55 protein-coding genes and 1 tRNA gene (1 of these 56 running past the window's edge) are annotated in these 57,671 nt (G+C 39.4%); 31 read left to right on the top strand and 25 right to left on the bottom strand.

What is annotated here, in order from left to right; all coding sequences use genetic code 11:
* Window positions 1–692, top strand: partial view of an OmpW/AlkL family protein gene (locus PTT44_RS07080; protein WP_168159310.1) — the 3' portion only. 409 nt of this gene lie to the left of the window's left edge; the window shows 692 of its 1,101 coding nt (coding positions 410–1,101); its start codon lies beyond the left edge, outside the window; the stop codon is at window positions 690–692.
* 321 nt (window positions 693–1,013) lie between these two features.
* Window positions 1,014–2,030, top strand: coding sequence for an AraC family transcriptional regulator (locus tag PTT44_RS07075; protein WP_168159311.1), 1,017 nt, complete (start codon window positions 1,014–1,016; stop codon window positions 2,028–2,030).
* Between the two features lie 167 nt (window positions 2,031–2,197).
* Here the strand turns inward: PTT44_RS07075 and PTT44_RS07070 are convergent, their stop codons facing one another.
* The 8 genes from PTT44_RS07070 to PTT44_RS07035 form a co-directional block, all read right to left on the bottom strand.
* Complete coding sequence (locus PTT44_RS07070; RefSeq protein ID WP_168159312.1) at window positions 2,198–3,226, bottom strand: YeiH family protein; 1,029 nt, start codon at window positions 3,224–3,226, stop codon at window positions 2,198–2,200.
* Window positions 3,219–3,545 (bottom strand): Rieske (2Fe-2S) protein, encoded by a 327-nt coding sequence (locus PTT44_RS07065; RefSeq protein WP_168159313.1) that lies wholly within the window; start codon window positions 3,543–3,545, stop codon window positions 3,219–3,221. The genes PTT44_RS07070 and PTT44_RS07065 overlap by 8 nt, the downstream gene beginning before the upstream one ends.
* Window positions 3,542–4,195, bottom strand: a complete 654-nt coding sequence (locus tag PTT44_RS07060; RefSeq protein WP_168159337.1) for a DsbA family oxidoreductase — start codon at window positions 4,193–4,195, stop codon at window positions 3,542–3,544. The genes PTT44_RS07065 and PTT44_RS07060 overlap by 4 nt, the downstream gene beginning before the upstream one ends.
* On the bottom strand, window positions 4,195–5,535 hold the full coding sequence (locus PTT44_RS07055; RefSeq protein WP_168159314.1) for an MFS transporter: 1,341 nt from the start codon (window positions 5,533–5,535) through the stop codon (window positions 4,195–4,197). The genes PTT44_RS07060 and PTT44_RS07055 overlap by 1 nt, the downstream gene beginning before the upstream one ends.
* 150 nt (window positions 5,536–5,685) lie before the next feature.
* Window positions 5,686–6,789, bottom strand: coding sequence for a 3-keto-5-aminohexanoate cleavage protein (locus PTT44_RS07050; RefSeq protein WP_168159315.1), 1,104 nt, complete (start codon window positions 6,787–6,789; stop codon window positions 5,686–5,688).
* Window positions 6,790–6,850: 61 nt separating this feature from the next.
* The gene (locus PTT44_RS07045; protein ID WP_087014966.1) at window positions 6,851–7,699 is read right to left on the bottom strand and encodes a TauD/TfdA dioxygenase family protein; all 849 of its coding nucleotides are present in this window, start codon (window positions 7,697–7,699) and stop codon (window positions 6,851–6,853) included.
* Window positions 7,700–7,723: 24 nt separating this feature from the next.
* Window positions 7,724–8,710 carry a quinone oxidoreductase family protein gene (locus tag PTT44_RS07040; protein ID WP_168159316.1) on the bottom strand — a complete coding sequence of 329 codons (987 nt, stop codon included), beginning with the start codon at window positions 8,708–8,710 and terminating at the stop codon, window positions 7,724–7,726.
* A 523-nt stretch (window positions 8,711–9,233) separates the two neighbouring features.
* Entirely contained in the window at window positions 9,234–9,827 is a 594-nt protein-coding gene (locus tag PTT44_RS07035) for a TetR family transcriptional regulator (protein WP_168159317.1), read from the bottom strand.
* Between the two features lie 115 nt (window positions 9,828–9,942).
* Between PTT44_RS07035 and PTT44_RS07030 the strand changes: the two genes are divergently transcribed.
* Window positions 9,943–11,433 carry an MFS transporter gene (locus PTT44_RS07030; protein ID WP_168159318.1) on the top strand — a complete coding sequence of 497 codons (1,491 nt, stop codon included), beginning with the start codon at window positions 9,943–9,945 and terminating at the stop codon, window positions 11,431–11,433.
* A gap of 1,004 nt (window positions 11,434–12,437) precedes the next feature.
* On the opposite strand, the gene PTT44_RS07025 is transcribed toward PTT44_RS07030, so the two are convergent.
* Window positions 12,438–13,478 carry a nucleotide kinase domain-containing protein gene (locus tag PTT44_RS07025; protein ID WP_273795584.1) on the bottom strand — a complete coding sequence of 347 codons (1,041 nt, stop codon included), beginning with the start codon at window positions 13,476–13,478 and terminating at the stop codon, window positions 12,438–12,440.
* Window positions 13,479–13,737: 259 nt separating this feature from the next.
* On the opposite strand from PTT44_RS07025, the gene PTT44_RS07020 reads away from it, so the two are divergent.
* Together PTT44_RS07020 and PTT44_RS07015 are read left to right on the top strand one after the other, a co-directional pair.
* Complete coding sequence (locus PTT44_RS07020) at window positions 13,738–15,039, top strand: hypothetical protein (protein ID WP_273795583.1); 1,302 nt, start codon at window positions 13,738–13,740, stop codon at window positions 15,037–15,039.
* A complete protein-coding gene (locus PTT44_RS07015; RefSeq protein ID WP_273795582.1) occupies window positions 15,039–15,752 on the top strand; it encodes a dCTP deaminase domain-containing protein in 714 nt (237 codons plus the stop codon). Before PTT44_RS07020 ends, PTT44_RS07015 begins: the two co-directional genes overlap by 1 nt.
* Window positions 15,753–15,762: 10 nt before the next feature.
* Here PTT44_RS07015 and PTT44_RS07010 read toward each other — a convergent pair whose 3' ends face one another.
* On the bottom strand, window positions 15,763–16,386 hold the full coding sequence (locus PTT44_RS07010) for a hypothetical protein (protein WP_273795581.1): 624 nt from the start codon (window positions 16,384–16,386) through the stop codon (window positions 15,763–15,765).
* A 6-nt stretch (window positions 16,387–16,392) separates the two neighbouring features.
* A complete protein-coding gene (locus PTT44_RS07005) occupies window positions 16,393–16,845 on the bottom strand; it encodes a TIR domain-containing protein (protein ID WP_273795580.1) in 453 nt (150 codons plus the stop codon).
* Window positions 16,846–16,977: 132 nt separating this feature from the next.
* Here PTT44_RS07005 and PTT44_RS07000 point away from each other — a divergent pair, with 132 nt between their 5' ends.
* Entirely contained in the window at window positions 16,978–18,990 is a 2,013-nt protein-coding gene (locus PTT44_RS07000) for a TIR domain-containing protein (protein ID WP_273795579.1), read from the top strand.
* A gap of 91 nt (window positions 18,991–19,081) precedes the next feature.
* Here PTT44_RS07000 and PTT44_RS06995 read toward each other — a convergent pair whose 3' ends face one another.
* Window positions 19,082–20,389 (bottom strand): hypothetical protein, encoded by a 1,308-nt coding sequence (locus PTT44_RS06995; protein ID WP_273795578.1) that lies wholly within the window; start codon window positions 20,387–20,389, stop codon window positions 19,082–19,084.
* Between the two features lie 258 nt (window positions 20,390–20,647).
* Between PTT44_RS06995 and PTT44_RS06990 the strand changes: the two genes are divergently transcribed.
* Genes PTT44_RS06990 through PTT44_RS06970 form a run of 5 tightly spaced genes read left to right on the top strand, consistent with a single transcriptional unit; the run spans window position 20,648 to window position 26,415 of the window.
* Window positions 20,648–20,908: a hypothetical protein gene (locus PTT44_RS06990; protein ID WP_273795577.1), complete on the top strand. Its 261-nt coding sequence runs from the start codon at window positions 20,648–20,650 to the stop codon at window positions 20,906–20,908.
* Window positions 20,905–22,698: a type IV secretion system DNA-binding domain-containing protein gene (locus tag PTT44_RS06985; protein WP_273795576.1), complete on the top strand. Its 1,794-nt coding sequence runs from the start codon at window positions 20,905–20,907 to the stop codon at window positions 22,696–22,698. Before PTT44_RS06990 ends, PTT44_RS06985 begins: the two co-directional genes overlap by 4 nt.
* Complete coding sequence (mobF, locus tag PTT44_RS06980; protein WP_273795575.1) at window positions 22,695–25,154, top strand: MobF family relaxase; 2,460 nt, start codon at window positions 22,695–22,697, stop codon at window positions 25,152–25,154. Before PTT44_RS06985 ends, mobF begins: the two co-directional genes overlap by 4 nt.
* Window positions 25,155–25,168: 14 nt before the next feature.
* Entirely contained in the window at window positions 25,169–25,501 is a 333-nt protein-coding gene (locus tag PTT44_RS06975; protein ID WP_273795574.1) for a helix-turn-helix domain-containing protein, read from the top strand.
* Window positions 25,387–26,415 (top strand): tyrosine-type recombinase/integrase, encoded by a 1,029-nt coding sequence (locus tag PTT44_RS06970; protein ID WP_273795586.1) that lies wholly within the window; start codon window positions 25,387–25,389, stop codon window positions 26,413–26,415. Before PTT44_RS06975 ends, PTT44_RS06970 begins: the two co-directional genes overlap by 115 nt.
* 14 nt (window positions 26,416–26,429) lie before the next feature.
* On the opposite strand, the gene PTT44_RS06965 is transcribed toward PTT44_RS06970, so the two are convergent.
* Window positions 26,430–26,506: transfer RNA gene (locus PTT44_RS06965), tRNA-Ile, on the bottom strand.
* Window positions 26,507–27,152: 646 nt separating this feature from the next.
* Here PTT44_RS06965 and PTT44_RS06960 point away from each other — a divergent pair.
* Both PTT44_RS06960 and PTT44_RS06955 read left to right on the top strand, forming a co-directional pair.
* A complete protein-coding gene (locus PTT44_RS06960) occupies window positions 27,153–27,725 on the top strand; it encodes a 1-acyl-sn-glycerol-3-phosphate acyltransferase (protein ID WP_026056467.1) in 573 nt (190 codons plus the stop codon).
* A gap of 261 nt (window positions 27,726–27,986) precedes the next feature.
* On the top strand, window positions 27,987–28,736 hold the full coding sequence (locus PTT44_RS06955; RefSeq protein WP_004693421.1) for a YebC/PmpR family DNA-binding transcriptional regulator: 750 nt from the start codon (window positions 27,987–27,989) through the stop codon (window positions 28,734–28,736).
* A 94-nt stretch (window positions 28,737–28,830) separates the two neighbouring features.
* Here PTT44_RS06955 and PTT44_RS06950 read toward each other — a convergent pair whose 3' ends face one another.
* From PTT44_RS06950 to PTT44_RS06940, 3 genes are all read right to left on the bottom strand, one after another.
* The gene (locus PTT44_RS06950; RefSeq protein ID WP_168159319.1) at window positions 28,831–29,004 is read right to left on the bottom strand and encodes a hypothetical protein; all 174 of its coding nucleotides are present in this window, start codon (window positions 29,002–29,004) and stop codon (window positions 28,831–28,833) included.
* 95 nt (window positions 29,005–29,099) lie between these two features.
* Window positions 29,100–29,570 (bottom strand): Lrp/AsnC family transcriptional regulator, encoded by a 471-nt coding sequence (locus PTT44_RS06945; protein ID WP_004693423.1) that lies wholly within the window; start codon window positions 29,568–29,570, stop codon window positions 29,100–29,102.
* A 280-nt stretch (window positions 29,571–29,850) separates the two neighbouring features.
* The gene (locus tag PTT44_RS06940; protein ID WP_078426520.1) at window positions 29,851–30,615 is read right to left on the bottom strand and encodes a glutathione S-transferase family protein; all 765 of its coding nucleotides are present in this window, start codon (window positions 30,613–30,615) and stop codon (window positions 29,851–29,853) included.
* 380 nt (window positions 30,616–30,995) lie between these two features.
* Here PTT44_RS06940 and PTT44_RS06935 point away from each other — a divergent pair, with 380 nt between their 5' ends.
* From PTT44_RS06935 to PTT44_RS06895, 9 genes are all read left to right on the top strand, one after another.
* Window positions 30,996–32,198 (top strand): SfnB family sulfur acquisition oxidoreductase, encoded by a 1,203-nt coding sequence (locus PTT44_RS06935; protein ID WP_168159320.1) that lies wholly within the window; start codon window positions 30,996–30,998, stop codon window positions 32,196–32,198.
* Between the two features lie 10 nt (window positions 32,199–32,208).
* On the top strand, window positions 32,209–33,432 hold the full coding sequence (locus tag PTT44_RS06930) for an SfnB family sulfur acquisition oxidoreductase (RefSeq protein WP_168159321.1): 1,224 nt from the start codon (window positions 32,209–32,211) through the stop codon (window positions 33,430–33,432).
* Window positions 33,432–34,850 carry an LLM class flavin-dependent oxidoreductase gene (locus PTT44_RS06925; protein ID WP_168159322.1) on the top strand — a complete coding sequence of 473 codons (1,419 nt, stop codon included), beginning with the start codon at window positions 33,432–33,434 and terminating at the stop codon, window positions 34,848–34,850. The genes PTT44_RS06930 and PTT44_RS06925 overlap by 1 nt, the downstream gene beginning before the upstream one ends.
* 22 nt (window positions 34,851–34,872) lie before the next feature.
* On the top strand, window positions 34,873–35,715 hold the full coding sequence (locus PTT44_RS06920) for a MetQ/NlpA family ABC transporter substrate-binding protein (RefSeq protein ID WP_168159323.1): 843 nt from the start codon (window positions 34,873–34,875) through the stop codon (window positions 35,713–35,715).
* A gap of 9 nt (window positions 35,716–35,724) precedes the next feature.
* Complete coding sequence (locus PTT44_RS06915; protein WP_168159324.1) at window positions 35,725–36,561, top strand: MetQ/NlpA family ABC transporter substrate-binding protein; 837 nt, start codon at window positions 35,725–35,727, stop codon at window positions 36,559–36,561.
* An 11-nt stretch (window positions 36,562–36,572) separates the two neighbouring features.
* Window positions 36,573–37,643, top strand: coding sequence for a methionine ABC transporter ATP-binding protein (locus PTT44_RS06910; RefSeq protein ID WP_168159325.1), 1,071 nt, complete (start codon window positions 36,573–36,575; stop codon window positions 37,641–37,643).
* Window positions 37,624–38,283: a methionine ABC transporter permease gene (locus PTT44_RS06905; RefSeq protein WP_125281593.1), complete on the top strand. Its 660-nt coding sequence runs from the start codon at window positions 37,624–37,626 to the stop codon at window positions 38,281–38,283. Before PTT44_RS06910 ends, PTT44_RS06905 begins: the two co-directional genes overlap by 20 nt.
* A 313-nt stretch (window positions 38,284–38,596) precedes the next feature.
* Window positions 38,597–39,688, top strand: coding sequence for a redox-regulated ATPase YchF (ychF, locus tag PTT44_RS06900; protein WP_125274615.1), 1,092 nt, complete (start codon window positions 38,597–38,599; stop codon window positions 39,686–39,688).
* Between the two features lie 189 nt (window positions 39,689–39,877).
* Complete coding sequence (locus tag PTT44_RS06895; RefSeq protein ID WP_125274614.1) at window positions 39,878–40,216, top strand: hypothetical protein; 339 nt, start codon at window positions 39,878–39,880, stop codon at window positions 40,214–40,216.
* 57 nt (window positions 40,217–40,273) lie between these two features.
* Here PTT44_RS06895 and PTT44_RS06890 read toward each other — a convergent pair whose 3' ends face one another.
* Window positions 40,274–40,813 carry an Mpo1 family 2-hydroxy fatty acid dioxygenase gene (locus PTT44_RS06890; protein WP_168159326.1) on the bottom strand — a complete coding sequence of 180 codons (540 nt, stop codon included), beginning with the start codon at window positions 40,811–40,813 and terminating at the stop codon, window positions 40,274–40,276.
* Between the two features lie 117 nt (window positions 40,814–40,930).
* On the opposite strand from PTT44_RS06890, the gene PTT44_RS06885 reads away from it, so the two are divergent.
* Entirely contained in the window at window positions 40,931–41,626 is a 696-nt protein-coding gene (locus PTT44_RS06885; RefSeq protein WP_159153755.1) for a Crp/Fnr family transcriptional regulator, read from the top strand.
* A 302-nt stretch (window positions 41,627–41,928) separates the two neighbouring features.
* Here PTT44_RS06885 and PTT44_RS06880 read toward each other — a convergent pair whose 3' ends face one another.
* Window positions 41,929–42,411 (bottom strand): hypothetical protein, encoded by a 483-nt coding sequence (locus PTT44_RS06880; RefSeq protein ID WP_004693449.1) that lies wholly within the window; start codon window positions 42,409–42,411, stop codon window positions 41,929–41,931.
* Between the two features lie 101 nt (window positions 42,412–42,512).
* Between PTT44_RS06880 and PTT44_RS06875 the strand changes: the two genes are divergently transcribed.
* The 5 genes from PTT44_RS06875 (at window position 42,513) to dapC (ending at window position 48,946) form a co-directional block, all read left to right on the top strand.
* Complete coding sequence (locus tag PTT44_RS06875) at window positions 42,513–43,265, top strand: AzlC family ABC transporter permease (RefSeq protein WP_168159329.1); 753 nt, start codon at window positions 42,513–42,515, stop codon at window positions 43,263–43,265.
* Window positions 43,262–43,609, top strand: coding sequence for an L-valine transporter subunit YgaH (gene ygaH, locus PTT44_RS06870; protein ID WP_168159330.1), 348 nt, complete (start codon window positions 43,262–43,264; stop codon window positions 43,607–43,609). Before PTT44_RS06875 ends, ygaH begins: the two co-directional genes overlap by 4 nt.
* 233 nt (window positions 43,610–43,842) lie before the next feature.
* Window positions 43,843–45,057: a formate-dependent phosphoribosylglycinamide formyltransferase gene (gene purT / locus PTT44_RS06865; protein ID WP_171527550.1), complete on the top strand. Its 1,215-nt coding sequence runs from the start codon at window positions 43,843–43,845 to the stop codon at window positions 45,055–45,057.
* Between the two features lie 28 nt (window positions 45,058–45,085).
* Window positions 45,086–47,752, top strand: a complete 2,667-nt coding sequence (gene glnD, locus PTT44_RS06860) for a [protein-PII] uridylyltransferase (RefSeq protein ID WP_159128266.1) — start codon at window positions 45,086–45,088, stop codon at window positions 47,750–47,752.
* Between the two features lie 24 nt (window positions 47,753–47,776).
* Complete coding sequence (dapC, locus tag PTT44_RS06855) at window positions 47,777–48,946, top strand: succinyldiaminopimelate transaminase (protein WP_168159332.1); 1,170 nt, start codon at window positions 47,777–47,779, stop codon at window positions 48,944–48,946.
* 109 nt (window positions 48,947–49,055) lie between these two features.
* On the opposite strand, the gene PTT44_RS06850 is transcribed toward dapC, so the two are convergent.
* From PTT44_RS06850 to msrB, 5 genes are all read right to left on the bottom strand, one after another.
* Window positions 49,056–51,146 carry a TonB-dependent siderophore receptor gene (locus tag PTT44_RS06850; protein WP_171527563.1) on the bottom strand — a complete coding sequence of 697 codons (2,091 nt, stop codon included), beginning with the start codon at window positions 51,144–51,146 and terminating at the stop codon, window positions 49,056–49,058.
* A gap of 169 nt (window positions 51,147–51,315) precedes the next feature.
* Complete coding sequence (locus PTT44_RS06845; RefSeq protein WP_273795573.1) at window positions 51,316–51,759, bottom strand: LysE family transporter; 444 nt, start codon at window positions 51,757–51,759, stop codon at window positions 51,316–51,318.
* A 225-nt stretch (window positions 51,760–51,984) separates the two neighbouring features.
* Window positions 51,985–52,791, bottom strand: coding sequence for an AraC family transcriptional regulator (locus tag PTT44_RS06840; RefSeq protein ID WP_168159792.1), 807 nt, complete (start codon window positions 52,789–52,791; stop codon window positions 51,985–51,987).
* Between the two features lie 66 nt (window positions 52,792–52,857).
* Window positions 52,858–53,340 carry a glutathione peroxidase gene (locus PTT44_RS06835; protein ID WP_004980122.1) on the bottom strand — a complete coding sequence of 161 codons (483 nt, stop codon included), beginning with the start codon at window positions 53,338–53,340 and terminating at the stop codon, window positions 52,858–52,860.
* Window positions 53,337–53,756, bottom strand: a complete 420-nt coding sequence (gene msrB / locus PTT44_RS06830) for a peptide-methionine (R)-S-oxide reductase MsrB (protein WP_005399615.1) — start codon at window positions 53,754–53,756, stop codon at window positions 53,337–53,339. Before msrB ends, PTT44_RS06835 begins: the two co-directional genes overlap by 4 nt.
* Window positions 53,757–53,983: 227 nt before the next feature.
* Between msrB and PTT44_RS06825 the strand changes: the two genes are divergently transcribed.
* Entirely contained in the window at window positions 53,984–55,414 is a 1,431-nt protein-coding gene (locus tag PTT44_RS06825) for a pyridoxal phosphate-dependent aminotransferase (protein WP_168159714.1), read from the top strand.
* A 139-nt stretch (window positions 55,415–55,553) separates the two neighbouring features.
* Window positions 55,554–55,757 carry a KTSC domain-containing protein gene (locus tag PTT44_RS06820; protein WP_004980128.1) on the top strand — a complete coding sequence of 68 codons (204 nt, stop codon included), beginning with the start codon at window positions 55,554–55,556 and terminating at the stop codon, window positions 55,755–55,757.
* 25 nt (window positions 55,758–55,782) lie between these two features.
* On the opposite strand, the gene PTT44_RS06815 is transcribed toward PTT44_RS06820, so the two are convergent.
* Together PTT44_RS06815 and PTT44_RS06810 are read right to left on the bottom strand one after the other, a co-directional pair.
* Window positions 55,783–56,385: an O-methyltransferase gene (locus PTT44_RS06815; RefSeq protein WP_216076774.1), complete on the bottom strand. Its 603-nt coding sequence runs from the start codon at window positions 56,383–56,385 to the stop codon at window positions 55,783–55,785.
* A gap of 32 nt (window positions 56,386–56,417) precedes the next feature.
* Window positions 56,418–56,636, bottom strand: coding sequence for a DUF1653 domain-containing protein (locus PTT44_RS06810; RefSeq protein WP_168159715.1), 219 nt, complete (start codon window positions 56,634–56,636; stop codon window positions 56,418–56,420).
* A 238-nt stretch (window positions 56,637–56,874) separates the two neighbouring features.
* Between PTT44_RS06810 and PTT44_RS06805 the strand changes: the two genes are divergently transcribed.
* A partial coding sequence (locus PTT44_RS06805) for a thioredoxin family protein (protein ID WP_273795568.1) occupies window positions 56,875–57,671 on the top strand: 797 nt, incomplete at its 3' end.

The raw sequence follows: 57,671 nt of genomic DNA, 5'->3' as shown, positions 1-57,671 counted from the left end.
TAACTTTAAGCTATTTTGTTAATGACAATGTCTCTTTAGAGTTGGTGGGTGGTATTCCTCCTAAAGTCGATGTCAAAGGTGTGGGTGAAATTCGCGCAACGGCTTTATCTACGTCGAATTCATCTCACCTACCTGCACATACACCACCTACCTATTTTGATGGTTTAGAACTGCTCAAAGACACTTTAATTACAGACCTTGGTGCGCATGGCACGGTGGCTGAAGTGACTGCGTGGACACCAGCAGTAACTGCAAAATACCACTTCGGCACTTCGGGTAAAAATAAGTTCCGCCCATTTGTAGGCGCGGGTGTGGTGTATGGACATTTCAATAAATTAAAGCTCAACGGTGGTGTCGAAGAAGATCTCATCCAAGCGGGCTACATGATTGATAATATTTTGAATGACCGCGCTGGTGAAGCACTACATGGCGGCAAAGGTAGCTCTACGGCTACTCCTGAGGTGAAGGTCAAAACCAGTGATGCCTTTGCACCTGTGCTGACCGCAGGTTTTACTTATGACTTTACCGACCGTTGGTTTAGTACAGGTTCACTCAGCTATATGCCTAACTTTAATAACGTCGCAACTGTGACTGTCACCGACACCTCTACAGGCCGACAATTAATTAAGTCCACCACCAAGATTGATCTCGACCCATTAGTGACTTATGTCGGGGTTGGCTATCGTTTCTAAGTGGTAGAAAATACTGAACCTCTCAAATGAAACATCGCATTCAGATTTTGATCATCTCAGGCAGGTCATTTTGCCCACCCAAATCAATCTCTGAAAATGCTCTCGTTTGAGACTCTAGCTATCGCATTTTATTTAAAGGCTAATTCTTATTCGGTATAGGAATTAGTCATTTTTAAATCTGAACAGTTTCTTGATAAAATAAAGGCTATTTTAATCAAAAATCCGCACAACTTAAGTACAGAAACTGATACTTTTATAGTACTGGATATTGCTTAAAATAAGTTCAGTCAGGACGACTGAAGTAAAAATAGGGAGCTTAAAGTGATTCCACTTGCCCATACGGCTGTACTCAAAAATTATTTGAATGTTAGCCAACAATTCAATTTCAATCCTTATTATTTGCTTTCTAATGCAGGACTTAATCCTGCGCAGCTCAATGACCCGAAACAACGTATCCCTGTCGACAAAGCCATCGCGCTGTTAGAACAATCTGCTGAAATAAGCGGCTGCGAAGTATTCGGACTGCTTATGGCGGAACAACGCCAAATTGCCGACTTTGGTGAATTGAGTCTACTGTTAAGTTATCAGCACACTTTGCGAGATGCACTACAAACCATTGTTATGTATAGAAACTTTATTAACAATGCGCTTGAGATGTATATTGAAGAAGCTGGGAATACGGTGATTATTCATTTGGAAGTTGTTGGCGCATCAACCGAATACAGCCGCCAAGCCATCGAATTGGCTTTGGGTGTGACTCATCGTTTTTGTGCCATGTTACTTTCACAAAAGTGGCGTCCTCTGGGTGTACATTTCACCCATAGTGCACCACAAAACTTGGCTATTCACCAACGAGTTTTTGGTTGTTCTTTAGAGTTCGGTAGCGAATTTAATGGCATTGTTTGTACTGTAGCAGAGCTAGATAAAGCCAACCCACAAGCCAACACCGCCATGGCAGATCATGCGAAGCGCTATCTTGATATTGATTTGCTGCAAAATGAAAATGAATCCTCCATTATTTTCGATATTCGAAAAAGTATTTATCTCCTTTTACCTATGGGACGTGCCACGATAGATCAAGTGGCACATTTACATGGAATCAATGTCCGGACCTTACAGCGCAGATTAGAGGCGTCTCAAACCAGTTTTAGTATTTTAACCAACGATGTGCGTCGGGCTTTGGTCTTCCGCTATCTGCAAAATATGAACTACTCTTTGGGACAAGTCTCAGACATTTTGGGCTATTCTATGCCAAGTTCTTTCACCCGTTGGTTTATTGGTCAGTTTGGCGTTTCACCCCTAGCTTGGAGAAATGACCATAAGACCGCTACTCATTAATAATCGCGTGAAATAGATCTACTTCAAAATAAAGCTGATTCATTTTATTTGAATGAATCAGCTTTAATCATTTAAAAGTCCGTGTAATACATAGCATTTTGCCAATCAGTGCGCTTCAATCACTGACTGGCAAATAAGTTACTGAGTAGCTCAATGTTGTAACATCATTAGAACATCCAATGCATCAGTAAAAGTACCAAGACCACAAGGAAAATACTCTCGCCTACCATCAATAAGATCGGTTTGATACCAACCGTAGCAAGTTCTTTAAACTGTGTTTTCATGCCCAACGCACTGATGGAAATAATCAAACACCAGCGCGATAGCTCATTCATACCACCTTGAACCACCACAGGCACCCAGCCTGTACTGTTTACACAGGCCAAAATTAAAAATCCAACAGCAAACCATGGCAATAATGGCGGACGTGGCCCCGTAGACTCTACGCCTTGCATACGTGTAATCATGGCTGCGCAAATAATCACAGGCAATAACATCGCCACGCGCATGAGTTTGACCACCGTTGCGGTATCACCAGTTTCAGTCGACATGCTATAGCCCGCACCGACCACCTGAGCAACATCATGAATGGTTGCGCCCAAGAATACCCCTGCTTCGGTTGGTGACAAAGCCATCCATTCTGCAATCATCGGATACACAATCATGGCTATGGTCGACAGCGCTGAAACGCCAATCACCGTAAATAATGTCGCCTTTTCTTTTTGTGGATGGTTCGGTAAAGCAACCGATAAAGCCAGTGCTGCTGAAGCACCACAAATGGCCGTTGCACCGCCTGTCAACATACCAAACAGTTTTTGAAAGCCTATTAACTTTGCAACGATAATTGAAACTGAAATCGTGACAATAATTAAGGTAATCACGAGTGCAATAGGTTGCCAACCCAATGCGGTGATTTGCGCTAAAGTGATCCGCATTCCGAGCAGTGCAATGCCGATACGCATCACCGTTCGTGCGGTGAACTCAATGCCTGCTTTACAACGGCCTTCAACCGACAAAAAACTCAGCCCCATACCCAGTAATAAGGCAAACAGCATAACAGGAGCACCATAGTGTTCCGATAAAAAACTTGCTGCTGCTGCTGCCACCAAGCTGATACTAAAACCAGGTGCCAAGGCTTGGACTTTTTGACGAATATTATCTGCATAACTGAGGCTGAATTGGCTTGAACTATTCATGTTGTTCTCCACTATCTAGCATGATCAACACCTGATCACCAACCTTCTGTACAGGATAAGACGCAACACGGAGTTTCGTGGAATTGAGTAGGTAGCCACTGGCTAAGTCAAAACGCAGCCCGTGCGCACAACATTGGATGACTTTTCCTTCTAACTTGCCACCACATAAGGATGCACCTTGGTGCGGGCAACTATCATCAATCGCATATAGCTGATGCGCAACGTTAAACAAAGCCAATGTCTTATCACCAACTTGCAAGAAGCAGCGTTCACCTAAAGCAGGGACTTTGGTTTGAGGGACTTCAAAATGTGTAGTCATGCTATTTCTCTCCGTTCGACCAGAGCATCGAGCATGGCTTGATAAAGTTCATCCGCAGGACGGACACCGACCATGGCAAAGCTACGATCAAAAACAAAATACGGCACGCCTTTCCCTCCCGTATCACCATTAAAAAATGGCATATGCGGTTTCTGTAAAAGTGCATCAATCAGCTCTTCAGAAAAACCGCAATACGTGGCAATTTTACGCAACACCTCAGTGTCACTAATATTTTCTGAATGATGAAAATAGGCTGAATATAGCCCTTCGAGCAGTCGATCACTCTGGGCTGCATCACATATTTTGTTTGCATTTGCATAAAAACTATGTGCTTTGGCTGTATTTGGCATACGTGGAATACGGTCAAAGTCGAGATCAATTGAAACCGCTTTAGCCGCCTCACGAACTTGTGCTTGGCGCATGCGGACAGCAGTCATACTGCCCAGTCTTTGTAAGTAAAATGCATTAAAAGGAATGCCATCCACAGGAATATGTGGCAAAAGCTGCACCCCCTTCCACTGATGTTTCACAATGACGTCGGGATGGCTATATCGTAATTTTTCTATTGCGACCTGTAACTGACGTTTCCCGATCATGCACCACGGGCAAATAAAATCAAAAAAAACTTCAATATTGATTTCACGAGTCATCACTTATCATCCGTATCTAATGCTGGGTTGTGTTGAATATTTAGCGGTATTGCCTGCGCATTAAAACGGGCAACATCGCGTACATAATGTTGTTTTGCGTAGAAAAATACCGCCGCAGCTGCAATGCTCATCAGCGGCATCAGTTGAAATGCACTATGTAGTCCAATCAGATCTGAAACTTTGCCGACCACTAAAGGCCCCAAAGCTAGACCTAGGAAATTGTTGGCTAAGGTTAATGTCGCAAAAGCGGTACTATGAACCGAGTTATGTGTGAGGTTTGCGACCATGGCGCTCGATGGACCATTGGTGCCAAGTGCAATGAACATCCCAAGGCAGATCATGAGTAACTGTGCATTACCCGCAGGCATTGCAAATGCAATGGATAACAACACACAGCCGATCAAGCAAAATGCGATGGCTAAAGTTACTTTGCGAACGGGACGATCTCGACCTAAGCGGTCACATAACATACCGCAGAGAATGGTGCCCACTGCGCTACTGAGTACGATAATGGCTGCAATTAACCCAGCTTTATCGGTGCTCATACCGTAGTAACGGTTGAGATAACTCGGGAACCAAACGATCACCGTGCCACCCACAAACAACTGCAAACCACTGCCAATATAAGTCGCAATGACTGAGCGGCTGGAATAAATAGAACGTAATGGGTTGGTCAATTTATCGTGTTTTTGTTCTGCGCGAAGTTGGCGGCAAGTCTTGCCAATTTTTGTTTCTTTCACAATGACTGGATATAAAAAGGCCAGAATCAGCCCAAATACGGCCATGCCTGCAAATGCCCAGCGCCAACCGAAATGCTCGGCCATCACACCACCCAGCGCCATGCCTAGAAATGAGCCGAACACGCCACCCGCCATAAAAGCACTGGCTAAAGTAGCACGCATATCGCGAGGGAAAACCGCAACCACGACAGCAATACCAACACTGCCATACGCTGCTTCACCCACACCGACCATAAAACGCGCTATGAACATTTGTTCATAGTTTTCCGCGACAGAGCAACCTAAAGTGGCCAAACTCCAAAGCACGGCCATGAGTGTTAAGCTTTTCACCTTGCCAAATCGATCTGCCAAAATGGATAAAGGCAACGTCAATAAGCCGACCATTAAAGCCACAATGCCACTGAGTAAACCCAGCTGACTATCGCTGAGCGTCCATTCACTTTTGATCAAAGGAAAGACCGCATTGAGCACTTGGCGTGACATATAGTCAGAAATGAGCAAGCCAAAAGTTAAAGCAAAAACCAACCACGCATACTTACGTGGTACATCAATCGATGTATCTAAACCATCTGTAGAACTGGCATATTGATGCGCGCCCATACGACCTCCTTGTGTTTCTTATACGTTCTAATTCTCATTCTTCATAAAAATTGCACTTGATCCGCAGCACAATCATCTTTTTAACTAAGTCCGAGTCAACATTCCATTTGACTCGGCTTATGTTCATTTACTTGTTTTAATCGTGACTTGTTAACCGACTTTACGATTCATTTCATATGAGTTTTGCTCAGATGCAACTTCATGAATACGTTGCGGAACACCTTTTTGACCTGCTTTACGGTTCGGTGCCATACCATTGGCCAGCAAGGTTTCTTCAATACTGTTGTACTGCACACCAATGCGGTAGATCTCACGCGCTTCTTTACCAGTCGCCACTTCACGACCCAATTCATGGGCAATCCGAACAGTTTGTTGAATTTGCTGCACAGAACTAAAACGCTGTCCACGGTGATCAATAATCGTATCTTCATTCCCCACACGTGCATGCAAGCCCATTGCCATAGACATGGTGTTGAACGGCAGTACATTTTTCAGTAATGACTCTGAGGTTAAGGTGCAGCCGTCTGGAACACGGTGAATAAAGTTAAAGAAGTTAAATGGATTTGGACCATCAAAACCACCACCAATGCCAATCCATGTCAGGTTCAATGGCCCCATGTATAAGCCTTTACGCACCATACGTTCTAAGGTTTCAAGACCATGCATACCAGTTAGCTGAAAGTGTGGCTGAATCCCATTTTGAGTCAGACGCTTTAAGTGTTCGGTCAACCATGCAGGTCCCGCAGGTACAGTCATTTCTGCATAAGCTTCTTGAATTGCAGGATGCTCAAGTGACGTGCCTTTTAAGTACTCTGGGTACAACAGCTCCATAATATTCATTTGCGTGGTGTTCACTGCAACCGTAACCTGATCAGGTTTCGGGGTCAGTTCTGCCAACATATGACGGGTATCATCACTGAGCCAAAGCGCAGCTTCACCTTCGCTTTCAGGTGCAAATGAAATTGAGCCACCGACCTGAATAATCATGTCAGGTACCGCTTCACGCACGCCTGCGATTAGCTCATTGAACTTAGATAAGCGCTTTGAGCCTTTGCCATCCAGCTCACGTACATGCAAGTGAAGTACGGTTGCCCCTGCTTCATAGCACTCCACTGCTTTTTGAATTTGCTCGTCCATCGTAACAGGGATGTCTTCTGGAAAATCTTCTGGCATCCACTCTGGGCCGTAAGGCGCAACCGTAATCACCACTTTATCCATGTTTTCTGGGTGCAAAGAATCGTCAAAGAATTGCATGTGCATCTCCCTTTATTAGTGTTCAAATTGTGAATTTAGTTAAGTATTTTAATGTTCAGACTTAGTAAGTCTGGTCGCCAATAATGCCCGCACGTTCCATTTTTCGGTGGCATGCAGGATAGTCCATCACAGCATAATGCTGTGTGCTACGGTTATCCCAAATGGCAATACTGTTTGGCTTCCAGCGCCAACGAACTTGGTATTCTGGAATTGAAGCTTGTGAAATGAGGTAGCGTAGTAAATCTGCTGCGCCTGGATTGGCATCTTGCCCAAAACGAACGCGCTCTTTGGTGTGGTAGTTGGTAAAATGCGTGGTAAATGCATTCACATACAGGATTTTTTCGCCTGTTTCTGGGTGAGTCCGTACCACTGGATGTTCGGCATCGGGGAACTGCGCTTTCAATGCTAAACGCTTTTCAATTGGCATTGCTGCACCAAAGCTCGCTTCGATACTATGACGTGCACGCAAACCATCAATTTTAGCTTTGATCTCTTCAGGTAAGTTTTCATAAGCCAAAATCATATTGGTCCACATGGTGTCTCCACCGACCTGTGGTGCTTCTACACAACGTAATACACAACCCATTGGCGGAATTTCACGCCAGCTGGCATCGCTATGCCACGCATTTTCATAACGATCGATCGGACTATCTGGGCTTTTATAAATTTGCACCAAACCCGGATGATCTGGATGACTACCGACAGCTGGATGATCTTCCAATTGCCCAAAACGCTCTGCAAATGCCACATGTTCAGCACGAGTTAAATCTTGATCTCGAAAAAACAACACTCGATGCTTAAGAAGGTTAGAGCGAATTTCACTAAATAAATCTTGATCGTGAATCGCATCTGCCAAATTTATGCCGCTGAGCTCTGCACCAATATTGCAGCTTAATTGTTCAATTTGCATAAGAAATCCTTTCTAATAACAAACTTAAATAACGAAAATAGATGAACCCGTTGTTTTACGTGCCTCTAAATCACGATGTGCTTGCACGGCATCTTTAAGTTCATAACGTTGATTAATTTCAATTTTGATTCGACCACTTGCGACATGGTCAAACAGCTCATTGGCCAAAGCTTGCTTTTCAGCAGGGTCAGCAATGTAATCTGCCAGTGCAGGGCGCGTGATATAAAGCGAGCCTTTCATAGCAAGCAGCACTGGATTAAAATCTGGAATCGGCCCTGATGCAGTACCCACGCATACCATTAAACCGCGACGCTTTAATGAATCTAATGACAACATAAAGGTATCTTTACCCACACTATCAAAGACCACATTGACACCGATGCCATTCGTTAATTCGCGCACACGCTCTGCTACATTTTCATGGCTATAGTTAATGACATGGTCACAACCATAAGCTTTTGCAATCGCCGCTTTTTCGTCAGATGACGTTGTACCAATCACGGTTAAACCCAGCAACTTCGCCCACTGTGAAACGATTAAGCCCACACCACCTGCCGCGGCATGTAATAAAATCGTGTCACCCTTTTTAAAATCATAAATACGACGCATGAGATAGGCAGACGTCAAACCACGCATGGTCATGGCAGCTGCAGTTTCACATGAGATACCTTCAGGAAGTTTGATCAGAACATTTGCGTCAATTAATCGTGATGTGCTGTAAGCACCCAAGGTATTTAAAAAGCCGGTATAAGTGACACGGTCGCCCACTTGAAAGTCGGTAACACCCTCACCTACGGCCTCAATCACACCAGAAGCCTCTACGCCCATGCCATTTGGCAGTGGAATTTGGTATGTACCGTCACGGAAATAAGTGTCAGCATAATTTAGCCCTACTGCCACATGACGTAGAAGAACTTGCCCTGCGGCTGGCTTTCCTACTTCTATATCTTCGTAACGCATTACTTCAGGAACACCCGATCCATAGAATCGTATTGCTTTATTCGACGTCATTTTTCTATCCATGCTATATTTTTATTCAGTGATTAATCACACATCAAAACTACAATACTCAATAGAGCAACACTTTACATAAGGCGACATTCACTTAGCATTTTACGACATCTCTATATAGCTAGGCGATCCAAACTGCTTAAAGTCTTTTACATATAAATTATTTAAAATCAATTACTTTTACTATAAAAATCGCTTATTTAAATACTTATATGGTTACATTTGAAATGAATGCTTTGTAGAAAAAATTTATTAATTCATGCTGCACTTTAAAGTATCCAGCAGTTCACCGAATTTGAGCAACAGTAAGTCACCACTGAACGTCCCGTGACTTTTTATTTTCAAACTATCTTAGAGCTCGATACTAAAAATAGAGATAAGAATTAGATGATTTAGCAGGTATGACTCTCTCGACAAAGCACGAGGTACAGATTCTCCCACGTGCTGGACTAATGTTGATTAAACAAAAGCTCATGGTGTACGAAGACCGAATGTCTTAAACAATTAAACATCGCGCTGGAACTTACTGGTATTGAAACAGTTCCATTTTAAGTACTATTTCAACATGGTGCTTAAAAGAATGCTGATCTAGGCCCTTTAAGCCGAGTTGATAGATCCCCTCTAAACCGCAAACAAAAGCAATCAAACGCCATGCAATGTCTTGACTTGAACTTGCTGTAGGAACTTTAAATTCTTGCTGAGTAATCCCCTGATCAATGGTAGCCACTAAAGAATTATGCCATTGTTCCATTGTTACGTTATAAGCTTTTTTAATTTCCTGATCCTGATCAATTAAAATCTCAGCCTCATTCCATAAACGTAAATAAGGTTGTGTTAGTTCAATATTTTCAATACCTAGCAATAAAAATAGGCGTTCAAGACTACTATTGGTTGTGATTTGATCTTCCACTTGATCCAGCTGATTCATCAACTCAATAAATACTTCAGCTTTCAAGTGTGAGCTTGATTGAAAATGATGATGCACCTGTCCAGTCGAAACTTGGGCTTCAGCGGCAATCCTACGCACAGTTAAACCATTAAGACCTTCTAGTAGTGCCACGCGTTTTGCTGCATCTAAAATCATCGTACGACGCTGTTCACGGTTTAAATAGTTCATTGCATTAGTATTCAACAGATTTTACAAAACAGATATTAAACAAAGTTGGACACTTGTTCAAGTATGGATATAATAAGCAGACTTGAACAAGTGTCCAACTTTAATTAGGTGTTTTATGTCCCGCAAATGGGTGATTTTGGCAATCATCGTACTCATTTATTTACCTGTTTCAATTGATGCAACAGTACTCCACGTTGCAATCCCGACATTGAGTTCAACCCTCTCTTTGTCAGCCAATGAAATGTTATGGGTCATTGATATTTATTCGCTGATTATGGCTGGGCTAATTCTTCCAATGGGCGCGTTGGGAGATCGCATTGGCTTTAAGCGCCTGATGTTAATTGGCGCAAGTATTTTTGGTGTGGCTTCATTGATGGCCGCTTTTGCCAATTCAGCTTATATGTTGATTGCAGCCAGAGCCTTTTTAGGTGTCGGGGCAGCCATGATTTTACCGGCAACTTTGGCTGGTGTTCGAAACACCTTCTTAGATGAAAAACAGCGAAATTATGCTTTAGGAGTTTGGGGAACCGTTAGCGGTGGTGGTGCTGCTTTTGGTCCACTTTTAGGTGGCTTTATATTGGAACACTTTTCATGGGGTGCGGTATTCTTCATTAATGTTCCTATTATTATTCTTGTACTCATATTGACAATATGGCTGGTCCCTAAACAAGCAGTTCAAACCAAACAGCCTTTGAACCTGTTACAAGCACTGATCTTAGTGATCGCGATTTTAATGCTGATCTATTCGATTAAAACCTCGATCTACGCTTTTAATTTTTGGATAGTGTTGGTTTTTGCTGTTGGATTATGCTTATTTGTAGGCTTCGTTCGGCATCAACTCCGTGCAGTTCAACCGATGATTGACTTTAGCTTATTTAAGAATCCTGTCATCTCAACCAGTATTGTGATGGCAATGGTCGCCATGATTGCACTGGTAGGTTTTGAATTATTGCTTTCTCAAGAATTACAGTTTGTGTATGGCTATACACCGCTTGAAGCGGGTCTCTTTATTTTACCGTTTATGATTGCTATCAGTATTGGCGGGCCTTTCACCAGTGTTCTGATGAATCATTACGGTTTGCGTCCTGTAGCGACAGTAGGCATGTTGATGTGTGCTGTATGTTTTTTTGGTTTAGCCATGACCGATTTTGGTACACATTATATTCAAGCTTGGGTATGGATGGTGTTGATGGGTATCAGTGTTGAAATTGCATTATTGTCTTCTACAGCAGCCATTATGTCAGCCGTTTCCCCTGAGAAAGCAACCGCAGCTGGAGCAATTGAGGGTATGGCTTATGAGCTCGGGGCTGGTTTGGGAGTTGCTATTTTTGGATTGTTACTTTCACTATTCTATGCACAATCCATTGTTTTACCAGATACCCTACCTTCAAACATGCTTACTGAAGCAAGCTCTTCAATAGGTGAGGCAATCTCACTGCTTCGACATTTGGACCCAACGTTGATGCAAGAGCTTAAACAAGCAGCTTCAGACGCTTTTATTCATTCACATAGTAAAGTGCTCACTATTTCAGGTGTGATGTTTTTAATTCTCTCTGTCTTTGTTTGGCGAGCCTTACCAGATAAAGCTCAATCTATTGACTCCTAAATTCCATATAATATTCAATCACTTATAATTAATAGTAACGAAGCTTTATGCAATAGCTTGCATAAAGCTTCATTCAACTTATCAGCACGGCTTGATAACTTGAAATTTTAAATGATGAATAGTCACTAAAGTTTTAGACATGAGTTATTTATAGATCTTCAATTACATTTAGTATTATGACATTTTCAATATTTTTAGGGTCGTATTTGATTTTTACGCTTTTTCCAACAGCATATTTTGCAGTATCACTTTTTCTCATGATAACTTTAAATTTCTCCGTGAGAATTTCATTTCCATCGATGTTGAGACGCAACTGCATAAAAAATAGCGGTTGATATTGAACTTTAATAAAAGAATCTAAGTAATAAACAATTTCAGCCTCTGTCTCTTTGCCTCTTATAGACCTACAGATCTTATAGTAAATATCTTTTAATAATATTTTCCAGAAAACTAATATTACAAGCCCGCCAATTATGAACGAGAAAAAAAATGAGTAACGGATTCACCAAATAAGCCCTCATAGAGACCAACTTGCCTTAGCCAATCTCTATATTAAAAAGACATTTAGGAAATATGAGATTGATTCAGATGGTCATAAGTCAGAATTAAAACCTTCAAAATGAAATTCAATAACAAGACAACATTATAAGTATGTAAGCTTTTTGATTTTTTAATTGCTTACATAGTGCTTACAAGAAATTAACTATAAAAAAACCACTTAGGATTAATACACCTAAGTGGTTGATATATATGGTGGGCCCACCGTGACTTGAACACGGGACCAACGGATTATGAGTCCGTATTTTCAAAAAAACATTTACAATTAATCAATCACTTATAACGCTTGCCCTTATTTTTTAAGTATAAAATCAATGTAACTAAACCTCATTCTACATACGAATTGACACAATAATGACACATTAAAATTTAGTTGTTGAATGTGTTTCATATCTAAATAATCGCCTTCTAATTTAATTAAAGATCAGAGGCAACTATCTAGAAATCTACAAAGTGAATGACTGAGCTATTTTTTCATTAATATTCCATTTAGGTGGAAACCAGGGTTGTTCAATCTCACCTGTATAATTATACTTTTGCTTAATACGTGTTCTACCAGATACACCCATGATCTCCGGATGAGCAACTCTAGAATATTTATCAACTTCACAAAATAAATTTTGGCAATCAATCAATTGCAATGGTCTCCCCCATAGAGATTTAAAACTTAATCCCAATCTACTAAACTCTTCTTCTTGGTGATCTGCCATTAATTGTATTAATTCTTGTTCATTAAATTTTTTGTTATCTTTAAAACATTTTCGTAAACCATCACGAGCTCCAGGACCCGGCACAACAAACTCCATCTCTGAAAAATTTGTTATCTCACTATAATTTATATCAGTCACAAACTGATATGCTAAAAAATCACCCATTGTTGGATAAGATTTAATTAGCTCAAACGCTTGCTTCATTTTATTAGTTTTAGCTAGCTTACCAACTAAATTATCACTCATCATTTTCTGCAATAATTGCAGGTGATTTTGATGTTTCCGATCAAATCCAAAAGAACTAGCAGGTGGTATAATATAAGCTGCTGAATAAATCCTAAACTTACGTTCCATAGCTTTTTGTAAGACTTTATCATAAGCATCAAAGCTATAATCTTTAAAACTAATCGATCCGAAGCTTTGTTCAAGTAACTCCCAAGTTTCTATTTTATTGAATAATTTAAAAAGCATAATACGAAAGAAAATTTCTTCAGCAGAATTAGGGAGATCATCTCTATAAATCACATTTTTAATTAAGTATTGACTTACGCGGTCTGATGCACGGTAAGCATTTGTGAATTTGTGAACATGAAGTACTGGATCCTGTGTCCATGGCCTCTCTTCCTGATTTAATCTACTAAAATAAATATCTTGCCTTTTACAAGCAAAGTTCCAATAAGTTTCATAGGCTACTGACAGATCAAATGATTTTAGATAATGAAGATAATTAGTGTTACCTTGATGAGAGGAATTTACTTGCTGTTTTTTATAAATCACTACTTACAACTCAACTAAAATACTTTGATAAATCAATTACATAAATAAAAAATAGATCAATTATGTAATGCTTTAAAGTTATTGTACAACAGTTTTTATATGCATATCTGTCATCATTTTACAAATTAACTCCTCGAAATTTCGTTTTTTCTATTATATGTCAGCTCAAAATTTCAGATATAAACTATTTATAAATCAAATATTTCAATGTAAAATTGTACTTTTTTAAATCATTACACTAAATTGGATATAGCTATCAATGAATTTTGAGGAATCTTTAAATTTTTTAAAAAATTATCTGCTTATATCACCAGTATTATGCTATCTAATTTTCACCTTACAACTTATTTATAAGCGCTATTCTAATAATGCTTCTACAGATCAAATCTTGGAGCAAGAAAAATTGATAAAGGAATTTAGAACTAAATTTACTAAATCCTCATTAAACCAAAATATTCAGAATAGAGAACTTTTTGCACAAAAAATATCCAAAAAGCCCAATATTAGCGGTCGCTTCATAGCGTTTGCTCTTAAACATGAAATTCCGAATATTAACTACATTATCTATCTCTTAAGTTTCTCAAGTGATTTTGTTAAAGTACCTGATATTGAAGGAAATAATTATTTAAAAATTATCAAACCTAAGTGTGAAGTAGTTTTCAAGGGAATGGGTTCACCACTTATTATTGGGATCATTACATTATTATTTATCAACTTTAATTATCTTTATGAACCACTATCAAGTATTTGGATTTACGCATTTTTTTTCATCGTATCTGTTATTTTATTATCGAAAGGCTTTCCCTACCTAGCCGTCTATCTATTTGAAAAACATGCAGAATTTTCAGATTACAATGAAAAAAAATGTCGTTTTCAAAAATTATGTTATCTTATAGAATGTGCTATGAGTAAATCTGGTTCTTCGTCTATGTCTGTTAAACAAATCCTTAAAAAACTTGAAACAAAACAAATAGCTCATGATGATCGCTATCATAAAGACGTTTGGGTTTTAAGTACTCAAGGTAAAGTAAAGCATATGGCTGCTCATATAGGTAAATACAGTGGGCAAATATTAGAACAAATTCGAGATCCTCAAGATTTAGTAAAAGTTCGTAAATATGTGCTTGATTCTTTAATAATTAACTTTTCTTATGCAAACATTTTTACTTATCGTTTAAGTAACCATTTAGCCGCGGCCCACTTACAGCTATCATCGTTAGACGACTTAAGAAACAGTATTGCTCAAGAGTATTTATCTCGTAAAGGATATACAAAAGCAAAGGTTGAGCATGGCTTAGATCTTGCTATGGATATGTGTATTCTTGCAAGCCAGATACTAAAAAGTGTTGAGTCATTGGATCATGTCGAAGATCATCCTTTTAGACCCAATTTTAATAAATATACAGTCGAAATTTTTGAAATTCTCATAACCCTAGCCTATATTTATGATATTTCAAATATTGATGCTCTTATTTCAGATAGAATGTATGAAGTTGAAAATCGACATGAATTCTTTGACGATTACGGCAATTATAAAGATGGTTACAAGGATATTAAATAATGTTCTGGAGTGGTAATCGTTTAAATACAGAGAAAAGGATTTTAGTTCCAAATCATCCTAATACAGCAATTGATTGTGCTTCTCTAGTTTTAACAATTGGGTCTGAAGTTTATATCACCCCTAATTCCGAAAATGATAGTAAGGTTAAGAGAATACTTACAGTAGAAGAACCTCAATTTATAATTCCTAAAGGGCAATTTGCTCTTCTGATCACAGAAGAAGAAGTTCATGTTCCAAATCAAAATATTGCCTTTATTTCTTTTAAAGCTAAATATAAATACAAAGGTCTAATAAATGTATCAGGCTTCCATGTAGATCCAGGCTGGAGAGGTAAACTTACTTTTTCTGTCTATAATGCTGGTCCAAGTGATGTGGTCTTAGAAAAAGGAAATCCTTTTGCCTTAATCTGGTATGCAGATTTAGATCAAAATGGTATTACTAATGGAGATTATTCAAGTAATAATTATGTAAAAAAAGACAAACCTATTACTACTATCTCTAGCGATAAGATTACCGACATGACTGGTGATATATTTTCACCATTCAAATTAAAAAAAGATATTGATGATCTTAAAGAAAAATATCATAAAGAGATAATTGATATTAGGAAAGAAGTTCATGCTATAGAAGGGAAACTACTCATAAGAACTGGACTTCTTATTTTTACGTTTATCTCTTTGGTATTTATTATGATAAGAATTTTAATGAAATGATAGTTGAAGATTAAAATTGGAAAGTAAGTTGAGGAGTTTTTTGTGAATGCAATCTAGTCCATTCCAAAGGTGAGCCATTTATCCCTAAATCATACTCACTTAAAAAATTAATTAAAAAATCATCGTGTAAATCACTATTTACATATTTGTGGCCTGGACCTACCTTAATAATCTTACGAAGATTTTCAGGAATTATTACAGCATTCCCTCCAAAATAATAAAAATGTTCGCTAATTAGAATACTTTCTGTCTTCGTATCAGTAGCAACATTTAGCTCGTTAATGCTTCCATCCTCATTAGAATGATGTGATGCTATTTGAACCCATTCAGAATTTTCCTGATGATAGATATTATCGCCATACTGAAATTTCCTGCTACGCTCTAAAATGGGCCTCTTAATAAGAAATCTTTTATCCCCCCAATACTCATCAAATGTTAATTTTTCTGTAACTTTCATTGCAAAGACTAACTTATTAGAATTACCTGTTGATTTAGAACTTGTGCCAATTATCCAATCTCCAATAACAGCACTTTTTCGAATATCAGGTTTGCAGGTAGCTAGAGTGCAGTAATCAAAAAAAGGATTAGGAGCAAAACCATAATCTCTTCTTACTACATAGGAAATAATCTTCATGTTTTATTATCCACAGAGATGTCTTGCAACATTTGGTGAATTGTATCCTTCAAAAATACTATCCCCATTAACTGCGTTAACTAAACAATTACTATTCCAACCGACGATTGCATTAGCGTAATTCTCAAGCTGTTCTGGTACTTCGCATCCCTGATGACCATGAGCCCAAACACCTACAATATTTAAGCCTAATTTTTGTGCATACTCAATTTCCCAATTTACCCAATGACTGTTTTTAGTTTGAGGAGTTATATAAACCATTAGAGTTGAACATTGCTTTATTCGTGGAGCTAAAATTTGGTACTTAATGTATTCCTCAGCCTTGGCACTATTCGGTTTATTGGAGTTTATAGAGAAGTCCCTAATTTCAAACCCTTTAGTTTTCATTAGATCTTTTGTCTTTTTTAGACCATCATCATCTTCATGTATATGACTTATAAAGATATTTTTTTTTGCCATAGAGCATACCTCATATTTTTTTGAATAGTAGTTGCCAGAACAAGAAAATTAAATCTGTAACATATGTTATTGTTGAATATACAATAAATTCACTAACTTGACACCTTTTAATAAAATTTATGGAGCCCTCAATTGACAAGTATTATCACTCCACCACTTGCAGCATATTTTATTTGGCATGAGTCTGATCAGAAAGCATTTGATGAGGTTTGCGGTGATTTTAGATCATATCTAACGAGAGATATTGATAGACCTTTCTCTAGAGAGTTAAACATCCCTACGTTCTTTTATAGTGGTTGTGATCATCCACCAAAGCAACCAAATTATTTAGCACAAAATAATGTAATTTTTATTTGTTTAAGCAGTAATACACTTGGTAATGTCCTTTGGCGCTCATTTCTTAACAATATTATAATTAGTAAAACTGCTTATGTAGTACCCATTGCATTAGATCAGCATGGCATGAAACATACGATTGAACAAGGCAGCTTAAATAGTCTTAATTGTATAAGAGCCTTTAATTTTGAGGAAGAAAATAAAAAATTACTATCTATATTACATCTATCTCACGAATTATATCGTTATGGTTTTAACGAGCATCAATTTAGCGGACATGGGTCTAGCACATCAGTGCGACTGTTCTTAAGTCATGCGAAGAAAGGTGGTATAGGCGAAGTATATGCAAAGTCTATAAAAGAGTTTATTAATACTACAAATATGAAAGAATTCTTTGATGCCTCTGAAATTTCAGCGGGATATCGATTTGATGAGGAAATTATTAGTCATATTAATCAATCTACTCTCATAGCAATTACTACTGATGAGTATTCATCACGCTATTGGTGCCAGAGAGAAATTCTCGAAGCGAAGAAAACGAATAGACCGATCATTGCTGTAAATTGTCTTAAAGAATATGAAGACAGAATATTCCCACCAGCAGCGAATGTGCCATGTGTTCATATAACCCCTTCGGAAGATCCATCTAGACATGAGGTTTTGACCATTTTAGTTGCAGCATTAATTGAAACTATTCGTTTTAATTTTTCGAATAAATTATTGAACTATTATCAAATGCGATCTTGGGTTGATAAAGATGCTGTAATTCTAGCTAGGCCTCCTGAAATTCAGAATGCAATATTACTGAAACAAGATCTAGAACAAGATAAACAACTGACGATTTGTTATCCAGAGCCACCGATCTACGCTGAAGAAATGGATTGGACAAAGTATTTGAATATTAAAGTTTCAACTCCATTGTGGCACAGTGAAGAAGAACTTAATCTAAATAAAAAGATTGGAATCTCAATTTCAGAAGATGAACAAAATGATTTTACAAACAGAAATACTCATCCCGATGAGCTAAAGAGACTATCTCAAGAGTTAGCTAGACATCTTCTCGTGAGAGGAAATACTTTAATATATGGTGGTGATTTAAGGCCTAATGGATTTACTGAATTTATTTTAGAAGAAGCTAGTATTTTACAAAATCGTCTTCCAGATAAAAAATTTGAAGTACAGAATCACCTCTCTTGGCCATTACATTTCCTGCCTAATACAAAAGAATGGGAGTTAAATCATTTCCAAGTGCTTAATCAAGTTAAGTACTCTATACCTGAAGATATACAACACAAGGTAGATAACTCAGTTTTTTTAATTCCTGAGGATGTTGAAGCGAAATATATTTGGTCTAGATGTTTAACGTTAATGAGAGAGAAATCTATCAACGAATCAGATATCAGAATTTGTGCAGGTGGTAAAACTACGGGTTATATAGGAAAAATGCCTGGTGTATTAGAAGAGTTTTTGATAGCTGTTGATAATTCTAAGCCTATTTATTTGATTGGTGGTTTAGGGGGAATTGTTAAAGACATCTGTGAAAGTATCAGAAATAAAACGATAGTTTCTACGTTAACACAAGATTGGCAAATAGCAAAAAATAAGCTGTATGCAGATTTATTGACTGTCCTTGAATCTAATGGTTATTCCGTCAACTATGATGAAATCAAAGATAAATTAATGGATTTAGATATTAGTGTTTTATCTAAAAATACAGGTCTAACTTCGGAAGAATATATTAAATTAATGGAAACACCTTTTATAGATGAAATTATTCACTTAATTTTGAAAGGCTTAAGAAACATATAAACAAGTTTAATTGTTAGATTGTTGTGAACAACAATCTAACAATATTTAATGGTCTTCTTTTTATTTAATATTAACTAAATTTCGAATTTTATTATTTATGGTTTCTTCTTTTATCAATTTTAGGATTATTTTTTTCTAAATTTAACCAAATTTCAGCTTCTACAAAAATATCCATTAACCACTTTGGGTTAGTAGTAGTTTCTTCATAATTCTCGAACAATAGGTGAAATTTAGCTACAAATTGATTCCAATTTATTATTTGAGACAAATCTTCATTGGGAAATAAATTTTTAAGTGCATTAATCCAAGAATCACCAAAATTTTTCCACTGTTGATTGGTAACAAACTCTATTTCATATCGGGGTCTTTGTAATTCATAAGAAATTCGTTCAGAATGTATTTGATATATAAAATCTCTATCTTCTACACTTAGTTTATCAGCTCTATTTTTTGCTGCTCTATAAGTTTTATCATCTGTAGAATTATGAATTCTACAAGTTAATTTTTTTTTGGGTTTATATTCTAGTAAATTTAGTATATGCTTTACTAATAAGGATTTCTTTGAATATTTTATTTTATTTACTTCTAGTCCATTATTCAATATTCTAACTATATCATCAACATTATTTTTCACCGCTGAATTTTTATTAAAATAATTTTTTAATTCATCTATATTTTCCAATCCTATATTAGTATCCATAGATTCTAAAAATTCATTTATATCCTTTAAAGATTCAACCTTACAATATAGTTGTTCTATACTACCTGTACCTCTAGTCCTCCTAAAGCAATATGGACACCAATTTAAAATATCTTTATCTGAAATAGTTATTTGTTTTTTTTCAACACTATTAATAAAAACATTAGCGATTTTATCATTTGACAAATTATAAAGAATTTCAGAAAAAAAATATAGAAAATCAATTGCTATTTTCCATTCATCGAGATCAATTTGTGATGTTACTTCAATCCCCAAAGTTTTATTAAGTAATCTCTGTGACTCTTTTAATTCGAGATCAACAGAATAGTAAGCATCATATTTTTTATATAAACGATACAGAATTTGAGAGAAATTGTAGCATGCCTGTTTACTTGATAAAGCATCCGCTAAGTGCAATGAAACATTTGAGCTTATTAAGTCTTCCTTAAGCTCGTAAAACTGGTCAACATAAAATTGGAATTTAGTTGAAAAAATTTCAATAATTTTCACTAGAATATTTAATTGTCCATAGACAAACTCACCCTTGCAAGGGCTAGCAACTACAATATTATTATTCTTCAATAGTTTAAGGAAAATTTTAAACTCTTTTAAACAACCCGCCCTTTCAGCATCTAAGGTATAAAATTTTTGATTAAAATATCCAAAATATTTCTGATTTATCTTTAATTTATCAGCCACTTAGTATTTTCCGGATTTTTTGCAGGTAAGCTTTATCAAAAGAAAATAACATCATTTTGAACCAAAAATGAGGATTCACTATGACGTTAAAAAATATCAAGTACGTTACACGACACATTTTAGAGAAAAGTATACACCTGACTCCCATTACAGGGATGATCCCCGTAAATACTAACTCTAAATGTAATCATTTTACACAGTTAACTTACCAATTCAACGCTTTAAGCACAGTTACGCAGTTACATCTTGGAGGTGTTTGTGAAAACTAAACCTTTTGCAGTACGTATGCCTTTAGCTCTCGCAATCGCCCTAGAGCGTCAAGCAGAAAAAGAGGCTGTGACTGTCGCAGATGTGATACGTCGTATTCTTGCATCTAGCCAATCGAGTCACAAAGACCAACTCTTAGAAAAACTAGTAGCGATTGAAACTCAAGTTAAATTATTACGCCAAGGCCAAAATCAAATTATTACCAAACTTGATGAATTTGATGTTGATGTTGATGTTGGAGAATTACAATGAACTCATTAAACAAACCATTAGAATGGCAAATTGAACAAGGTGTAGCCGTTGCTGGTGCTACTTTCGTTGCAACAACAATTGCACTTGAATACCTTTCTTGGCAAGTGCAAATCCCTTTCTCACGTGATATCGATTGGGTAGATTGGCCTCTATTAAAAAAAGCTTTATGGGGTTGCACATTGTCTACGCTAGGTATCGAAACCAAATCATGGCTAGATATTGCAGCACTGCTAAAAGTTTATGGGTACAAAACATTGTTCCTATGGCATTTCTATTTGCCGTTGATTCTCTCTGCACCAATTTCTATTTACCTTGGCTACTTATGTGCTAAGCCTTTAGATCAACATCATGCGCGTGGAGCAATTTTGCTCAATGGTTCAGATGCAGTGAATTATGCAAAAAAGCAAGCTAAAGCAACAAACAAACAACAGCAAACAACTGATTTACCTAAAGGTTTATTAATTCACCCACAATTTCGTTTGCCTATTGGTGTAGAAGCTAGAGGGTTGGTGTATTGGGGGGCGCCAAATGCAGGTAAAACTCAGATATTGAAACCAGCATTATTAGATGTTTTAGAACAGCAACCTAACGCAAAGGTCATTCTGCTGGACAACAAAGGCGACTTTACTGAGATTTTTGATGAAAATCAGTCAATTATACTTGCCCCGTGGGATACTCGTGGTGTGGTTTGGGATGTTGGGCAAGACATACAGACTGAATTGGATGCTGGGTTACTTGCTCATTCCTTAATACCAGCTATTGAAGGTGATAATGCTGTTTTTAGTGATGCAAGCCGTGTAGCCTTGATCGGTTTTATTGTGTGTTTACAACATAAATATGGTACGAAATGGGGCTGGAAAAATTTAGCTGAATATTTAGAGTGGTCACGTGAACAGGTAATTGAAGCATTCAAACGAGATTACCCGATTGGACTCAAGATTTTTCGTGAAGATAGCAAATCATCAGATAGTGTCGATTTCTCTTTAGCTGCGAACCTATCTTTTTTACGACAATTTGCAAAGGCTTGGCCTTCATCAAGTGGTGGACTGAGCTTAAGAAATTGGATTGCAGATGATTCTGGAGAAAAGCCAATTTTATTACTGCAAGTGAGCAAAGCATTTCCAACCATTAGTGACACATATGTGTGTTCAATATTAAATGTGCTTAGTAAGTTTATTTTATCACCAACATTTACAGATTCTTCGACCAGAAGGATCCATTTTATTCTCGATGAAATTGCTCAGGTCCCTTATGTTGAACAGCTCAAGAACCTCGCTGCATTAGGTAGATCTAAGGGTCTTTGTATTTGGCTAGGAATACAAGATTTTGACTTACTTGTAGATAATTACGGTCAGCATGAAGTGAACTCACTTATTAGCATGATGCAAACCAAAATCATTTTAAGTATGGGGTCAGGCACAGGAGCTGATTTTGCATCAAAATTGATCGGTGATCGTGAGATTTTTACTGAAGATTTTGATGAAAACAGCAAACGAATTCCACTCACCCAATCTCAACGTCTGGTTGCACCCTCTGAAATATCTCAACTGCCTCAACCTACTTTACAGCGTGGAATTCACGGTTGGATGACCGTCACCGGGTGGGATGCTGTACTTCGCCTTACATGGCCAATTACAAAATTTGAAAAAGTCCGTGAAGGCGTGGAACTCGCTGAATGGATTAATCAGATCCCTGTTGCAGATGTGTCAGATCACGTTGTACACGCTGCCGTAAACACAGGAAAAAAACGCCTAATTAAAAAGTCTGATAAGCGTGGAGACGAGTCATGATGAGTTTTAAATCCATCTCTAATAGCTCGCAAGTTGCAACGTATTATGAGAGTTTGGCAACTGAAGATTACTACGAATTGGGTGGCGAACCTGCTGGTTATTGGCTCGGTCAACTACAATCAGCAATGCACCTCAACGATGAAGTACAAGTGGGAGAACTTGGAAAAATGTTGCAAGGCTATCACCCGATTACGGGTGAGGCCTTAGCCTCAAATGCTGGAACTGAGCATAAGGGTGGATGGGACATGACATTTTCCGCCCCAAAAGGTGTGAGTGTCGCATGGGCGCTATCTAATGCTGAGACCAAAACAGCAATTCAAAATGCACAAAAAAAGGCAGTTGAAGCTGGGGTTAGATTTCTTGAAAAATACGCATTTAGTAGCCGTGATCGTGGCGAAATGTCGGGTTCAATCAATCAAGTCATTGCTGCTGTGTATGAACACAGCACCAGTCGAATGCAAGACCCGCAATTACATACGCATGTCCTTGTTGCTAATCTGGGCTTACGAGTAGATGGTTCAGTGTGTGCAATTGATTTTGATTCAAGATGGAAGTTGGCAACAGGTGCTGTTTATCGTGCCGAACTAGCATACGAATTACAGCAATTGGGTTTTCATATTGAACCAGAGATGAATAAGTCATTTTCCATCAATGGGATACCGAAAAACCTATGTGATGCCTTTTCTAAACGTAGAACAGCCATCCTTGAACAAGCCGAAAAACATGGTGTAACCAGTGCGCAAGGTATGCAAATTGCTACCTTTGCTACTCGTGAAAATAAAACAGGTGAAATTTCACGCTCTCAACTATTTGCACAGTGGCAAAGTGAAGCAATGCAATTGGGCTATCAATCTGATTTAGTGCAGCAATGCCAAAATTTTCGATCAACAGAGCATTCGCTACTTAATCCAATCGAAATATTTAGCGAATTGCATCAACAAATGTCTACCTTTACACCACAGCAACTTTATCATGCGGTGGCTGTTGCAAGCCAAGGCCATTTACATGCAAATGGGGTGAATCAATATGTTGATAAAATATTGCATGATCCGGAATTGGTGCAGTTACAAGCGATTAATCACAAATTGGATCGAGGGCTTGATCAAACTGAGTTACGTTTTACCACGCAAGCACAACTCACTTTAGAAAAGCATTTACTTGACCAAGCGAAACAACGGCAACATGAAACGAAGCATCAAATTGTTATTGATCCACTCTTGATTGAACATGCTAATTTGACCAGAGAACAGCAATTGGCTTTAGAACATATCACAACTCAATCTGGTGGCGTCAAAATCATTCAAGGTATGGCCGGCACAGGAAAAGGCTACTTGCTCGGTGTTGCTCATCTAGCGTGGGAAAATGTAGGTTTAGACGTACGAGGTGCAACTCTTGCAGCAAAAGCAGCTCAGGGCCTGCAAGAATCTACACAAATTCCATCGCAAACTTTGCATTCATTAATTCATCAACTCAATACTGAAAAAACAGAACTGACTAGTAAAACCGTATTGGTGATTGATGAAGCTGGCATGGTTGGGTCAAGACAATTAGCACAAATACTTGATTATGCAGATCAAGTAAAGGCAAAAGTTGTTTTGATTGGTGATTCACAGCAACTACAGCCAATTGATGCAGGTGGGGCTTTTCGTTTGCTGGCACAAAATCTTGGCTATGCATCCTTGCAAAATATTCAGAGGCAAAAAATGCTAGAAGACAGAAAAATTGTGATGCAGCTCTCCACAGGTCAAAGTGAGCAAGCATTAGCAGCCATGCGTAAACAAGGTAGTTTGCACGTACAATCTACACAGGAAAAAGTTATAGAAAATTTAATTGAGGACTGGTGGCAAGCCAAAATTAAACAGCCATTCGCATCAGCTTTGATGCTCGCAGGAACGCGCAATGATTTATACCGACTCAATCAAGCTGCACGTTTAAAAATGCATAAATCAGGACAATTGGGCGCAAATTGTGAAGTTGAAACCATTCTCAATGATGTACGTACTTCTCGTGAATTTGCAGTGGGTGATCAAATCCTATTTTGCAAAAACCAACGCAGGTTGGGGATTATCAATGGTGATGTTGGGATACTGAAAAAGATCCAGATCAATCAAGATGGTCATTGGCAATTTCAGGTTGAACGAGAAGATAGCAAAATAGTTGAATTCAGTTTAACTGATGATGAAAACATAAAATCAGCTTATACCGCAATTGACCATGCCTATGCAATTTCGGTGCATAAAGCACAAGGGATGACTGTAGACCATGCATTTGTACTCTCTTCAGATGCAATGATGGATCGAGAATGGAGTTATGTTGCAGCTAGCCGTGCCAGAGAAAAAACCCATTTTTATTGTTCAGCAGAAATTGAAACACTGATTGAAGTGAATATGGGACGATCAAGACAAAAAGATACGAGTCTAGATTATGCCGTAGCTCAACAGCAACTTGAACTATAAAAAAGGTGAAGCACATGCAAACGCTTAGTCTAAATGAAGCAGCTAATTTCCTTCGTATGCACCCTGAAGAATTACGTAGAAGAGCTAAACTTGGACAAATTCCAGCAGCTAAACCAGCAAAATCATGGGTTTTTATTGAAGATGATCTTGCTGAATATTTACGCTCATTTTATGCTAGTCCTAGGCAAGCGTTGCAAGTGACTTCATCAATGGAGTTAAAACAATGTCACTTATCAAACGCAACAACATATGGTGGGTTGACTTCACCACACCGAGCGGTAAGCGAATTAGACGCACTACTGCAACGGAAAATAAAGTCGAAGCGCAAGAATTCCATGATCGATTAAAAGCTGAATTTTGGCGAGTACAAAAGCTAGGTGATAGACCGACTTACACTTGGGATCAAGCTGGTATACGTTGGTTGGATGAAACTCAGCATAAAAATACTCACCAAGATGATGTCAGTAAATTAACTTGGTTACAGCAGTTTCTTCGCGGAAAAATCCTAATGGACATTTCTCGCGATGAAATTATTTCTATAGGTGAAATTAAAAAACGAGAATCGAGTGCTGCAACTGCAAATCGATACCTTGCCTTAATTCGAGCAATCCTTAACAGAGCTTGTAATGAATGGGAATGGATTGATAAAGCACCGAAAGTAAGGATGTATAAAGAAATCAAACGCCGTGTTAGATGGATTACAGCTGAGCAAGTTAAGATTTTACTTGATGAGCTACCTCCCCATCAGAAAATAATAACGGTATTTGCTCTTTCAACTGGACTAAGACAAGCCAATATTTTAAATCTTACTTGGCAACAAGTTGATTTAAAGCGAAAAACGGCATGGATTTACGGTGATCAAGCAAAAGGTAAAGAAGATATCCATGTTTCGTTAAGTGAACATGTAGTTAATTTACTTAAAACTCAGCTTGGGAATCATCCAGAATATGTTTTTACATACCGTAAAAAGCCTATTGCAAATATAAATACACGGGCTTGGCGGAAAGCTTTAGAACGAGCTGGAATAGTCAACTTTCGTTGGCATGATCTAAGACACACTTGGGCGAGCTGGTTAGTGCAAAATGGCACACCCTTATATGATCTTCAGGAGATGGGTGGTTGGCAAAGTTCTGAGATGGTCAGAAGGTATGCACACTTAGCTCCAGCAAATTTAAGTAGACATGCTGAAGTCGTAAGTTCCATACTTTATGGCACAAATGTGCCACAGCATGAAATTAAAAAGGACTTACAGTTACTGTAAGTCCTTGAAAAATTTGGTGGGCCCACCGTGACTTGAACACGGGACCAACGGATTATGAGTCCGCTGCTCTAACCAACTGAGCTATAGGCCCTAATATACTGAATTTGTTATATATCAACAAGTTCAGGCGAAATGAATACTAGCGAAGATTTTTTCAAAAGACAAGCTTTTTCATACATGGTTGTACACTATCCAAACAATCGGGAAAATTTAGATCATCAAACTGACATATCAGGTCTTTCACGATCTTTGAGTTACATACTAAGACTCAAAAGTACTTATAAATACTAGAATAATAAAATTTAATTAAATTGGATAAAAACTAAATACCGACTTTTTCTTTTTTTCGTGACTCAATGAAAAACTCAACAATTGACCATAGAACAACTAAAGCAAAGAGAACGATTGCACATAAAAAAGTCGAAAGATAAGCCATTTTAACAATCCTGAACTTTGTTAAACCAAAGTTAAAGTGTGAAAGTGCACACTTTAGTCTTAGACCAAAGTCTAATATGTCATTTAGATTATGAATAGTGGTATTTTCATTTTCACCATATTTATTTTCTATTTGATTATATTTAAAACATCTTAATACTCCATTTTCACCCTCCACTTCTTCAACTACTTAGGATTCAAACCCATTCATAAAAGTAGCAAGTGCAATCAAGTAGGACTTGACTCAAACCGTAAACAAGCAGACATTAGCCTCTTTAAAAAACACTTGTATTTTTATGCTCATGTTAAAAAAATTCATTGGTGAGTCTGCGTTTAAACTCGCAGGCTGGAAATATCATGTAGAACCAAACGTTTTGGAAGACAAGCAAGTCATTATTGGTTTTGAACATACTTCTATGTTGGATGCTGTCTTGTCACTGGCGATTTTTCAAATCTACGATATGAAAATCCATACCCTGATTAAAAAAGAATTATTCAAAGGGCCAATGAAGCCCATACTCGAAGCCATTGGTGGTATCGCGGTCGATCGTAAGTCAAATAAAGACATTGTGTCTCAAATGGTTGAACACTTTAGCCAAAATGAAAAATTCAATTTAGTCATTGCACCTGAAGCGACACGTGCCAAAACAGGTGAAGTACGCAAACCTATTCGTACTGGGTTTTGGCATATTGCTAAAGCAGCCAATGTGCCTATTGTGCTGATGTACGCGAACTCAAAAACCAAGCAAGGTGGTATTTTTGGAAAAATCTACCCAACAGATCTAGATCATGACTTAGCGCTTATTAAAGCACTTTATAAAGAGCATGTTGGTTTAGATATTGAGATTCCTGAACCTAAGACTGCTGCACAATAAGGTCGTTTAATTAACCTAAAAGAATGTGAAAACCCAATTCTTTTAGGTCTCTGTGAGTGTTTCCCAATAGTTAATTTTTAAAGTGAACTGCCTCATAGGGTAAATTTTAAATAACTGGCTTTATTTCAAACAATTTTAATTCTTTTTTTGTTTGTTCAGGCGATTTTCAGAAAAACACCTACTTTCGCATAAAAAAGTGCTTATGGTAGAATTTGCACAATTTGATAGGCACAAAGCCAATCTACAAGGAGCATATTTCGCATGGCGGGTCATTCCAAGTGGGCCAATATTAAGCATCGTAAAGCAAAACAAGATGCTAGCCGTGGTAAACTTTTTACCAAATTTATTCGTGAATTAACAACTGCTGCAAAGCTTGGCGGTGGTGATGCTGCAAGCAACCCACGTCTTCGTGCAGTTGTAGAAAAAGCACTTTCTGTAAATATGACACGTGATGTCATCAACCGTGCAATCCAACGTGGTGCCGGTGGTGAAGATAACGATGATTTAAAAGAAATTACCTACGAAGGTTATGGTGTTGGTGGAGTTGCAGTTATCGTAGAAACCATGACTGACAACTTAAACCGTACTGTACCGGATGTCCGTCACTGTTTCTCAAAAACAGATGGTAACTTAGGCACAAACGGTTCAGTTGCTTTCTTGTTCACAAAACGTGGTGAAATCACTTTTGAAGATGTGTCTTTAGAAGATCAAATCATGGACGTAGCACTTGAAGCAGGTGCTGAAGATATCGAAGTCGATGAAGATGAAATCTTAGTCATTACTACACCTGAATCTTTTGGTGATGTGCAAGATGCTTTGACTGCAGCGGGTTTAAAATCGGACAATGCTGAAGTGGTCATGAGCCCTTCAACTAAAGCTGAAATCACCGATATCGATCAAGCGAAAAAGATTATGAAAATGATTGATATGCTTGAAGATTTAGATGATGTACAAAACGTATATACCAACGTTGAATTCTCTGACGCGGTATTGGCAGAATTAGACGCCTGATCTACTGCTTTATAAAAATGCGTTCTCAAATATAGCTTTGGGAGCGCATTTTTTATGGCTGATTGAATACCCTTTAAATAAATATTGCTGTTTTTCAACGATATTTATCCATGCTTAAATGTTGGCTATCTTGCTTTAATTGGTTACACGCCGCCACTAATTTTTGATTTTCCAACAAACGATCACGAAATATCAGAAAACTTTGCCACTGAGCGTTTTTCACGACCAATTGAATAGTAACATCATCCTGCTGTAGCACCTCTAACATACACAGCTCATGTGCTCTTATTGTCGCTGATAATATGCAAACTTTTGAAAGTAGGAAGCCTAATACTCATTAGACTCATACAAGTTCAGCGTGACTTAGACTTTGCTCAACAAACCACTACAGTTAAAAACGTTATATTCTTTAATCACAAAGCTTGAGTGCAGTGCCACCACATGTTCGATTTTACCAATGCGTTTGAGTAAAATATCACTATAGTTTTCCATATCTCTTGCAACAACTTCAACAATAAAGTCTGCCGACTGCCCTGTCACTAAAAAGGCATTGGTCACTTCAGGAATATTTTCTAGCTCTTCTAAAAACTTGGAAAAAGTGTCGGTATCGTGCTTGCTCAAAGATACTTGTAGCAAAACATGTAGACTAAAACCGAGCTTTTGATAGTTAATATCACGCTTAACTTTGGTCATAATATCGTTATCAATAAGGTGCTTAATACGACGATGTACTGAACTGACCGATAGATTAATACGCTCTGATAATTCGTTTAGATTGATATCTTCATTACTTAAAATTTCTAAAATTTGCTTATCAAAACGGTCTAATTCCATTATTTAACTCTCATGACAACTTATGTTTATAGGTGTTTATTTCATATTAAGCATTTCAAATGAAAGATAAAGCTTATTTGCAGTTTTTTTTCATATATTTTCAGATTAATAGAAAGATATCAGCTTTTCTAGACAAAGAGTGCCATGATCTTTTACAAAGTTATAAATAGACTGGGAAACTTTCTATTCAGCTTCTATAAATCATGATATTGAAAATACAAGAAAGGCAAAGGCTGTCTGTATCACACATCACCTTTGCCTTATTTGTCTTGAGCTTATTTTAAACGCCGCGCCAGTCGACTCGAGCATTGCGCTCGGTTTGATAGACTCTTAAAACATACTGCCCCAAGGGTAAATTGGTTAAATAGGTCTTATAAGCACTAAATTCTTCAGATAGACTTTCCTCATGGTCTTTTTCCCAAGGTGTCCCTTTAATTTCTAGCACAGGTGCTAACATCGAACACACAGCAATATCCGCCAAACCTAAACGATCCCCGACAAAGTAACGTCCATGATTAGCAATTAACTTCTCATTCAATACTTCAATTAAACGCTGCATTTCGGCTTTAGAATGCTCTATTTTCTCTGCATTCAACTCATAACCTTTCGACATCAAAGTTTTCATTAAAGGTTTGGTGTATTTTTCAAATTTACGTAAATACCCCTTTTCACCCAACATAATCTGTAATGATTGATCGTTATCGGACAATGCATGGGCCAACCCCCAACGACGCACATGCAATCCCAAGTCGTTGGCTAACGCATTAACATCTAAAGCCTCTTTACGAAGCTGTGCTTCATTACGTAACAGTCGATGTTCTGGATAACGCTCATCAAGATATAACGCAATCTCGGTGGTATCAGCGACCCATTTGTCCTGATCACGCAAAATAGGCAGTTTATTTTGACCGGTCTTTAACTGTGCAAAAGCCCGGTGAACCCCAGGCACCACATTTTGTGCGACAAAATCTAGCTCTTTATGATCGAGCAACCAGCGAGCTTTCTCACAAAAATGAGATAAAGGAAACTGGTATAAAGTTCTCATAAATGCTCCACATTTATTTTTCTATTTTGGCTTTTCAGAAAAGCCATCTATTTCAGTTGGATACTTTAGTCACTGTATTTAGGATTTACAATGTACTTTTTACTCAAAACTGCCTAGCAAATGTTCAACAGCCTTTATCAAATTTATACATTTTTTTCTCTACAATATCTCAAATCTTGATAAGTAAGACTTTGATCATCCCATTCAGCCCTCAGTTAAATTAGTTATTCCTTATTTTTCAAATTCTTAACATATCATCTAAATGATTAAACTTAGCATATTTTATTTTTAACTTTTTAGCTGCTAAGTAATTCAAAATCCTTCATTTAATCATTCAAGCAATCCCAAGTAGCGTATAGGCATTAAGTAAAGGTGCTTTTATGTCTCATACACTCTCTAAAAATATTCACGTGATACAAAATGATCAGGATGCAATTAATGCAGCCTATCATGTCGCTGACTTTGCCTTAGAAGGTCGGGATCAACGTGATCAGAACCGTCAACTTCCTTTTGCTGAAGTCGAGTTATTTAGCCAAAAAGGATTAGGCGGTATTCGTATTCCTCAAGCTTTTGGAGGCGCATTTGTTTCCAACAAAACCTTAGCTCAGGTTTTTCGCATTATTAATAAAGCCGACTCAAGTGTTGGCCAAATTCCACAAAACCAAATTGCACTGCTCAACATGATTGATATCTTGGGCAGCGAACAACAAAAACAGTTTATTTTTAATGAAATATTAAACGGCAAACGCCTTGCCAATGGCGGCCCCGAACGAAATACCAAAGACACTAAAACTCTGAGTACAACATTAAACATTGAAAATGGTCGTTACTATGTCAATGGTGAAAAGTTCTACTCTACAGGCAGTAGCTTTGCTCATTGGTTAGCCATTAAAGCCATTCACCCTGAAGGATATGTGGTACTGACGCTTGTTGATGCCACAACACAAGGTGTGGAAGTTATCGATAACTGGAATGGTTTTGGTCAGCGTACAACTTCAAGCGGCACAGTAAAATTACAACGGGTTGAAGTCGATCCACTACTTATCTTTGACGAGCGGAAACTGGCTGAAGACGTCAATTATCGCGGTGCTTTCTCGCAGTTAATGCAAGTTGCGATTGATGTCGGTATTGCAGAAGCCGCATTCGAAGACACTTTATCAGCAGTTAAAAAAGCCCGACCAATTGTCGATGCGCAAGTTGAGAAAGCCAGTTTTGAACATTACACCTTACAAGAAGTCGGCAAATCCGCAGTCCTGTTAGATGCCGCTATTTTACTGCTCGATGAAGCTGCTGAATATTTAGATGAGCTCGACCAACTGAGCGTTGTCAGTGCCGAACAAGCAGCTAAAGCCTCTATTTTAGTCGCTGAAGCAAAGGTCTATGCCAATGATGCTGCACTACAAATTTCTGAAAAACTCCTAGAGCTTGGCGGCAGTCGTTCGAGCCTAAGCCAACATAATTTAGATCAACATTGGCGCAATGCACGTGTGCATACCTTACACGACCCGATCCGCTGGAAGCTGCATGCACTGGGTAACTACTATTTGAACAACACTTTCCCTGCTCGCCACGCTTGGATTTAAGGAGAACGTCATGACTTCATTTCAACCTATTCTTCCACTTCAATCCCAAGACACGGCATACGCACATATTATTCAAAGCGATGCCGAAGCCTTAGAGATTGCCAAAAATTTAGCTGAGCAGTTTAAACAACAGGCTATCCAACGTGATGCGGAACGTATTTTGCCTTTTGAGGAAATCGAAACCTATAGTCAATCTGGACTTTGGGCCATTACTGTACCGAAGGAATTCGGAGGCGCAGATGTTTCAAGCTATACCGTCGCGCAAATTATCGCACTAATGAGTGGTGTGGATGGTTCGATTGGACAAATTCCCCAGAACCATTTCTATGCCTTAGAGGTTTTACGTAACAACGGTACTGAACAACAAAAGCGTAAACTCTATGCAGAAGTGCTCAAAGGTGCACGCTTTGGTAATGCCTTGGCAGAGTTCAAAACTAAAAATGCAACGCAAAAACAAACTGCACTCAGCCAAACTGAACAAGGTTATGTGGTCAATGGTGAAAAGTTTTATTGCACGGGCAGTCTGTTTGCAGACCGCATCCCCACTTTAGTCAAAGATGCCGATGACAAAGAGTTTCTGGTCTTTATCCCACGGAGTAGCTCAGGACTCGAACTGATAGATGATTGGTCTGGTTTTGGTCAACGTACCACAGGCAGCGGCACAGTCAAATTCAATCATGTCGCTGTAGATGCAGAAGATATTATTCCTTTCGATACAGCTTTTTCTAGGCCGACTCTGGTTGGGCCTTTCGCCCAAATTATGCATGCCGCCATTGAAACAGGCATTGCACGTGCTGCTTTTGAGGAAACACTGGTTCGTGTGCGTCAAGCTCGTCCATGGATTGACTCTGCTGTTGAACAGGCAACCGATGATCCTTTAACTCAGTTTGAACTGGGACGAGTAGTTACCGATGTTCGTGCCAGTGAAGTCTTACTCAAACAAGCGGCTCGTTCAATCGATGCAGCACGTCCCCAACCAACCATAGAGAACATTGCAAAAGCTTCTCTCGATGTAGCGAAAGTTCGTGCACATAGCACAGAAACCGCATTAAAAGCCGCTTCGAAATTGATTGAACTGGCAGGCAGTCGTGGTAGTCAGCGTGAAGATGGCCTAGACCGTTTTTGGCGTAATGCCCGTGTTCACACGCTACATGATGCGTCACGTTGGAAATATTACTTCATTGCCAATTATCTTCTTAACGGTGTACTTCCGCCACGCAGAGGGACATTGTAATGACACTATCATCTCAAAATAAAACCGCGAAACAAATCATCCTGAATGCCTTTGATATGAATAGCGTAGGTCACATCAATCACGGTTTGTGGACACACCCACGAGATGAGTCACATCGTTTTAATGAGCTCAACTATTGGACAGATTTGGCGCAAACTTTAGAGCAAGGTTTATTTGATGGTTTATTTATCGCCGACATTACGGGTGTCTACGACGTTTATCAAAATGGTCTGGATTTAACCCTAAAAGAGTCGATTCAGCTTCCAAGCCACGACCCAAGTACCCTCGTTTCTGCCATGGCTGCCGTTACACAGCACTTAGGTTTTGGTGTCACTGTAAATTTGAGCTATGAGTCGCCTTACCAATTTGCACGGCGCTTTGCGAGCCTCGATCATTTAACCCATGGTCGTATTGGGTGGAACATTGTCACGGGTTACTTAGACAGCGCAGAACGGTTAATTGGTCAAAAAGGTTTAAAAGATCACGACTTGCGTTATGAACAAGCTGAAGAGTTTCTCGAACTTTGCTATAAATTTTGGGAAGGTTCTTGGGAAGACAATGCCGTACAAAAAGATAAGTTAAACCGTGTCTTTACCGACCCTTCAAAAGTTCATGCCATACAGCATCAAGGCAAATTTTTCCAAAGTCAGGGTGTTTTTCAGGTTTCCCCATCTATACAGCGCACGCCTGTACTTTATCAAGCGGGCGCTTCAAGCAAAGGCTTAGCCTTTGCAACTCAACATGCTGAAGCCATGTTTATTGGTGCTGACACACCTGAAAAACTGAAACAGCAAGTCGATAAGATTCGTGCACTTGCCTTAAGCCATGGCCGTGATGAGCAAGCCATTAAACTCTTTGTTGGCATTAGTGTAGTGACGGCAGAAACGGACGAACTCGCACAAGAAAAACTGGCCGAATATATTCGCTATGCCAGTCCAGAAGCAGGTTTGGCGCATTTTTCCAGTTCAGTCGGAATTGATTTAGCGCAGTTCACAGATGATGAAGCGATTCCTTATAAACAAACCAATAGCATTGCCTCGGTCAATAACAAATTTAAAGAGCAAAAAGTTACGCGAGCGGATTTGAAAGCCCAACATGTACTCGGTGGGCGCTATCCACTGATCGTCGGGAGTGGAAAAACTGTAGCAGAAAAGCTCATTCAGCTCATAGATGAAACTGGCATAGATGGCTTTAATCTCACACGAACCGTTGCCCCAGAGTCACATCAATACTTTATTCGTTGGGTCATCCCAGAATTACAAGAGCGTGGCCGTTATAAAACCGCCTATGAAACAGGTAGTTTACGCCATAAATTATTCGCTCAAGGTGACCGACTGACCGCAAACCACCCTGTACAGCAGTATCGATGTCAAAGCTCGAACCCTGATTCTAAAACACAGCAAAAACAAACCGCATAAATTTTAAAATACGAGAAATATCATGGCTCAAACTGCAAAAACAAAATTTACCGTTATTGGGGTAATTGTCACTGCCATCGTCATTGCACTGGTGGCTTGGTCTTATCATAAAAAATCGAGCAACACTGAACTGGTGATCGGTATCAGCCCACCCTTTGCCAATCCCTTAAAGGTGGCTGTGGAAGAAGCAAAACAGCAAGGCATTAACGTCAAACTGGTGGAGTTCTCCGATTGGAATACCCCGAATATTACACTCAACCATGGTGATATTGATGCCAACTATTTTCAGCATCAGCCCTTCTTAGATAACGCCATTAAAGAAACCCAATTTAAACTCAAAGCACTGGATAAAGGCGTCACCACACACGTCGGTTTATATTCAAAAAAATATGACTCGATTGCTGCGATTCCTGAAAATGCACGTACAGTTATTCCAAATGATCCAGTGAATCAAGGTCGTGCGCTTTTACTGTTACAACAGGCTAAATTGATTAGCTTAAAAGATCCGAACAATCATCTATCGAACCTGCAAGATATTGTGAGCAATCCTAAAAAGCTGCAGTTTATTGAAGTTGAAGGTCCACAAACTGCACGTGCCGTTGATGATGCTGACTTGGTCTTTAGCTATCCACATTATTTACGTCTTGCAAAAACCATCGACCCAAATGATGCGCTGATCTTAGATGACAACACCAATACCCTGTATTCGATTTTATTTGTGGTGCGTGACGACTACCAACAGCAACATCCAGAGAAAGCCGCGCAACTTGAAAAATTCATCAAGATTTATCAAACATCAGACAAAGTTAAACAGACTTTGAATAGTGAAATTGGTGAAAAACTTTGGTTCCCTGGTTGGAAGTGAGTATAAGCCATGACGCAATCTTTCACTCAAAATCGAAAAAAATGGCTGATTGGCTTAAGCGTCATCGTGGTAATTTTTGCTATAGCGGGTTACCGCTATAGCAAAAGCCATGCGCAAGATGATGTCTTAACGATTGGTATTAGCCCACCTTATGCCGAACTGCTGCAAAGCGTGGCAGATGAGGTAAAGAAACAAGGCATTCAGGTCAAACTGGTTGAATTCTCTGACTGGCATGCGCCAAATGTTGCTGTACAAAATGGTGACATTGATGCCAACTTTTTTCAACAAAGCGTCTTTCTACGTAATGCCATTCGCGAAACAAACTATGATTTGCACGCTTTCGCTACTGGAACAGGGAGTCATGTCGGACTGTATTCAAAAAAATATAAGTCCTTAGATGCACTACCCACTCAAGCACGTGTGGTCATCCCCAATGACCCTGTAAACTCGGCACGTGCTCTAATTTTACTGCATCGTGCAGGGTTGATTCAGCTCAAAGACATTAACAATGAACTGTCTACCGTAAAAGATATTGTGAGCAATCCTAAACAGCTTCAGTTTATTGAAGTCGAAGGCCCACAAACTGCTCATGCGTTTAATGATGCTGATTTAATTTTTGGCTTCCCACATTATTTAAAAATGGCCAAAGTCACAGATCCGCATCATGCCCTTTTTCTTGATCCGATAGACAAGAAAAACGCCATCTTATTTGTGACACGCAAAGACTATCCAGACCAAAACCAAAAACTTGCGACTTTTGTGCAAGCATTCCAAAACTCAAAACACGTTCAAGAGATTTTAGATCGTGATTTTGGCCAAGGTCTGTGGTTTGAAGGCTGGAAATAAGGAGAAAAAGAATGGTCAGCTTTGGTTCTCATGTGGATTTTTCAATTCCACATATCAAAATTCGTAACTTAAACAAACACTATGCAGTACAAGGGCATATTGTACATGCACTCAAAAATATTGACCTCGATATCCCGACAGGTAAAGTGTTTGGCATTATTGGCAAAAGTGGTGCAGGTAAATCCTCCCTGATCCGCACCTTAAATGGTTTAGAACGTATCAGTGAAGGCCATATCCATATTCATCAGCAAGACTTGGCCGCATTGAACCACGCTGAGCTGATTCAGCTCCGACAACGCATTGGCATGATTTTCCAGCATTTTAATCTAATGTCTGCAAAAACAGTCTATGAAAATGTTGCACTGCCCCTCAAAGTGGCCAATTATCCCAAGCAAGACATCGAACAACGTGTCAACGAGGTTTTACAATTGGTCGGGCTAAGCGACAAGGCACAGCATTACCCATCACAACTGTCTGGTGGTCAAAAGCAGCGTGTCGGCATTGCCCGTGCATTGGTTCACCATCCTGAAATTTTACTCTGTGATGAAGCAACATCTGCTCTCGATCCAGAAAGTACCTCTGTGGTGTTGTCCTTGCTCAAAGAGATTAATCAAAAGCTGGGTATCACCATTGTCTTGATTACCCATGAAATGCAGGTGATTCGGGAAATCTGCGATCAGGTCGTGGTCATCGATACTGGTGAAATTGTGGAATCAGGCGAAGTTTGGTCGGTGTTTTCTCAACCCCAACAAAGCATTACCCAAGAACTACTGAATCTAGAACAACTCGATTTGCCTTTTCGCTTAAATGCTGAACCTACGCAGCTTGATACACATGCCATTTTCAAAATTCGCTCGACGTCAGATGCACATCATCCACCTGACTTAAAACAGATATTGGAGCACTTTCCACAAACTGTGCATTTATATCAAAGTCAGGTCGACACCATCCAGAACCATTTAATAGGAACATTGGTTATTGCTGTTCCCACACAGGGCTTAGAAATTCAATCGCTACTACAAAAACTAAAAGCACATGTGACACATGTAGAGGTACTGGGCTATGCACGACCAACTCATTGATTTATTACTGACAGGCACTATCGACACCTTAATCATGGTCGGTGCATCCGCATTTTTTGCCTTACTCATTGGTCTGCCAATGGCAGTGGTACTAGTCAGCACGTCTGAGCATGGCATTTATCCCTCTAAAACTATTAACCATAGCTTAGGCTGGTTGGTAAATATCACCCGTTCTGTTCCCTTTCTTATTTTGATGGTGGCCCTGATTCCACTCACACGTTGGATTGTCGGCACTAGTTATGGTGTTTGGGCAGCAGTTGTCCCTTTAACCTTGGCTGCAACCCCCTTTTTTGCACGAATTGCAGAAGTCAGTTTACGCGAAGTAGATCAAGGGTTGATTGAGGCTGCACAAGCTATCGGCTGTAACCGTACTCAAATCATTTGGCATGTGTTGTTACCTGAAGCTCTTCCTGGAATTGTCGCAGGTTTTACCGTAACCATTGTGACCATGATTAACTCCTCTGCCATTGCAGGCGCCATTGGTGCAGGTGGTTTAGGCGATATTGCCTATCGCTACGGTTATCAGCGTTTTGATATGCAGATCATGTTGGCCGTGATTGTCGTGCTCGTGATTTTGGTGATGTGTGTACAAGCAATTGGAGACAATCTGGCAAATCAACTCGATAAAAGGAAGGTTTAATCCCATTTCCCATATAAAATAGAGCTCTATACTGTACATTTAAGTTTTTTAGCCCCTCCTTTTTCTGAGGAGGGTGTTTCAATATGAAGTTCACGCCATTTTCATGAAAGACTCCAGTCCTTACATAGACAATGATCTACATGCAACGGATCTCTTAAATCTAGTTCCTTTATTAAAAGAAAAGGCTTAAATGAGGAGATTCTGCCCACAACATGATTTACAACTTTGATTCTTCTCCCCTGAGACCTGACTTTGTCATGGCTTTCATGTAAAATCACTGGCAATTTTTATATAACACGTTGTGAGTTATTTCATGGGTTTTAATTGCGGTATTGTCGGCTTGCCGAACGTTGGTAAATCTACACTTTTCAATGCATTGACTAAAGCTGCTATTGCTGCTGAAAACTTCCCATTCTGTACCATTGAACCAAACACAGGCATCGTTCCTGTGCCAGATCCACGTTTAGACAAATTAACAGCGATTGTAAAACCTCAACGTGTGATTCCAACGACGATGGAATTTGTAGACATCGCAGGTTTAGTTGCTGGTGCATCTAAAGGTGAAGGCTTGGGGAACCAATTCCTTGCAAATATCCGTGAAACGGATGCGATTGCTCACGTTGTACGCTGTTTTGAAGATGAAAACGTCATTCACGTTAACGGTAAAATTGACCCGCTTGATGACATCGCAACCATCAATACGGAACTTGCACTTGCTGACTTAGAAACTGTGACAAAAGCAGTGACTCGTTTAGCAAAATCTGCAAAAGGTGGCGACAAAGAAGCGCTCGCAACCAAAGCGGTTTTAGACAAAATTTTACCTTTACTTGATGAAGGCAAACCTGCTCGCGCAGCTGACCTAGACGACGACGAACGTAAACTAGTTCGTGGTTTTGGTTTAATGACTTTAAAACCAACCATGTATATTGCGAACGTTGCTGAAGATGGTTTTGAAAACAACCCACATTTAGATGCTGTGAAAAAACTGGCAGCTGAAGAAAATGCAATCGTAGTTCCGCTTTGCAACCAAATCGAAGCTGAAATTTCACTGCTAGAAGACGAAGACCGTGCTGAGTTCCTTGAAGCTTTAGGTATGGAAGAACCAGGTCTAAACGTAGTAATTCGCGCGGGCTATGGTCTTTTAGGTTTACAGACTTACTTCACGGCGGGTGTACAAGAAGTTCGTGCTTGGACCGTTAAAGTAGGTGCAACTGCACCACAAGCGGCGGGTGTGATCCACACTGATTTCGAAAAAGGCTTTATCCGTGCTGAATGTATTGCTTATAACGATTTCGTTCAATACAACGGTGAAGCAGGTGCGAAAGAAGCAGGTAAATGGCGTTTAGAAGGTAAAACATACATCGTTCAAGACGGTGATGTTCTACACTTCCGCTTTAACGTATAAGTCGTTCCAAGTATAAAAAACCCGATACCCATCGGGTTTTTTTATAAGCTTAAACCAAGCTTAAAAACAGCATTAAATAACATATGAACACCTGATCCGTTTGGATCTCACACAATATTATAACTTCTATTCTTTCGTATTATCGCTAATTTAATCACAGGCACTAATGCCTTCATTGAACAAACGAAAATGAAAAAGATCAGCACATTTATTGCAGCAGGTTTATTCACAACGCTTAGCGCTACAGCATTTGCATGCCCACAAGGAACAACACCGTCGGGTGGTACAGGTGCAAATCATAAAGGTGGTAAGTGCGTCGCAACCATGAACGTGACGAAACATGATCAGGTAATGAAACAAGACAAAACAGCCAAACATGATCCAGCCATGAAGCAAGATAAAATGGTGAAACATGATTCAATGAAAGCCAATGAAATGGCCAATAAATCCCATAAAGATGCTCATGCTCCAAGCCCGAATACACCCAAAGCTCAACCAGATACACATAAAGTCGCGAAGACATCTTAAAACAGCAGAAAAAAGCCAGTGAAATTCACTGGCTTTTTTCTCGATAAAATAATTCAGTTAATGTGATGTCACAGAGACATGTTTATCATCCATTGCAGCACGCTGTTTACGCGCTTCATCTAACATACGTTGTTCGATGTCTTTTCTAAAACCAAGCATAAACACCATTTCCGCCAAAACAAATAATGGTCCGATAGCTAGGCCAATCACATCATCCATAAAGGCCGGTTTTTTCTTCTCATAGAAATGCCCGACAAACTGGAACGCCCAGCCGACGACAAAAATACCAATACTTAGACTTAACCAAAGTCCCAAATCAAACTGTGAAATTTTATATGCCAATGGATAAGCCATGGCATAGATTACTAACATGATCACACCAAAAATTCGATCTAGGCTTAAGTAGTAAACAATACTCGCTAATATCAAAACCATCGCCAAGGTAATTTCAAAACTGCCAATAGTCATGCCAGCTCTTGCGGTTAAGCACATAATTGAAAACACAATCAACGGAATACCCACAAAGTGGGTCACGATATTTTTATGATCAAGATGATAAGCTGCATACTGACTTAATAATTTTTCTAATTTATTCATACTGTATTTCCTTATTGCATGATATTGATCACGATATAGAATAACTTTAAAGGAAAACAGCTCATAAAGTTGTCGTCGACCTGACAAGTTGCTCGATCAATCACGAAAGGACGCGGAATGCTGGAAGTTCAACATCAACAACAATTACTCAATAACAATTGGTTCGCCAAACTACCACAAGCCTATCAACAGTATATTGTGCAACATGCCAAATATATTGAGGTTGCAAAAGACCAAGCTGTTTTTCACTCTGGAGATTTATTTAATGGCATCTATGCAGTCTTGAACGGCGCAATTCGTTTAGGTCATGTCGACATTGAAGGTAAAGAAGCCGTTGCAGCAATCGCTGAACCAATTATGTGGTTTGGAGAAATTTCATTAATAGATCAGCAACCGCGTTCGCACGATGCGATTGCTATTCAAAAAAGCACCCTACTCCATCTGCCTAAACGCGATGTTGAGGAATTTATCCAAGCCACCCCAGAATTTTGGTTTCATATTGCACAGCTTGCTTCGCAGAAGTTACGCCTCGCTTTTTTAGAACTGATCGCAATCCAAAGTCAAAATATCAGTCAACGACTGGCTCAACGCTTACTGTTTATTTTAAGCGGTTATGGCAACCATCTGTCGATTACCAATGATGAAATCCATTTATCACAGGAGCAACTGGCTCAAATGCTGATGTGTTCACGCCAAACCATCAACCAAGAACTTCAAAACTTAGAAAAACAAGGAATACTGGCAATTGCTTTTAAAAAGATTAAGATTTTAGATCCTGCAATGCTGCATAAAATGGCACATAGCTCAGAATAGACAATCAAGCGTGCTCCTTAAGAGCGCAATTCAATATAAAAAAGATGTATAAAAATATTGCTACACGGCGTAACGTCTTGACTATTTTTCTCAACGACTTTGGACTGCTGTGGCAGCATTTGACCAATAATTAATGTAAACATCACAACAACTAATTTTTTAAATTAACCCTTAAAATTCGACTTAATTCCGATATTTTACTACATTGGGATAATTTACTATTTTTATTACATTTTTCATTAAAGCTACAACCATAAAAAAGCGAGTTTTAAAAACTCGCTTTTGGGCATGCTATATCAGTCTTAGACGCCTACTTTTTTAGGATCCGTATTGCCTAAACTTGGGTTATCAATTGCGCCCCGACATTGTGCTTTATCACGTTCATAATCGCTCTGTTTCTGTGCGACACTTGACGAACCGTCTAAGGTCTCACGTGCCCACACTTCTAAACTGGTCAAGGCTTTACGACACAGGGCGTATTTTCCTTCGGTCACCGAATCTGTCATTTTGACATTAATACGCCAGTCCGTACTGAGTTTACGTGCAGGATGACGGACTTTGGCTTCAATCTGATCCAATTGCTTGTTATAGACCAAGCCATCTACTTCATTGATAAACACCCAAGCACGCTGGGCATATTCCGTAGCATCATTGGTAATTTTTGGCGCGGCCTTAATTTCTACTTTTTGTTCAGGAGCTTGCTCTGACTGCCCACAAGCTTGTAAAAGTAAACTGCTTACAATTATAGCAGTCAGCCCTAAAGTACGTAATTCGAGCTTCAACATGGTTAAACGCCTCAACAAACAATTGGGCACTATGCTAGTGAATTCAGTTACAATACACAATCAATTTTGACCTATTGATAAAGTCTTCTTCAAGGTGTGTTGTGTCCGAACTTAATCCCACTCCTGCACAAGCTGCTGGCTTTTGGCAAGGGGCTAAGGATAGCCAAGCGATTATCTTTACCTATCTGCCTGTTTCTTTTGCCTTTGGTGTATCTGCAACCCAGTTTGGCTTTAGTGCATGGGAGGCTTTATTTTTATCCTGCTCAATGTATGCAGGAGCCAGTCAGTTTTTAGTAGTTGCACTATTGGGTAGTGGCACGTCTATTTGGATGACTGCCCTCACTGTAATTGCTCTAGATATTCGTCACTTACTCTATGGCCCTGCGCTACAAAACTTAATTCAAGATAAACTGAACTTAAAAAAAACCGCTATTTGGTCATGGGGGCTAACCGACGAAGTTTTTGCCTCAGGCATGATTAAACTGTCACAACGTCGCCAAGAGTGGTCTGAGTCTTGGATGCTGGGCTTAAGCCTGTTTAGTTGGCTCGCATGGGCTACCGGTTCTTTTCTAGGGGGAATGTTTGCAGACCAAGTCAGTCATTTACCCCAGTTTTTACAAGCCGCTCTAGACTTTCTATTACCTGCACTGTTCTTAAGTTTCTTATTGGCAGCATTTGAAAAGAAACACACTTTTGTGGTGGCTGTGACCATTCTTGTATCTGCCATTGCCTGCTATTTTATTGACGTATCTGCTGCAATTTTTATTGGTATCAGTTCGGGTATATTTGCAGGTTTGTTTAAGCACTATGTACTGAAAAAACCAGACCCTGAACATATGGGAGGTCAATCATGAATATCGAAATTATTTTGATCGGCATTTTAGTGGGTATTGCAAATTTTGCCTCACGCTTTGGCCCATTCTTCGTCATTCAAAAATTCCAGCAAGGTTCACAAAAGCGCGGTGCCTTATGGTTAAAAATCGCATTGGGTTCGATTGGTATCGCGGCGATCAGTTCGATGCTCGTGTTTGCCACCTTGCCACCACTGTTAGATACACCCAATAAAAGTTTTGCCATGTTGGTCGGCTTTATCGTATTAGCTGGACTTTATTTCAAGTTTAAGCAAATTGTCCCTGCCACACTCACCGCAGCACTGAGCTACGGCTTGGTTTATACCTATATTCCTATGCCTTTTTAACCCATATCTTAAATCCATCAAAACCTGATGTGCTATTTGAAGCGATCAGCTGTGCAAGACATTTCAAGCTTGATTGGAAAAGTTTATTTAGCATCCTTTCGCATGAAAATTTTGACTTTGTAATACACCGCTTTATAAAAAAAATTGTTGGACAATATCATTAATTTATGTGAATGAACCCTGAACACTTTTAAGAGTTCTGCTATGCTAAAAGCCCATAAAATCAAGCATGGATGATTTACATGAGCGTTACTATTGGTACTCCACTTCAGCCTTCAGCATTTAAAGTTCTGCTATTGGGTTCTGGAGAGCTTGGGAAAGAAGTTGTGATTTCTTTACAACGTTTAGGTGTAGAAGTTCATGCTGCTGACCGTTACGATCATGCTCCTGCAATGCAAGTGGCACACTATGCCTATACCTTAAATATGGCAGATGCGACAGCGCTTAAACAACTCATTCAGGACGTTAAGCCAAACCTAATTGTTCCCGAAATTGAAGCCATTGCAACGCAAGTATTGGTTGAAATCGAACAAGAAAATATTGCCACAGTCATTCCCTCTGCAAAAGCGGTCAATTTAACCATGAACCGTGAAGGCATCCGTCGTTTAGCTGCGGAAGAACTGGGCTTACCGACATCGGCTTACCGTTTTGCAGATACTTTAGAATCTTTCCGTGCTGCATGTGATGACATTGGTTATCCAAACTTTGTTAAACCAGTCATGTCCTCTTCTGGTAAAGGCCAATCCCGCGTAAAAGAATTTTCAGAAGTAGATGCTGCTTGGGAATATGCACAAACAGGTGGTCGTGTAAATCAAGGAACAGTAATTGTAGAATCACAAATTGATTTTGATTTTGAAATTACGCTATTAACAGTACGTTCAAAAAACCCTGAAACGGGTGAAATTGAAACTTCGTACTGCGACCCAATTGGTCACCGCCAAGACGCGGGCGACTATGTGGAAAGCTGGCAGCCTCAAGCCATGACACCAGCGGCCCTTGATGAAGCAAAGCGTATTGCCAATAAAGTCACCATCGCATTGGGTGGCTGTGGTATTTTCGGTGTAGAACTCTTTGTCAAAGGCGATAAAGTGTGGTTTAGTGAAGTATCACCACGCCCACATGACACAGGTCTTGTGACGCTTGCCTCTCAGTTCCAAAGTGAATTTGAACTACATGCACGTGCGATTTTGGGCCTACCTGTAAATACAGCACGTCATAGTGTTGCAGCGAGTGCCGTCATCTATGCAGGCGTAGATGATAATAACATATCTTTTTCTGGCTTAAATCTTGCTTTGGCAAACCCAAATACTGATTTACGCATTTTTGGAAAACCAGAAGGCTTTACACGTCGCCGTATGGGCGTTGCGACAGCACGTGCTGAAACAACCGACCAAGCGCGTGAACTAGCAGCACAAGCTGCTGGACAGGTGAGCGTTCATCAAAATTAAGCGTTGTTAAAATATACGGATACGGTTCATGATCAATACTTCTCCACTGCTTAACTATGTCAGCAGCAATCACGACATCAAAGCTATTAATCAATGGCGTAGTGATGTCGAAAATCAATTACAAGAAAGTTTTGATCATGGCCAATCCATCCGCGATGTCATTTTAACGCGTTCAAATATGACCGATGAAGCGCTTATTTTCCTATGGAAATATGCAAAACTCGATCAGACAGACTTAAGTTTATTTGCTGTCGGTGGCTATGGTCGCCGGGAGATGCTGCCTTACTCAGATGTAGACATCATGATCTTGTCTGAGGATGAGTTTAGCGAAGAACAAGAAAAACTCATTTCAGTCTTTATTTCCTCACTTTGGGATGTCGGCAATTTCAAACCCGGTATTAGTGTACGTACCATTGCCAACTGTGTTGAACAAGCAACCTCCGACTTAACTGTTGCTACTGCCCTCATTGAGTCCCGTTTAATTACAGGCAATGAACACTTAGCTAAATGGCCGCGACGCATTGTTTCGCAAACATGGACAGATAAAACCTTCTATGATGCAAAAATGGAAGAACAGGCCAAACGCTATGCACAGCATAACTTTACGGAAAGTAATCTAGAACCCGATATTAAAAACGCGCCGGGTGGCATTCGGGACATTAACCAAATTGGTTGGATTGCTAAGCGGCATTTCCGCGTCAACCGTATTTATGACTTGGTGCATTTAGGCTTTATTTCGGAGTTTGAGTTAGGTGTATTAGAAGAAGCCGAAAGCTTTCTCTGGGAAATTCGTCATCACCTACACCGCCTCACTAAACGTGATGAAAACCGTTTACTGTTCGACTATCAACGTGACATTGCCGCAAAGTTTGGCTATGTGCGTGAAGAAGGTAAATCACCGAATTATCCAATTGAACAATTCATGAAGCGTTATTATCGAAGCGCGCAACAAGTCACCACGCTGAATGAAATGCTGTTGGCTTATTTCAATGAATCTGTGATTACCCCACGCCTGCCGAACTATGAGCGTAACATTGAAGAAATCAATGAAAATTTTAAACTGGTCGACGGTAAACTAGCGGTTCAACACCATAAAATTTTCTCTGAAAATCCAAGTGCTATTTTAGAAATTTTCTATATATTGGCCAATCGACCTGAAATTACAGGCATCCGAGCACGTACGCTACGACTGTTAATTTTGGCAGCTAAACGCATTGACCAAAAATATAGAGATAATCCAGCGCATCAAGCCCTGTTTATGGCCATCATTCGCTCACCTCATCGCTTATACGAAACCATGGTAGCAATGAAACGTTATGGCGTTTTAGGTAACTATATTCCTGCGTTTGGGCAGATTATGGGGCTAATGCAATATGACTTGTTCCATATCTATACGGTCGATGCACACACCTTATTGTTACTGCGCAACTTAAATCGTTTCAAAGAACCTGAATTTGCCAAAGATTTTCCCGTGGTAAGTTCCGTGTTTCAGCGCCTAGCCCGTCGGGACATTGTCTATTTGGCTGCCATTTTCCACGATATCGCCAAAGGCCGCGGTGGAGACCACAGTGAGCTGGGTGCAACCGATGCGATTGAATTCTGTCGTAGTCATGGTTTTACCGAACGTGAATGCAACCTTGTCGCATGGCTCATCCAAAACCATTTGCTCATGTCTGTCACTTCTCAAAAGAAAGATATTTCTGACCCCGATGTGGTTAAAGCGTTTGCTGAGAAAATGGGCGATATGGAACATCTCGACTATCTATATACGTTGACTGTTTCAGATATCAATGCAACCAATCCTTCACTTTGGAATACGTGGCGTGCTTCTCTCATGCGTCAGCTCTATACCCATGCACGTGACGTGATTCGCTCAGGTTTAGGCCGTCCTGTGGACTATCAAATGCTCATCGAGGACACCAAGTTTTCTGCCAGCGAACAACTGGTCGAAGAGTTTGCTCTAGATGATGTCGAAAAAGTCTGGCAAGAACTGGGGGATGAATATTTCCTCAAAGAATCTGCTGATGAAATTGCTTGGCACACACGTGCTATTTTACAGCACGGTGACAACCCTGAACCGCTTGTTTTGATGCGTGCACAGCGTAAATTTGCTCAAGATGCAGTGCAAATCTTTATTTATACCCAAGATCAGCCCAACCTGTTTGCAACAACGGTTGCTATTCTCGATCGTATGAACTTGGATGTACAAGATGCGCGTATTATTACCGCGACCAAAGCATTTAGCTTAGACACTTATGTCGTTCTTGACCGTTTTGGTACGCTGCTAACCGACCCTGAACGTGAAGCAAAAGTACTCTCAGCATTAAAAGATGCCTTAGCCAATTCAGATAAATACCCAGGACTCATGCAACGTCGCATCCCACGTCAGCTACGCCATTTCGACATTGAAAACACCGTTGATATTACGCTGAATGAAGCACTGCAACAAAACATGGTTGAAATTGCAACACTTGACCATCCCGGCTTACTTGCCAAAGTAGGCGGGCTGTTTATGATGCAAGGTTTAGATATTCACTCTGCTAAAATTGCCACCCTAGGTGAGCGTGCCGAAGATATTTTCTTTGTCACCAAAAAAGATGGTCAACCCATGACCGAAACTGAAGCTGAAACTTTTGCTGCACAACTAAAATCAGCCTTAGATGAAGCCTCTAGTCAGGTCTGTGGTCAACATTAACAATACACACTGGTATTTTGTTTCATGAACTCGAGTTTACCCCTTTTACACCCTTATCCTTTTGAAAAGTTGAATAAACTATTTCAGGATATTACTCCCGCAGACTTACCTCTCATTCCACTCTCGATTGGTGAGCCTAAGCATCCTGCACCCGAGTTTGTGAAACAAGCCATTATCGATAATTTTCAGCATTTATCGACCTACCCAAACAGTAAAGGTATACCCGAGTTACGCACCAGTATTGCAAACTGGCTAACCCGTCGTTTTCAACTCAATCAGATTAGTGCAGAAAACAATATATTGCCTGTTTCGGGCACACGTGAAGCAATTTTCTCTTTTGTGCAGGCATTGGTAAATCGTGAAGATGCACCTTATGTGGTGATGCCTAACCCGTTCTACCAAATTTATGAAGGTGCCGCTTTACTTGCTGGGGCAAAACCGTATTTTGTAAATTGCACCGAAGAAAATGGTTATCTCGGTGACTTTGATGCTGTGCCTGCTGAAGTCTGGGAGAAAACAACCCTGTTATTTGTCTGTACACCGGGTAACCCAACAGGTGCGGTGTTATCAAAAGAACAATTCAAAAAATTAATCGCACTGTCAGACCAATATGGTTTTGTGATTGCATCGGATGAATGCTATTCAGAGCTTTGGTTTGATACTGCACCTGTGGGCCTACTCGAAGTTTGTGCTGAAATAGGCCGAGATGACTACAAAAACTGTGTCGTATTCCACTCACTGTCTAAACGCTCAAACTTACCAGGTATGCGCTCTGGCTTTGTCGCGGGTGATGCAGCTTTACTCAAGCCTTATTTGCAATACCGTACGTATCATGGTGCGGCGATGCCTGTACAGCACCAACTGGCTTCGATTGCAGCATGGGATGACGAAGCACATGTTGAAGAAAACCGTGTGCAATATCGTGCAAAATTTGATTTATTTCAAAAGGAATTGGGCCATATACTGCCCCTACAAAAACCAGATGCAGGTTTTTACTACTGGTTAAAAGTAGATAATGACGAAACTTTTGCAAAAATGCTCATGGAAAAAGCACATGTCAAAGTACTTCCAGGACGTTACTTGTCACGCGATACTGAGCAAGGTAACCCAGGCGAAAACCATGTACGTCTTGCTTTAGTTGCCGATCTTGCTCAGTGTGAACAAGTGATTGAACGCTTAAAAGCGATTTTATAATCCAAGAATAAAAAAAACCGCCGATAACGGCGGTTTTTTTAAGCCCTAAGATACGAAAATAAGCAGTACTTGAACTCACCCATCTACCATAATCAAGAAGTGCGTCAAATTACCATTTATAAGTAACACGTAAATCTACTGTACGTTCTGCGCCATAATAGCAATAGAAAGAACATGCACTGATATATTTCTCATTGGTTAAATTGCTTGCATTCACCTGTACATCTAATTGCTCATTTAATGGATAACTCGCCATAGCATCAACTAAAGTATACGAATCTACATTATAACCTGAATAATATTGCTCATCATTACTGCTACCAACATAACGAACACCTGCGCCTAATCGTAAACCATTAAGCAAGTTCTCATTGATAAACTTATAATAAACTTTACCCGAGACCATATGATTTGGAATAGCAGGAGTCCTAATTGTATTGGTTGTACTTAACTCTTGCTCAGAATCATTATGCGTATAAGCAAACTGAGTAGACAAATTATCTGTTAGGTTCAGGTTTGCCTGTAATTCCACCCCTTTATTGGTGCGCTTTCCAGCTTGCACTTGTATATTTGAACTGTCCGCAACCAGTGCATTTTTTTCGGTCAAATCAAAATATGCCAGTGTAATTTCACCATCCACCCATTCAGGTGCATATTTCACCCCAACCTCATATTGCTCGCCCTCATACGGTTTATAGGCACGATTATATCCATCTATCCCTGTTGATGGTCTAAATGAAGTTGAATAACTTAAGTATGGCGAAAAACCTAATGGTGCATGGTACATCAGCCCCGCATTATAAGTTGTTTTATCTTCATCGTAATCAGGAGCTGTTTTACCGTCTTGAGTTGCCTTACCTTTAGCATTGTCTTGACGAATCCCTAGATTCAAGTCAATGAGATCATTCCAATTCATTTGATTAGATATGTAGACACCCAATTGTTCCGTTTCTAAATGATAAGGTAGAGCTGAAACAGCAAAATTTGAGTCATGAACTGGATTAAACATATCCATTGGCGGCGCCGAACCAAATCCGTTATTTACACCATCTGTTTTATTTTTAAAATAGTCGAGACCAAACATGACGCGGTTTTTAAAATCACCAAAGGTAAAATCTTTAATCAAGCGGTTATCAATACTACTGGTTTCTGACACTCCATCCGTCAAGCTGTAACCACGATAAGCCAAACGATCATTATCAGAAGACCATGCGAATGTACTAAACAAATAGTTATCCATTCGGTTCCATTTAAAGTTTTGAGTAAAAATCACACCAGAATCAAATTCGTGAGAAAACTCATAACCCGCAGAATATTGCTCCACCTTTAAACGATCAATTTCAGGCTCACCCAAATTCGTATGTGGATCAATTTTTCCATAAGGCGTATCAATCAATGAGCCATAAGCGGGCATAAAACCTGCGGTTGGAACACCATCTTTTTTCAAGTAGCTTGTGAGTAAAGTAAAATGCGTTTGATCTGAGATATCCCATGCAATACTTGGCGCAAAATAGTAGTGCTTCATATAAGCACCTTCAAGTTGGCTATCACCTTGACGATATAACCCGACTACGCGATATCTTAAAGAGCCATCCTCATTAAATAGTCCAGTATAGTCTGCACTGGCTTCTCGTTTATCCAAATTTCCAGCGATTAAGTTCAATTCACCTTTTGGCTCTAAACCTGGACGCTTAGAAACAAGGTTCACATTACCACCAGTCTGGGATGAACCATAGTTGAACGAGTTAGCACCTTTCACGATTTCTAACGCTTCCAAACCATAAATTTCAGGTTCCCAAACAAAAAAGCCATTTGGCGCTAAAGGTGTGCCATCTAAAGTTTGACTTGCATCAAATCCTCGAACTTTAAACCATTGAGATTTATTATCCGAGCCAAAAGGTTGGGCAAGAATACCTGCTTCATAACCTAAGGCAGCATCGAGTTTATTTACACCCGAGTCCTTAATCTGCTGTTCAGTAATAATACTCGTTGAAAGAGGTTGCTTTACTAGATCGCCTCCTGCTTTTTCTGACGAACCAACTACAACAATTGTTTCTAGTGTCTGAACATCATTACTTTGTTCTGAAACACTGTTTTTAGGTAGTTCAGAGCCAGCTCGTACTGAAACTTCCGCAGCATGTGAAATACTGTACCCAGATACACATGCCATCATTAACACCAATGGTTTCAGCTTAACCATTTCCTACCCTTTTTCATCAATCTAAAATTCGAGCCTGATAGTAAATGAGAATTGATCTTAGTCAAACTGATTTAATTCTCATTTAAATTGTAAATTCAAATGAGAATTAATTATTTCATTGTTATAACTTATGACGTCAGACAACTGATTGACTTTTACTTTAAGATTCTCATATTACTAGTCCATCTAATAGCAAAATGATTGCAAAAAATGCAAAGCAGCAACCTGACATCTTATAAATCCAGTTGAGTCGCTGGATTAAAAAATGATTCCAAAGCTTGCAACTCAATAACTTAAGCAACAGCAGATTCCACATCAGAACCACAGTCACCATCCAGAGACTCATTAAAAGCAAGGTATAAACATCAAACTTAGAATAAACCAGCAATATCAAACTACTATAGAACATCATATTTTTAGGGTTCAGCAAACTTGACTGTAAACCTTGAGTAAAACATAGAATTTTAGTTTGATGAGGTGCAGGATCACGCGCTTGAACTTCAACATTTTCATGATGCTTATAGCGAAAACACTGCATAGACAAATACAACAAATACGCAACACCTAATCCGCGTAGCAACATCAGAACATAAGCATGATATGCCCAAGCCACCCCAGTAATGTAAAAATAAGCGCTAAAATAAAAGCATTCCCAGCTACAATACCGAAAACTGTATATCGTGCTCTTCTTTGACCACTGTTTAATGCCGTCATCAGAATCAGGAAAAATCGGGGCCAGGAGAAAGCAAAGCCACAAAATGCGTCACAGCAATAACAATAAAAAGCTCCATTGCTTATCTCTCTTTAAAAGTGAGACAAGCCTAACGACGGATGAAGTTCAACTCTTGGATAAAATTGCGCGATGTTGCTTTTGATAGAGCTTAGGCGTGGTGCCTGTTAAACTTTTAAAAACACGATGAAAATGACTTTGGTCACTAAAGCCCAGCATATAACTGAGTTGCGCTATATCCATGCCTTGTTTTAAAAAGGTGCGTGCATAATTAATTTTATGATTCAATTGATAAGCGTGCGGCGTCATACCTAAAGACGATTTAAATAGCCGAATGATGGCATACCGACTCAACTGGACTTCTTGCGACATTTGCTCTAATGATAAAAACACGTCAGCATCCTGAATCATCGATAAAAGCTGCTTAAACTCTTGCTGTGCATAGTGTTGAGGAGCAAGAAATTCTAATTGAATATATGGAAATAAAAGCTCAGTAAGTGTTGTGATTAAGCTTTGTTCTTTTTCCCAATAAGACAGTGCAGTATCAAATAATTGACTGTTAAGACAACTAAAGTCATGATACATCTTAGGCTGTTTATACAGCACGGGTTTGAACTGCGGTATGTCTTGATAAGTATCTTTATGTGCTGTTTCTTGTAATAACTGATTCAACCAATGTGCATCTAAATGCATCATTTGGTAGCTCCAAGCCTGATCTGGAACAGGATTACACGCATGTTCTACATGTGCAGGAACCAATACCAAGGTACCCGCGTCTATTTGTTGCGTTCCAGCGAAGTGGCTAGTGAAAATACTGTTGCCTTGATCCACCGCTCCAATTGAAAATGTCGGATGACTATGGGCTTTATAACAAGCACGACTTGCACATGCCCGACGTGTTTCCACATAAGGCATGCGCGGATCACTCCAAAATTCAACTGAGGCGCCTTGCTCTTTAATCACTGACGACACATCAACCGATTATTGTTGTAATGCTTTTTCAATATCTGCCTGAATCGCTTCAGGCTTGGTGGTTGGCGCATATCGATTAATTACTTTGCCATCTTTACCAATCAAGAATTTTGTAAAATTCCACTTAATGCCGCTGCCGAGAATCCCTTTGCTGTTATTGGTTAAATAACGGAATATGGCATGGGCTTCAGGGCCTTTAACATCGACTTTGGAAAACATGGGAAAAGTCACCCCATAGTTTTTCTGACAATACGTTCCTATTTGCTCATTGCTACCCGGATCTTGCCCCCCAAACTGATTACAAGGGAAGCCTAACACCTCAAACCCTTGTGCATGATATTGCTCGTAAATTTTCTCTAATCCCGCAAATTGTGGTGTAAACCCACATTTACTGGCCGTATTGACGATGAGCAGCACTTCGCCCTCATAGTCAGCAAAGGATTTATTTTTTCCATCTAACAATTCCGCTTCAAACTGATAAATGTTGGTCATGGATAAGTATCCTCATCACTTTTTTCTTGTGTTTCTAGTTCTAATGAAGCCGAGTTTACACAGTAACGTAAACCTGTAGGCTCAGGTCCATCTGTAAAAACATGGCCTAAATGAGCATCACAGTGATGACATACAATTTCGGTACGCACCATGCCATGTGTTGTATCTTGATGCTCTTCTATCACAGTCGTATTGAGTGGCTTATAAAAACTTGGCCAGCCGCAACCACTGTCATATTTATTTTCAGAATTAAATAATGGCGTACCACAGCAACGACATACGTAAGTGCCTGCTTGTTTCGTATTCCAATATTTCCCCGTAAAGGCTGGTTCCGTCCCCTTTTGTCGCGTAATGCGAAATTCGTCAGGTGATAACTCTCTTTGCCATTCTCGGTCTGTTTTATTGAGTTTTCCCATGATCACGTCCCTTTCTATCTTGCTATTTAAAATAGGATAATCCTATATTTACGTGATTCAACTTAAAATTTCTAGTGTTTAGTTCACAATTTACAAAAGACCTATAATTCCAATAAAAGCAAAAAGAAAGCAATTTATAAAAATGGTAAGCAATTTATTTTCTTAAATGCTTTTTTGTGAGCAAATTTAGTGTTAGTCTTATTGACATTCTTGCTCAGGATTAAAAAATGTCGCAAAAAAAGAGCGTTATTTTTAAACATCTACTACCTGTGATTAAACAATACCAACAGGTGGGTTTTACGCATGAAAAAATTGTTGCTTTACTCAGAGATGAACATGATCTCGATCTAGTGACAACTGAAACATTTAAAAGCTATTTATACCGTTATGCAAAAGTGACCTCCACTCTTTCCGAGAACATCAAAATGCCGAACACTCTCCACACCCCACGCGAAATAAAAAAATCGTCTAAGCTCGAGCATGTATGCTACGACATCCGTGGACCAGTGTTACGAGCGGCCAATGAAATGGAAGAAGCCGGCCATAAGATTATCAAACTCAATATTGGTAACCCTGCACCGTTTGGTTTTGAGGCTCCTCAAGAGATTATTAATGATGTAGCTTTAAACCTGCCAAATGCAGTGGGCTATACCGACTCAAAAGGGATTTTCCCTGCGCGTAAAGCCATCTGTCAGTACTATCAGCAAAAAGGCATCTTAGATATGCATGTCAATGACGTGTATATCGGCAATGGTGTCTCTGAATTGATCGTGATGGCCATGCAAGGCTTGTTAGATGATGGTGACGAGATGCTCGTGCCAATGCCTGACTATCCCCTTTGGACGGCTGCGGTAAATCTTTCAGGCGGTACAGCTATTCATTATAAATGTGATGAAGAAAACTTTTGGTATCCCGATATTGCGGATATGGAGAGTAAAATCACACCACGTACCCGCGGTATCGTGATTATTAATCCAAACAACCCAACAGGTGCCGTTTATCCACGCCATGTACTTGAGCAAATCGTCGCATTGGCTAAAAAGCATGATTTGATTTTGTTTGCAGATGAAATTTACGACAAAATCGTTTATGACGGAATTGAGCATGTTTCTGTCGCAGCATTAGCTGGTGACCAACTCTGTATCTCTTTCAATGGTTTATCTAAAGCCTACCGTATTGCGGGTTACCGTTCAGGCTGGATGGCCATCACAGGCGATAGGTCTCGTGCTGTCGACTATATTGAAGGTTTGGACATGCTGGCTTCTATGCGTTTGTGTGCCAACCACCAAGCGCAGTATGCCATTCAAACTGCTTTAGGCGGCTACCAGTCAATCAATGATTTAATTCGTCCGGGTGGTCGTTTATACGAACAGCGTAATATCGCTTGGCAAATGTTGAATGACATTCCAGGCGTATCGTGTGTTAAACCTGAAGGCGCAATGTATTGCTTCCCGAAATTGGATCCAGAAATCTATCCAGTTCAGGATGATGAAAAACTGATGCTTGATCTACTTCGTGCGGAAAAAGTACTTCTGGTTCAAGGCACAGGCTTTAACTGGCCAACACCAGATCACTTCCGTGTGGTGTTCTTACCTGCTGAAAATGAACTACGTGAAGCCATTACCCGAGTAGGCCGTTTCCTTGCAAAAATGCGTTAATTGATCACTTAAAAAAACCGTACTTTATGTACGGTTTTTTTATTTACAAAACTGTAATACTTCACTTTTTAAGTTTGGCATAAGTTTAAATTAAGCAGCCACATTGCTGTGATTCCATTTAAATGATGGGGAGTCGCTTATGGGGACAATTGCGGTAACATCTTGGAAATACAATGCTTCCACACGCTATTTAAAAATTTTCTATGCCGATGGTTCAGGCGAGCTGTACCACCCTGTGCCTGAATTTATTTATAACAACTTAGTTCGATGTAATAATAAAACAGCCTTTGTTCATAAATATTTAGAATATGATTTGCACTTTACGCGCTTAAGTATTCATTAATTTTTGAAGCTCAAACAATCAGGATTTATCCTGATTGTTTTTCATGATCCCACGTCACCACCAACAAGCCCGCACCAATCGCCAGTGTAGACAGGTTAAACTGCTCGTCCTGCTGAATAAGCGCGATGAAGTCCGTGACTTGATCTGCATGCGATAGAACATTATCAACCACCAAAACGCCGCGTGAAACATACATTAGTCGTTTCAAATCTGGCCAATAGTCGACATAAGCATCACGTTCAGCATCTAGCAATATAAAATCAAAGATGGCTTGCGACTGCTTCAAATATTCAGCTGCGTCACCCACCCAAAACTCAACACCATTGGATAAATTGAAATCCGCAAGATGACTCGCGGCTTGTTGACTTCTCTCAGCATCAATTTCCAAAGTGGTTAATCGAGCATTCACTTGTTGCGCTGCATAAGCCAACCATAAGGTTGAGTAACCGGTTGATGTTCCTATTTCTAATACCTGCTGGGGCTGCTGAATATGAACCAGTTGCGCCAAAAATTGTGCAGACTCAGGCTCAATATTGCGAAAGCGCGCGATGCGATCTGTTTGCGTACTGTCATGTTCTTGAAAGTGTTGATATAAGGCCGATACTTTACTCAAAAATTCTGCACGCATAATCAAATCCCCTCTACTTTACTTAGCTTCGTTTATACTTTTTGAATCAGTTTAAAGCGCTCAACTTCACGGTCATCTTCTAGCATTACCGTTTCAGTAAACATGGAAAGTGGACGTACCCAAATCGAGTAATCACCATATAAACACTGATAAACCACCAGTTTTTCTTCAGTTTCACTATGCGTCGCTACATGTAAAACTTGATACAGTTGCCCTTTATAATGCTGATAGATACCACGCTGTAATTGCATCACTTGCCTCCCTATTTTTTAACTGTCTTGATCATACCTAATTTATACTGCCTAAACTGTAAATCAGTTGAAAAATCATTTAAATCCCCCATATAGCTTTATGAAATGATTGAAGAAAACATCTTTAAATCTATAAAACCGATTATTAAAATAAAAACAAACTGTTTTATCTATTTTTAGATTTACTCTATGATTCTTCTATCAAATAAATTTATAGACTGCTTTGGAGAGCTTAACAATGTTAGATCAAAATACTTCAGCTCAATTAAAAACACTTCTTGAACGCCTTGAAGGTCCGATTGAATTGGTTGCGACTTTGAATGGTTCTGAAAAATCAGACAAAATCAAAGAATTGGTTGAAGAGGTTGCAGCACTGTCTCCACTGGTGACTGCACGTTTTGATGGTCAAAACTCACGTGCACCCAGCTTTGGTGTAGCAAAAGCCGGTGAAGAGCCGCGTGTCTTCTTTGCGGGTTTACCGATGGGGCATGAGTTTACCTCTTTGATCTTGGCATTGTTACAAACCTCAGGTTATGCACCCAAAGTATCGGATGAAATTTTAGCTTCAATCAAAGGTTTAGGTATCCAGTCTGACTTTGACGTCTTTGTCTCTTTAAGCTGTCATAACTGTCCAGATGTGGTGCAAGCGTTGAACCTGATTGCTATTTACAATCCGGGCACGACAGCAACTATGATTGATGGTGCATTCTTCCAAGACGAAGTTGAAGAACGCAAAATCATGGCTGTACCGATGGTGTTCCAAGATAATAACGATATCGGTCAAGGCCGTATGACCTTGGAAGAGATTGTTGCCAAACTGGATACCAATTCTGCGGCCAAAGAAGCTGAAAAGCTCAATGCCAAAGATGCTTTTGATGTTTTAGTGATTGGTGGTGGTCCTGCAGGAAATACCTCTGCCATTTATGCCGCACGTAAAGGCATTAAAACGGGGATTGTAGCTGAACGTATGGGTGGTCAAGTCATGGATACCATGGACATTGAAAACTATACCTCGATTCAAAAGACTCAAGGGCC

Source organism: Acinetobacter sp. Gutcm_16, assembly GCF_028649355.1.
Lineage (GTDB): Bacteria > Pseudomonadota > Gammaproteobacteria > Pseudomonadales > Moraxellaceae > Acinetobacter > Acinetobacter johnsonii.
This window is presented reverse-complemented; position numbering and strand designations above follow the sequence as displayed.

What these genes read in the sequence shown, in the direction of transcription:
- PTT44_RS07070 (WP_168159312.1), bottom strand. Translation starts at nt 3,226, where the DNA reads ATGAATAGTTCAAGCCAATTCAGCCTCAGTTATGCAGATAATATTCGT.
- PTT44_RS07065 (WP_168159313.1), bottom strand. Translation starts at nt 3,545, where the DNA reads ATGACTACACATTTTGAAGTCCCTCAAACCAAAGTCCCTGCTTTAGGT.
- PTT44_RS07060 (WP_168159337.1), bottom strand. Translation starts at nt 4,195, where the DNA reads ATGACTCGTGAAATCAATATTGAAGTTTTTTTTGATTTTATTTGCCCG.
- PTT44_RS07055 (WP_168159314.1), bottom strand. Translation starts at nt 5,535, where the DNA reads ATGGGCGCGCATCAATATGCCAGTTCTACAGATGGTTTAGATACATCG.
- PTT44_RS07050 (WP_168159315.1), bottom strand. Translation starts at nt 6,789, where the DNA reads ATGCAATTCTTTGACGATTCTTTGCACCCAGAAAACATGGATAAAGTG.
- PTT44_RS07045 (WP_087014966.1), bottom strand. Translation starts at nt 7,699, where the DNA reads ATGCAAATTGAACAATTAAGCTGCAATATTGGTGCAGAGCTCAGCGGC.
- PTT44_RS07040 (WP_168159316.1), bottom strand. Translation starts at nt 8,710, where the DNA reads ATGACGTCGAATAAAGCAATACGATTCTATGGATCGGGTGTTCCTGAA.
- PTT44_RS07035 (WP_168159317.1), bottom strand. Translation starts at nt 9,827, where the DNA reads ATGAACTATTTAAACCGTGAACAGCGTCGTACGATGATTTTAGATGCA.
- PTT44_RS07030 (WP_168159318.1), top strand. Translation starts at nt 9,943, where the DNA reads ATGTCCCGCAAATGGGTGATTTTGGCAATCATCGTACTCATTTATTTA.
- PTT44_RS07020 (WP_273795583.1), top strand. Translation starts at nt 13,738, where the DNA reads ATGAATTTTGAGGAATCTTTAAATTTTTTAAAAAATTATCTGCTTATA.
- PTT44_RS07015 (WP_273795582.1), top strand. Translation starts at nt 15,039, where the DNA reads ATGTTCTGGAGTGGTAATCGTTTAAATACAGAGAAAAGGATTTTAGTT.
- PTT44_RS07010 (WP_273795581.1), bottom strand. Translation starts at nt 16,386, where the DNA reads ATGAAGATTATTTCCTATGTAGTAAGAAGAGATTATGGTTTTGCTCCT.
- PTT44_RS07005 (WP_273795580.1), bottom strand. Translation starts at nt 16,845, where the DNA reads ATGGCAAAAAAAAATATCTTTATAAGTCATATACATGAAGATGATGAT.
- PTT44_RS06985 (WP_273795576.1), top strand. Translation starts at nt 20,905, where the DNA reads ATGAACTCATTAAACAAACCATTAGAATGGCAAATTGAACAAGGTGTA.
- mobF (WP_273795575.1), top strand. Translation starts at nt 22,695, where the DNA reads ATGATGAGTTTTAAATCCATCTCTAATAGCTCGCAAGTTGCAACGTAT.
- PTT44_RS06975 (WP_273795574.1), top strand. Translation starts at nt 25,169, where the DNA reads ATGCAAACGCTTAGTCTAAATGAAGCAGCTAATTTCCTTCGTATGCAC.
- PTT44_RS06960 (WP_026056467.1), top strand. Translation starts at nt 27,153, where the DNA reads ATGTTAAAAAAATTCATTGGTGAGTCTGCGTTTAAACTCGCAGGCTGG.
- PTT44_RS06955 (WP_004693421.1), top strand. Translation starts at nt 27,987, where the DNA reads ATGGCGGGTCATTCCAAGTGGGCCAATATTAAGCATCGTAAAGCAAAA.
- PTT44_RS06950 (WP_168159319.1), bottom strand. Translation starts at nt 29,004, where the DNA reads ATGTTAGAGGTGCTACAGCAGGATGATGTTACTATTCAATTGGTCGTG.
- PTT44_RS06945 (WP_004693423.1), bottom strand. Translation starts at nt 29,570, where the DNA reads ATGGAATTAGACCGTTTTGATAAGCAAATTTTAGAAATTTTAAGTAAT.
- PTT44_RS06940 (WP_078426520.1), bottom strand. Translation starts at nt 30,615, where the DNA reads ATGAGAACTTTATACCAGTTTCCTTTATCTCATTTTTGTGAGAAAGCT.
- PTT44_RS06935 (WP_168159320.1), top strand. Translation starts at nt 30,996, where the DNA reads ATGTCTCATACACTCTCTAAAAATATTCACGTGATACAAAATGATCAG.
- PTT44_RS06930 (WP_168159321.1), top strand. Translation starts at nt 32,209, where the DNA reads ATGACTTCATTTCAACCTATTCTTCCACTTCAATCCCAAGACACGGCA.
- PTT44_RS06925 (WP_168159322.1), top strand. Translation starts at nt 33,432, where the DNA reads ATGACACTATCATCTCAAAATAAAACCGCGAAACAAATCATCCTGAAT.
- PTT44_RS06920 (WP_168159323.1), top strand. Translation starts at nt 34,873, where the DNA reads ATGGCTCAAACTGCAAAAACAAAATTTACCGTTATTGGGGTAATTGTC.
- PTT44_RS06915 (WP_168159324.1), top strand. Translation starts at nt 35,725, where the DNA reads ATGACGCAATCTTTCACTCAAAATCGAAAAAAATGGCTGATTGGCTTA.
- PTT44_RS06910 (WP_168159325.1), top strand. Translation starts at nt 36,573, where the DNA reads ATGGTCAGCTTTGGTTCTCATGTGGATTTTTCAATTCCACATATCAAA.
- PTT44_RS06905 (WP_125281593.1), top strand. Translation starts at nt 37,624, where the DNA reads ATGCACGACCAACTCATTGATTTATTACTGACAGGCACTATCGACACC.
- ychF (WP_125274615.1), top strand. Translation starts at nt 38,597, where the DNA reads ATGGGTTTTAATTGCGGTATTGTCGGCTTGCCGAACGTTGGTAAATCT.
- PTT44_RS06895 (WP_125274614.1), top strand. Translation starts at nt 39,878, where the DNA reads ATGAAAAAGATCAGCACATTTATTGCAGCAGGTTTATTCACAACGCTT.
- PTT44_RS06890 (WP_168159326.1), bottom strand. Translation starts at nt 40,813, where the DNA reads ATGAATAAATTAGAAAAATTATTAAGTCAGTATGCAGCTTATCATCTT.
- PTT44_RS06885 (WP_159153755.1), top strand. Translation starts at nt 40,931, where the DNA reads ATGCTGGAAGTTCAACATCAACAACAATTACTCAATAACAATTGGTTC.
- PTT44_RS06880 (WP_004693449.1), bottom strand. Translation starts at nt 42,411, where the DNA reads ATGTTGAAGCTCGAATTACGTACTTTAGGGCTGACTGCTATAATTGTA.
- ygaH (WP_168159330.1), top strand. Translation starts at nt 43,262, where the DNA reads ATGAATATCGAAATTATTTTGATCGGCATTTTAGTGGGTATTGCAAAT.
- purT (WP_171527550.1), top strand. Translation starts at nt 43,843, where the DNA reads ATGATTTACATGAGCGTTACTATTGGTACTCCACTTCAGCCTTCAGCA.
- glnD (WP_159128266.1), top strand. Translation starts at nt 45,086, where the DNA reads ATGATCAATACTTCTCCACTGCTTAACTATGTCAGCAGCAATCACGAC.
- dapC (WP_168159332.1), top strand. Translation starts at nt 47,777, where the DNA reads ATGAACTCGAGTTTACCCCTTTTACACCCTTATCCTTTTGAAAAGTTG.
- PTT44_RS06850 (WP_171527563.1), bottom strand. Translation starts at nt 51,146, where the DNA reads ATGGTTAAGCTGAAACCATTGGTGTTAATGATGGCATGTGTATCTGGG.
- PTT44_RS06840 (WP_168159792.1), bottom strand. Translation starts at nt 52,791, where the DNA reads ATGCCTTATGTGGAAACACGTCGGGCATGTGCAAGTCGTGCTTGTTAT.
- PTT44_RS06835 (WP_004980122.1), bottom strand. Translation starts at nt 53,340, where the DNA reads ATGACCAACATTTATCAGTTTGAAGCGGAATTGTTAGATGGAAAAAAT.
- msrB (WP_005399615.1), bottom strand. Translation starts at nt 53,756, where the DNA reads ATGGGAAAACTCAATAAAACAGACCGAGAATGGCAAAGAGAGTTATCA.
- PTT44_RS06825 (WP_168159714.1), top strand. Translation starts at nt 53,984, where the DNA reads ATGTCGCAAAAAAAGAGCGTTATTTTTAAACATCTACTACCTGTGATT.
- PTT44_RS06820 (WP_004980128.1), top strand. Translation starts at nt 55,554, where the DNA reads ATGGGGACAATTGCGGTAACATCTTGGAAATACAATGCTTCCACACGC.
- PTT44_RS06815 (WP_216076774.1), bottom strand. Translation starts at nt 56,385, where the DNA reads ATGCGTGCAGAATTTTTGAGTAAAGTATCGGCCTTATATCAACACTTT.
- PTT44_RS06810 (WP_168159715.1), bottom strand. Translation starts at nt 56,636, where the DNA reads ATGCAATTACAGCGTGGTATCTATCAGCATTATAAAGGGCAACTGTAT.